Source organism: Brasilonema angustatum, from assembly GCF_059505445.1.
In genome coordinates this window covers 1-57,671 of the sequence record NZ_JCACKO010000153.1, presented here as the reverse complement: position 1 = coordinate 57,671, position 57,671 = coordinate 1, and the positions used below count along the sequence as shown (strand labels likewise).

Annotated in this window: 42 protein-coding genes and 1 pseudogene (1 of these 43 running past the window's edge); 11 read left to right on the top strand and 32 right to left on the bottom strand. The window is 41.7% G+C overall.

The window, feature by feature from the left end; all coding sequences use genetic code 11:
* Positions 1-1,161, top strand: the 3' portion of a protein-coding gene (gene ppsA / locus AC5JM2_RS33435; protein WP_495840110.1) for a phosphoenolpyruvate synthase. 1,311 nt of this gene lie to the left of the window's left edge; only the last 1,161 of its 2,472 coding nucleotides appear in the window; the start codon falls outside the window, past its left edge; it ends in the stop codon at positions 1,159-1,161.
* Between the two features lie 160 nt (positions 1,162-1,321).
* Here ppsA and AC5JM2_RS33430 read toward each other — a convergent pair whose 3' ends face one another.
* The 14 genes from AC5JM2_RS33430 to AC5JM2_RS33365 form a co-directional block, all read right to left on the bottom strand.
* Positions 1,322-1,654: a nucleotidyltransferase family protein gene (locus AC5JM2_RS33430; RefSeq protein WP_495840108.1), complete on the bottom strand. Its 333-nt coding sequence runs from the start codon at positions 1,652-1,654 to the stop codon at positions 1,322-1,324.
* A gap of 23 nt (positions 1,655-1,677) precedes the next feature.
* Positions 1,678-6,030: a two-partner secretion domain-containing protein gene (locus tag AC5JM2_RS33425; protein ID WP_495840106.1), complete on the bottom strand. Its 4,353-nt coding sequence runs from the start codon at positions 6,028-6,030 to the stop codon at positions 1,678-1,680.
* A gap of 501 nt (positions 6,031-6,531) precedes the next feature.
* Positions 6,532-9,378 carry a two-partner secretion domain-containing protein gene (locus AC5JM2_RS33420; RefSeq protein WP_495840104.1) on the bottom strand — a complete coding sequence of 949 codons (2,847 nt, stop codon included), beginning with the start codon at positions 9,376-9,378 and terminating at the stop codon, positions 6,532-6,534.
* A gap of 468 nt (positions 9,379-9,846) precedes the next feature.
* Positions 9,847-10,431, bottom strand: a complete 585-nt coding sequence (locus tag AC5JM2_RS33415) for a Uma2 family endonuclease (RefSeq protein WP_495840102.1) — start codon at positions 10,429-10,431, stop codon at positions 9,847-9,849.
* Between the two features lie 112 nt (positions 10,432-10,543).
* Positions 10,544-11,182, bottom strand: a complete 639-nt coding sequence (locus AC5JM2_RS33410) for a peroxiredoxin (RefSeq protein ID WP_495840100.1) — start codon at positions 11,180-11,182, stop codon at positions 10,544-10,546.
* 134 nt (positions 11,183-11,316) lie between these two features.
* Complete coding sequence (hpsP, locus tag AC5JM2_RS33405; RefSeq protein ID WP_495840098.1) at positions 11,317-12,510, bottom strand: hormogonium polysaccharide biosynthesis glycosyltransferase HpsP; 1,194 nt, start codon at positions 12,508-12,510, stop codon at positions 11,317-11,319.
* Between the two features lie 86 nt (positions 12,511-12,596).
* On the bottom strand, positions 12,597-13,772 hold the full coding sequence (hpsO, locus tag AC5JM2_RS33400; protein ID WP_495840097.1) for a hormogonium polysaccharide biosynthesis glycosyltransferase HpsO: 1,176 nt from the start codon (positions 13,770-13,772) through the stop codon (positions 12,597-12,599).
* 106 nt (positions 13,773-13,878) lie between these two features.
* A complete protein-coding gene (gene hpsN / locus AC5JM2_RS33395; RefSeq protein ID WP_495840214.1) occupies positions 13,879-14,865 on the bottom strand; it encodes a hormogonium polysaccharide biosynthesis glycosyltransferase HpsN in 987 nt (328 codons plus the stop codon).
* Between the two features lie 29 nt (positions 14,866-14,894).
* Positions 14,895-16,592: a hormogonium polysaccharide biosynthesis protein HpsL gene (gene hpsL, locus AC5JM2_RS33390; RefSeq protein WP_495840095.1), complete on the bottom strand. Its 1,698-nt coding sequence runs from the start codon at positions 16,590-16,592 to the stop codon at positions 14,895-14,897.
* Between the two features lie 481 nt (positions 16,593-17,073).
* The gene (locus tag AC5JM2_RS33385; protein ID WP_495840093.1) at positions 17,074-17,823 is read right to left on the bottom strand and encodes a glycosyltransferase family 2 protein; all 750 of its coding nucleotides are present in this window, start codon (positions 17,821-17,823) and stop codon (positions 17,074-17,076) included.
* 331 nt (positions 17,824-18,154) lie between these two features.
* Positions 18,155-20,869, bottom strand: coding sequence for an HD family phosphohydrolase (locus AC5JM2_RS33380; RefSeq protein ID WP_495840091.1), 2,715 nt, complete (start codon positions 20,867-20,869; stop codon positions 18,155-18,157).
* A 178-nt stretch (positions 20,870-21,047) separates the two neighbouring features.
* Positions 21,048-21,989, bottom strand: a complete 942-nt coding sequence (locus tag AC5JM2_RS33375; RefSeq protein ID WP_495840089.1) for an ADP-ribosylglycohydrolase family protein — start codon at positions 21,987-21,989, stop codon at positions 21,048-21,050.
* A 42-nt stretch (positions 21,990-22,031) separates the two neighbouring features.
* Positions 22,032-22,490, bottom strand: coding sequence for a type II 3-dehydroquinate dehydratase (gene aroQ, locus AC5JM2_RS33370; protein ID WP_495840087.1), 459 nt, complete (start codon positions 22,488-22,490; stop codon positions 22,032-22,034).
* 11 nt (positions 22,491-22,501) lie between these two features.
* The gene (locus AC5JM2_RS33365) at positions 22,502-22,639 is read right to left on the bottom strand and encodes a hypothetical protein (protein ID WP_495840085.1); all 138 of its coding nucleotides are present in this window, start codon (positions 22,637-22,639) and stop codon (positions 22,502-22,504) included.
* Positions 22,640-22,970: 331 nt separating this feature from the next.
* Between AC5JM2_RS33365 and AC5JM2_RS33360 the strand changes: the two genes are divergently transcribed.
* Positions 22,971-23,120, top strand: a complete 150-nt coding sequence (locus tag AC5JM2_RS33360) for a hypothetical protein (protein WP_495840083.1) — start codon at positions 22,971-22,973, stop codon at positions 23,118-23,120.
* Positions 23,121-23,133: 13 nt separating this feature from the next.
* Here AC5JM2_RS33360 and topA read toward each other — a convergent pair whose 3' ends face one another.
* Positions 23,134-25,785 (bottom strand): type I DNA topoisomerase, encoded by a 2,652-nt coding sequence (gene topA / locus AC5JM2_RS33355; protein WP_495840081.1) that lies wholly within the window; start codon positions 25,783-25,785, stop codon positions 23,134-23,136.
* A gap of 1,169 nt (positions 25,786-26,954) precedes the next feature.
* On the opposite strand from topA, the gene rbp reads away from it, so the two are divergent.
* Both rbp and AC5JM2_RS33345 read left to right on the top strand, forming a co-directional pair.
* Entirely contained in the window at positions 26,955-27,275 is a 321-nt protein-coding gene (gene rbp / locus AC5JM2_RS33350) for an RNA-binding regulator (protein WP_495840079.1), read from the top strand.
* 326 nt (positions 27,276-27,601) lie between these two features.
* Positions 27,602-29,149: an NAD(P)H-quinone oxidoreductase subunit N gene (locus tag AC5JM2_RS33345; RefSeq protein WP_495840077.1), complete on the top strand. Its 1,548-nt coding sequence runs from the start codon at positions 27,602-27,604 to the stop codon at positions 29,147-29,149.
* A gap of 297 nt (positions 29,150-29,446) precedes the next feature.
* Here the strand turns inward: AC5JM2_RS33345 and AC5JM2_RS33340 are convergent, their stop codons facing one another.
* Positions 29,447-30,019, bottom strand: coding sequence for a response regulator (locus AC5JM2_RS33340; protein ID WP_495840075.1), 573 nt, complete (start codon positions 30,017-30,019; stop codon positions 29,447-29,449).
* 240 nt (positions 30,020-30,259) lie between these two features.
* On the opposite strand from AC5JM2_RS33340, the gene lipA reads away from it, so the two are divergent.
* Together lipA and AC5JM2_RS33330 are read left to right on the top strand one after the other, a co-directional pair.
* Complete coding sequence (gene lipA / locus AC5JM2_RS33335) at positions 30,260-31,165, top strand: lipoyl synthase (RefSeq protein ID WP_495840073.1); 906 nt, start codon at positions 30,260-30,262, stop codon at positions 31,163-31,165.
* Positions 31,166-31,386: 221 nt separating this feature from the next.
* Entirely contained in the window at positions 31,387-31,497 is a 111-nt protein-coding gene (locus AC5JM2_RS33330) for a photosystem I protein PsaX (RefSeq protein ID WP_495840212.1), read from the top strand.
* Positions 31,498-31,706: 209 nt separating this feature from the next.
* Here the strand turns inward: AC5JM2_RS33330 and AC5JM2_RS33325 are convergent, their stop codons facing one another.
* The 3 genes from AC5JM2_RS33325 to AC5JM2_RS33315 all read right to left on the bottom strand — a co-directional run bounded on the left by AC5JM2_RS33325 (position 31,707) and on the right by AC5JM2_RS33315 (position 34,840).
* Entirely contained in the window at positions 31,707-32,675 is a 969-nt protein-coding gene (locus AC5JM2_RS33325; RefSeq protein ID WP_495840071.1) for a threo-3-hydroxy-L-aspartate ammonia-lyase, read from the bottom strand.
* On the bottom strand, positions 32,662-33,570 hold the full coding sequence (locus AC5JM2_RS33320) for a GNAT family N-acetyltransferase (protein WP_495840070.1): 909 nt from the start codon (positions 33,568-33,570) through the stop codon (positions 32,662-32,664). Before AC5JM2_RS33320 ends, AC5JM2_RS33325 begins: the two co-directional genes overlap by 14 nt.
* 67 nt (positions 33,571-33,637) lie before the next feature.
* A complete protein-coding gene (locus tag AC5JM2_RS33315; RefSeq protein WP_495840068.1) occupies positions 33,638-34,840 on the bottom strand; it encodes an AAA family ATPase in 1,203 nt (400 codons plus the stop codon).
* 770 nt (positions 34,841-35,610) lie between these two features.
* On the opposite strand from AC5JM2_RS33315, the gene AC5JM2_RS33310 reads away from it, so the two are divergent.
* Complete coding sequence (locus tag AC5JM2_RS33310) at positions 35,611-36,063, top strand: response regulator (RefSeq protein WP_495840066.1); 453 nt, start codon at positions 35,611-35,613, stop codon at positions 36,061-36,063.
* Between the two features lie 5 nt (positions 36,064-36,068).
* Here the strand turns inward: AC5JM2_RS33310 and AC5JM2_RS33305 are convergent, their stop codons facing one another.
* The 3 genes from AC5JM2_RS33305 to AC5JM2_RS33295 form a co-directional block, all read right to left on the bottom strand.
* A complete protein-coding gene (locus AC5JM2_RS33305) occupies positions 36,069-36,506 on the bottom strand; it encodes a Na-translocating system protein MpsC family protein (RefSeq protein ID WP_495840064.1) in 438 nt (145 codons plus the stop codon).
* Between the two features lie 370 nt (positions 36,507-36,876).
* The gene (locus tag AC5JM2_RS33300) at positions 36,877-38,001 is read right to left on the bottom strand and encodes a hybrid sensor histidine kinase/response regulator (protein WP_495840062.1); all 1,125 of its coding nucleotides are present in this window, start codon (positions 37,999-38,001) and stop codon (positions 36,877-36,879) included.
* Between the two features lie 81 nt (positions 38,002-38,082).
* On the bottom strand, positions 38,083-39,417 hold the full coding sequence (locus AC5JM2_RS33295; RefSeq protein WP_495840060.1) for an ATP-binding response regulator: 1,335 nt from the start codon (positions 39,415-39,417) through the stop codon (positions 38,083-38,085).
* A 1,812-nt stretch (positions 39,418-41,229) separates the two neighbouring features.
* On the opposite strand from AC5JM2_RS33295, the gene AC5JM2_RS33290 reads away from it, so the two are divergent.
* Both AC5JM2_RS33290 and AC5JM2_RS33285 read left to right on the top strand, forming a co-directional pair.
* Positions 41,230-41,949 carry a response regulator gene (locus tag AC5JM2_RS33290; RefSeq protein WP_495840058.1) on the top strand — a complete coding sequence of 240 codons (720 nt, stop codon included), beginning with the start codon at positions 41,230-41,232 and terminating at the stop codon, positions 41,947-41,949.
* Positions 41,950-42,814: 865 nt separating this feature from the next.
* A complete protein-coding gene (locus AC5JM2_RS33285; protein ID WP_495840056.1) occupies positions 42,815-43,087 on the top strand; it encodes a GlsB/YeaQ/YmgE family stress response membrane protein in 273 nt (90 codons plus the stop codon).
* Positions 43,088-43,265: 178 nt separating this feature from the next.
* On the opposite strand, the gene AC5JM2_RS33280 is transcribed toward AC5JM2_RS33285, so the two are convergent.
* Positions 43,266-43,460 carry a CsbD family protein gene (locus AC5JM2_RS33280; protein WP_495840054.1) on the bottom strand — a complete coding sequence of 65 codons (195 nt, stop codon included), beginning with the start codon at positions 43,458-43,460 and terminating at the stop codon, positions 43,266-43,268.
* A gap of 395 nt (positions 43,461-43,855) precedes the next feature.
* Here AC5JM2_RS33280 and AC5JM2_RS33275 point away from each other — a divergent pair, with 395 nt between their 5' ends.
* Both AC5JM2_RS33275 and AC5JM2_RS33270 read left to right on the top strand, forming a co-directional pair.
* Positions 43,856-44,749 carry a TIGR02587 family membrane protein gene (locus AC5JM2_RS33275; RefSeq protein ID WP_495840053.1) on the top strand — a complete coding sequence of 298 codons (894 nt, stop codon included), beginning with the start codon at positions 43,856-43,858 and terminating at the stop codon, positions 44,747-44,749.
* Positions 44,746-45,168 (top strand): TIGR02588 family protein, encoded by a 423-nt coding sequence (locus AC5JM2_RS33270; RefSeq protein WP_495840052.1) that lies wholly within the window; start codon positions 44,746-44,748, stop codon positions 45,166-45,168. The genes AC5JM2_RS33275 and AC5JM2_RS33270 overlap by 4 nt, the downstream gene beginning before the upstream one ends.
* Before the next feature lie 70 nt (positions 45,169-45,238).
* On the opposite strand, the gene AC5JM2_RS33265 is transcribed toward AC5JM2_RS33270, so the two are convergent.
* The 9 genes and pseudogenes from AC5JM2_RS33265 to AC5JM2_RS33225 all read right to left on the bottom strand — a co-directional run.
* A complete protein-coding gene (locus AC5JM2_RS33265; RefSeq protein ID WP_495840050.1) occupies positions 45,239-46,006 on the bottom strand; it encodes a ChaB family protein in 768 nt (255 codons plus the stop codon).
* A 242-nt stretch (positions 46,007-46,248) separates the two neighbouring features.
* On the bottom strand, positions 46,249-46,788 hold the full coding sequence (locus tag AC5JM2_RS33260; protein ID WP_495840049.1) for a Dps family protein: 540 nt from the start codon (positions 46,786-46,788) through the stop codon (positions 46,249-46,251).
* Positions 46,789-47,047: 259 nt separating this feature from the next.
* Complete coding sequence (locus AC5JM2_RS33255; RefSeq protein WP_495840047.1) at positions 47,048-47,407, bottom strand: hypothetical protein; 360 nt, start codon at positions 47,405-47,407, stop codon at positions 47,048-47,050.
* Positions 47,408-47,966: 559 nt separating this feature from the next.
* Positions 47,967-51,026 carry a hybrid sensor histidine kinase/response regulator gene (locus AC5JM2_RS33250; protein WP_495840045.1) on the bottom strand — a complete coding sequence of 1,020 codons (3,060 nt, stop codon included), beginning with the start codon at positions 51,024-51,026 and terminating at the stop codon, positions 47,967-47,969.
* A 557-nt stretch (positions 51,027-51,583) separates the two neighbouring features.
* Positions 51,584-54,418: a methyl-accepting chemotaxis protein gene (locus AC5JM2_RS33245; protein WP_495840043.1), complete on the bottom strand. Its 2,835-nt coding sequence runs from the start codon at positions 54,416-54,418 to the stop codon at positions 51,584-51,586.
* 64 nt (positions 54,419-54,482) lie between these two features.
* Positions 54,483-54,980, bottom strand: coding sequence for a chemotaxis protein CheW (locus AC5JM2_RS33240; RefSeq protein ID WP_495840210.1), 498 nt, complete (start codon positions 54,978-54,980; stop codon positions 54,483-54,485).
* Between the two features lie 5 nt (positions 54,981-54,985).
* Positions 54,986-55,363 carry a response regulator gene (locus AC5JM2_RS33235; protein ID WP_495840041.1) on the bottom strand — a complete coding sequence of 126 codons (378 nt, stop codon included), beginning with the start codon at positions 55,361-55,363 and terminating at the stop codon, positions 54,986-54,988.
* A gap of 66 nt (positions 55,364-55,429) precedes the next feature.
* Positions 55,430-56,494, bottom strand: a complete 1,065-nt coding sequence (locus tag AC5JM2_RS33230; protein ID WP_495840040.1) for a response regulator — start codon at positions 56,492-56,494, stop codon at positions 55,430-55,432.
* Positions 56,495-57,184: 690 nt separating this feature from the next.
* Positions 57,185-57,329 (bottom strand): annotated as a pseudogene (locus AC5JM2_RS33225) (transposase); the annotation flags it as partial.
* Positions 57,330-57,671 lie beyond the last annotated feature (342 nt).

The following is a 57,671-nucleotide window of genomic DNA, read 5'->3' as shown; positions in this document are numbered from 1 at the left end:
GCGATTATCACTAACCAAGGTGGACGCACCTGTCATGCGGCGATTATTGCGCGAGAATTGGGTGTACCTGCAATTGTAGGATGTGGTAACGCAACGAAAATTCTGAAAAATGGTCAAGAAATCACGATTTCTTGCGCGGAAGGGGAAGAAGGACGAGTTTATGCAGGGTTATTGCCCTTTGAAGTCGAAGAAGTTCCACTGGAAGACTTACCCCGCACTCGTACCCAGATTCTCATGAATGTGGGTAACCCTTCAGAAGCATTTGGCTTGTCTGCGATTCCCAATGACGGGGTTGGTTTGGCTAGGACAGAGTTTATCATCGCCAATCATATCCAAACTCATCCAATGGCGCTGATTCATCATGACGAAATAAATGATGACTTTGTGAAAGCTAAAATTTCTGAAATCACTGCACTTTATGACGACAAACCCCAGTATTTTGTCGATAAATTAGCTCAAGGTGTTGGTAGAATTGCTGCGGCGTTTTATCCCAAACCAGTTGTCGTCAGGATGTCTGATTTCAAGAGTAACGAGTACGCGAACTTGTTGGGTGGCAGACAGTTTGAACCTGAAGAAGAAAATCCGATGCTGGGCTGGCGAGGCGCTGCGCGTTACTATGATGAAGGTTACAAAGAAGCTTTTGCTTTAGAATGTCAAGCGCTTAAGCGAGTCAGGGATGAAATGGGGTTGACAAATGTGATCGTAATGATTCCATTTTGTCGCACTCCCGATGAAGGGCGTCTCGTTTTGGCAGAAATGGCAAAAAATGGTTTGCAGCAGGGTGTGAATGACTTGCAAGTTTATGTAATGTGCGAGTTACCCAGCAACGTTATGCTGGCTGATGAGTTTGCAGAAGTTTTTGACGGGTTTTCAATTGGTTCTAATGACTTAACTCAATTGACACTTGGGTTAGATAGAGATTCCGGGTTAGTGGCGCGGTTATTTGATGAACGCAGTGAGAGTGTTAAGCGGATGGTGAAGTTGGCGATCGCCACCGCCAAAAAGCACAATCGTAAAATCGGTATTTGTGGACAAGCACCCAGCGATTACCCGGAATTTGCCCAGTTCTTAGTTGAACAGGGGATTGATTCGATGAGTTTAAATCCGGATTCGGTTTTGAAGACTATGCTGGAGGTAGCCAAGGTCGAAGAGCGATCGTAAACCTCACCCTGCCCTGTCGGGCATCCCTCTCCTTAGTAAGGAGAGGGAAAGATTTTAGCGCAGCTAAAAGCGAGGGTGAGGTTTTGAGCCAGATGTGTGTACATCGTAGTTAGTAAAGAGAGGGGAAAAGGGAGAGAAAGACATTTGGGATGGTTCCACCTCATCCGTTGTTGACATACTGCACTTGGGCTTCTGTTAGTACCTGATCCCGGAAATAACGGCTAATATCTTGAGGCGTGTTCAGATCAACTGATCGCCCCAAAAGCTGGGATAATTCATCTTGGATATCGATGAACGCAAAACCAGGGGTGTATCCAGGTTCAAATTCAACTAAAATGTCAGTGTCGCTGTCAGGGCGGAAGTCATGCCGCAGGATGGAACCAAAGAGGGAAAGCTTACGGATATGAAAACGCTCTGCAAGTTCAGCTATTTTATCATTGGGGATTTCAATAGGTAATTGACTAAAGAAATTTACACATTTGGGATGCTCCATGAGGCTTAGCTTCTTCGCCGTATCTACTTCACTGCAGCACAACTACTATTAGGTGCAGGCTGTTCCCGTTGTACACCAACCTTGGTGGGATCATAAGCTACCAGCACCACCTCACCTTTTTCGTTATATATCCAACCTTGAGCGGGTACTATCTTTTTGACAGGTGGCTGTTGAGATGGCTGCTTATAAGTTGTACTTGTTGAATTCACTGTCCTGGTTACAGGCTGAATTAAATCAACGCGCACATTGTCACTACTGAGAACTTTTTGGGGATCAGTTGGAAGTCCGCCACGTCCGGTAATGGTGAAGCTGCTACCAAAACCTTTTGTACAGGGATTTTGAGCAATCTTTTGTGCGGGGTCGATGACAGTTTTTGTTAATTCAAATAATCCTTGGCTGGGGTCGATATCGGGTGTTTTAAATTGCACAGTCCCACTGAATTGTGGACCAGCTTCAGAAGTGGCAGAAATTACGCTATCTGGTGAAAGAAATCTGCCTCCGGTAGTTGTAATGATAACGTTTCCTCCATAACCCCGCTGGGCATCGGCAGTAATTTTGCTATTTTCCAACGCAACTAAGTTGCCAGTGTTAATGGTAATGTTGCCTCCGTCAGCTGTGCCTGTGGCGTTAGTAGTGATGTTGCTGTTGCGGCGCAGGATTAAGTCACGGGCGTTCAGGCTAATGTTGCCTTCTCCCCCATTGGTGTTGGCTTCAATAAATGCTTTGTTGTCTAGCCGGATGTCTTTAGCAGTTGTGACTGTTATATTTCCTGCACTACCACCGTCACTGAAGTTAGTGCTAGAAAGTATACCACTATTAGTTAGAGAGAGCGATCGCGCAGTGATATTAATACCACCTGCATTGCCTTGTGCGCCACTGTCTACAGCACTAGAGATACCACTGTGATACCCATCTTTACCCTTACCATCAGCAGAAATTGTACCAGTGGCATTAATAATGACACTTCCTGCATCTCCCTTTCCAAAAATCCCAGCATTGATTGTTCCACCATTGGTCAGAGAAAGGTTGTTGGTCTTTATTTCAATACCACCTGCTTTGCCCACGCCTGATGAACTGACAGAGCTAAAAATTCCACTGTGATACCCATCCTTACCCTCACCATCAGCAGAGATTGTACCCGTAGCATTAATGATGACACTCCCAGCATTGCCCTTTCCAAAGGTGGCAGCATTGATTGTTCCACCATTGGTCAAAGAAAGGTTGTTAGTGTTTATTTTAATACCACTAGAATCGCCTACGCCTGATGAGCTAACAGTGCTAAAAACTCCACTGTGATACCCATCCTTACCCTCACCATCTGCGGAAATTGTACCAGTTGCATCAATGATGACACTTCCTGCATTTCCCTTTCCAAAGGTGTTGGCACTAATGTCTGCACCATTTATCAGAGAAAGGTTGTTGGTCTTTATTTCGATACCACCTGCATTGCCCTCGTATGATGATTCAACATTGCTAAAAATTCCACTGTCGGTTCCAGCCTTATCCTCACCATTTGCGTAAATTGTACCAGTGGCATTAATGATGATATTTCCTGCATTGCCTTTTCCAGAGGTGATGGCACTTATTGTTCCACCATTAGTCAGAGAAAGGTTGTTAGTGTTTATTTTAATACCACCAGAATCCCCTACACCTGATGATTCAACATTGCTAAAAATTCCACTGTCATATCCATCCTTACCCTCACCATCAGCAGAGATTGTACCAGTCGCATTAATCGTCACACGCCCTGCATCTCCCTTTCCAAGAGTACTGGCATTAATTATTCCACCATTAGTCAGGTAGAGGTTATTGGTCTTTATTGTTATACCACCTGCATCTCCCTCAGCTTGTTTTTGAGACACTCGACTATAAATTCCACTGTTGAATCCATCCTTACCCTCACCATCAGCAGAGATTGTACCAGTTGCATTAGTGATGATATTTCCTGCATTTCCCTTTCCTAATGTGCTGGCACTTATTATTCCACCATTGGTTAGAGAAAGGTTGTTAGTGTTTATTTCGATACCACCTGCTTTGCCCACACCTGATGATTGAACAGTGCTAAAAACTCCACTGTCGGTTCCAGCCTTATCCTCACCATCTGCGGAAATTGTACCAGTGGCATTAATGATGATATTTCCTGCATTGCCTTTTCCAGAGGTGATGGCACTTATTGTTCCACCATTAGTCAGAGAAAGGTTGTTAGTGTTTATTTTAATACCACCAGAATCCCCTACACCTGATGATTCAACATTGCTAAAAATTCCACTGTCATATCCATTTTTATCTTCACCATCAGCTTTGATTGTACCAGTCGCATTAATTTTCACACTTCCTGCATTTCCCTTTCCATAGGTAGTGGCACTGATTCGAGCGCCATTGGTCAGTGAAAGGTTGTTGGTCTTTATTTCAATATCACCTGCATCTCCCTCAGCTTCTTGTTTAGCGACTCGACTATAGATTCCACTGTCATACCCATCCTTACCCTCACCATCAGCAGAGATTGTATCAGTTGCATCAATGATGACATTTCCTGCATTGCCCTTTCCATAGGTGCCAGCATTGATTCTTCCACCATTGGTTAGAGAAAGGTTATTAGTGTTTATTTGGATACCACCTGCGTTGCCTACGCCTGATGATTCAACAGTGCTAAAAATTCCACTGTCGGTTCCAGCCTTATCCTCACCATCTGCAGAAATTGTACCAGTGGCATTAATTCTGACACTTCCAGCATTGCCTTTTCCAAGGGTGAGGGCACTTATTGTTCCACCATTAGTCAGAGAAAGATTGTTAGTGTTTATTTTAATACCACCTGAATCCCCTACACCTGATGATTGAACATTGCTAAAAATTCCACTGTCATATCCATCTTTATCTTCGCCATTAGCTTTGATTGTACCAGTCGCATTAATGATGACACTCCCAGCACTTCCCTTTCCAAAGGTGCTGGCACTTATTGTTCCACCATTGGTTAGAGAAAGATTGTTGGTATTTATTTCGATACCACCTGCATCTCCCTCAGCTTGTCGTTGAGTAACTTCGCTAAAAATTCCAGCGTTGTTCCCGTTCTTATTTTCACCATCAGCAGAGATTGTATCAGTGGCATTAATGATTATTCTCCCAGACTTTCCTTTTCCAAGGGTATTGGCATTGATTTGTGCACCATCGGTTAAAAAAAGGTTGTTGGTATTTATTTGGATACCACCTGCATCGCCCACGCCTGATGATTCAACAACGCTAAAAATTCCACTTTTGAATCCATTCTTAATATCACTAGCTACAGAGATAGTCCCAGTAGCATTGACTATGATACTCCCAGCATTCCCTTTTCCATAGGTGCTGGCAGACAGTTGAGCACCATTAGTGAGTGAAAGATTTTTAGTAGTTAGTTCTATGCCACCTGCGTTGCCTACACCTTTTTCTTCTACACGGTTGGTAATACTACTCCCATCTAAAGAAACAGTTTCTTTTGCATCAACTTTAATATCGCCTGCTTGAGCACTTGGAGTTCCTAAACCCGATTTTATGCCTGCACGAAGAAAACTTCCTCCCGAAATATTTAAATCTCTGGCATGAACTGCAATACTACCGCCCTCTCCAGCGCGCACATCCACAAAGGCTTCATTAGTCAGCGATACATCACCTCTTGGCACTCCCACAGGAAAACTCAAACTTCCATCAGTATTCAGTCCCACTATTCCCGCCGCAGATAATCCTCCTAACTCAATCCGTCCTCCTGGTGCAAGCAAATCAGGACGATCTAAGCTGACGTTACCGCCTACTAGTGCTAAGGTCTTTCCTGACGGTACTTCAAGAGTAGGATATTGAGTCGTCGTGGATTGAGTCGTGATATTTTGGGGATTATCCCGATACCTCAACCCAATCGGAGCAGTTATTGTTAACAATGGCGGTGCTTGCGGGTTAGTCGCACTAAACTCAAAATTATTGTCAAAGACAAAACTATGCGCCGTACTCCCCAAAAAGGAACCACCGATATTCAATCTGGCATTTGGTCCAAAAATAATACCAGCAGGATTAAGTAAAAATAAATTAGCTGGGTTAAGTGTCTTAATCAAACCATCGATATTAGAAACAGAACCACCCGTCACCCGACCGATGATGTTTCGCACATCAGCTGCATTGTTGAAATTAGCCGAACCACCTGTGGGTACAGAAAATTCTTTGAAGCTGTGAAAAAGATTTCCTCCCCTTCGAGTTCCGTCATTGATGTTGAAATTTTTGCCATCAGGAGTGGTAACTGTCGTGGATACAGTTCCATCAGAAGTTACTTGCTGCGCAACTGCGATGGCGAGTGGCGCAAGAGTTGCTAAGGTGGATAGGGGTAAAGTTAATAGAAACAGGGATATCTTTTTCATGGGAAATGCATTTTAGAAATAATTTTTGACAAAAACTGTGAGCAATCATAAGATCCCCCCGCCTACGGCGACTGCCTTAAAAAGGGGGTAAAAGAGGGTTAGAAGCCGTATTGCGCCTACGCGGACTAATACGTTTAGCCGGAGGAGGCAGGCATAAGTCTCGTGTAGGTGCGATTTATAATCGCCAGGTATTCTGGTTGCACCCCTACATGTGGTTTGTGGTTTCTGGTAATGAAAAGTGTTGTAAAACGAGTAAAGTTGTATGAAAGTACTAATAACAGGTTTGTACGCCCTAATACTGAATTTGTAAAAATTTTTGACGATTCACAACAGTGCCTTAGCAAAGCTTCAGTCTGAAAGGCTTTCGTATCATGTTCTAATAAGATTGACAAATTTATTACCCTTGTGAAATGAAACAGCCCTCCTTGATAAGGGGAGGGAAGGTTTTGGCAATAGACAAAAGCGGGGTGGGGTAAAGCCAGACCTGTAACAAGAACGTATCTATCTCAGTGCAGCACAACTACTATTAGGTGCTGGCTGCGATCGTTGTACACCAGTCTTGGTGGGATCATAACCGACTAGCACCACCTGACCTTTTTCGTTATATATCCATCCTTGAGCAGGTATTATCTTTTTGAGAGTAGGCTGTTGAGATCGCTGCTTTTGAATTGTATTTGTTAAATTCACTGTACTAGCAACAGGCTCAACCAAATCAACGCGCACATTATCACTACTGAGAATTTTTGTGGGATCAGTTGGGATTCCACCACGTCCGGTGATAGTGAAAGTACTACCAAAACCTTTTGTACATGGATTTTGGGCAATTTGTTGTGCGGGATCGATGACAGTTTCTGTCAACTCAAACAACCCACGGCTGGGGTCAATATCTGGAGTGATAATGTTGATAGTCCCGCTTAAGGATGGGTTTTGTTGTGAATATGCAGTGATGTCGCTTTCAGGCGTTAATTGGGATCGAGGCTCGATTCCAAACAGACCTTGAGTTCTAATTGTAATTTTCCCTCCCCTACCGCTGAAAGCATTGGCAGTGATGTCACTATTTTCTAAGGGAAAAGCAACGATTAATGCAGAGTTAATCGTGATATTGCCGCCATCTCCACTAGTACCGCTACCCGCAGTCGTTGAGATTTCACTACCGCGACGCAAGAGTAAGAAGTCTCGGACTCCTAAAGTAATGTTTCCAGCATTTCCTTGACCATCACTATTGACACTTATTTTCGCACCATCTTGGAGTTGCAACTTTCCAGTCGCAATCTTAACGTTGCCACCCTGACCTGTGGAAGCAACAGATGTACTGGCAAATATTCCACTAGCAGGTTCAGCAGAACCAAGTAGAAATTCGGCCTGCCTCTGAGGAGAACTTTTTGCGATTTCAGGAGCATAACGGAGTGCTGCAGAACCAAGTAACTCGGGATAACTGCCTTCAAGTATTGCGTTAAATAGTAAAGCTCTGGTAGGGTTACTACCACTAATAGTGACGCGGTCAGCTACTTTGAGGTTGATGTCACCTGCATTTCCTCCCTCAAAAGCGTTAGTCAGAAGTTGTCCGCCACCAGTTAGTTCAAGGACATTGGCATTAACGTTGATGTTACCACCCCTGAAATTACTTCGGCTTTCTGCCCTTAAGCTTGCTCCATCTAATACACGTAAAGTAGCAGTATTAATATTGATGTCACCACTCACACCCTTGAGACCTTGCTCACTAGTTGTTAATAGTGCACTGTAGATGATACTTTGCGATCGCGCTGTGTTTGAGAGTGGGAATGGTTTCCTGCCAGCAATTTCTACAAAATCTGTCGCATTAATATTAATGTTGCCAGAAGTTCCACCGTCATCAAATGTTCTAGTTGTCAATTCCGCCCCATCAGTTACAGAAACAGATCGCGCAAATATGTTGATATTATCTGAAGTGTTACCAGCGGAACTGACTAAGCTATTTTGAATTGAAACAGGACCTCTGGATTGGATTGTGATTTTTCCAGCTTTTGCAGGACCTCCGCTAAAAAGCGAGCTATTGGCAGTTATAGACACAGAGTCATTGCCATTGATAAATATGTTTCCTGCATCTCCATTGATGTAAGTGGCGTTTTTCAAATAAGCATTCGATAAAAGAATCGAGCCATTGGCTTTAAGTGATATATCTCCTGCTCCTAATCCCCCCCCTAAATTATCAAAAGTGGAAATGACCCGATCCTCATTACCGACATCTTGTCCTGTTAAGAATATCGAGTTATTTGCATCAAGAGATATGTTTCCAGCACGTCCCTTTCCAACCGGACCAGTATCTAGTGCAGCAGGAAGATCAAAATTGGTTGGAGTACTAGCCTTATTAGTTATGAAAATATCACCAGCTTTAATATTGATATCACCTGCATTGCCAGTAGCACCTTCATCTACTAGATTAGTCACTCGGCTGGGATAATTAATTGTGACTTTCCCAGTCGCATTGAGTGCAATATCTCCTCGTGGTGAGTTATCTGCTGTTAATCCTTTGCCAACGCCAGCAAAAATATTTCCCCCCAAAATATCTAAATTTCTGGCATTAACTGCAATACTGCCTGTTCCTGTTCCACGTACATCAACAGTTGCACCATTTGTGAGCGAGATATCCCCACGTTGCACTCCCGCAGGAAAACTCAAACTTCCATCACCATTAAGTCCCACCGTTCCTGCTGTAGATAATCCTCCTAACTCAATTCTTCCTCCTGGTGCTAACACTATCCCATCATTTAAGCTGACGTTACCCCCTACCAGTGCGAACGAGTTTCCAGAAGCAACTTGAAGACCAGCAGATTGATTGGTGATATTTTGAGGATTATCCCGATACCTCAAGCCAATCGGAGCAGTTATTGTTAACAATGGCGGTGCTTGTGGGTTAGTCGCACTAAACTCAAAATTATTATCAAAGACAAAACTGTGCGCTGTACTGCCCAAAAAGGAACCACCAATATTTAAGCTGGCATTTGGTCCAAAAATGATCCCGGCTGGATTGAGTAAAAATAAGTTTGCCTTGCCCAGTGTTCTAATCAAACCATCAATAGTAGAAACAGAACCACCCGTGACTCGGCTGATAATGTTTTGTATATTGGCTGCATTGTTGAAAGTTGCTGAACCACCAGTGGGTACAGAAAATTCTTTGAAGCTGTGAAATAGGTTTCCTCCTCTTGTTGTCCCGTCATTAATGTTGAAATTTTTGCCATCAGGAGTGGTAACTGTGGTGGATACAGTTCCATCAGAAGTTACTTGCTGTGCAACTGCAATGGTGAGTGGCGCAAGAGTTGCTATGGTTGCTAGAGGTAAGGTGAATACAAACAGCGATAACTTTTTCATCCGAGATGCATCATTTTAGAAAGAATTTTTTACTCACAAGTTGACTGTAGGTGCACAAAGCATTTGCTTTCCCAAAGCAAATGCTTTGTGTCAACAAAAACCTTTAAATATCAATAAAACCCAAAATAATCGCAGTATTTGCTCGGTTCTTGACAATTTTCTCAACGTAGATGCCCTGCGGCAAGCTTGTAGGATCGCCTTAACCCCTAAAAAACCAGTCAAGCACTAATTATTGTTTTCAGTTGATGCGCTGATTAATATTTTTGTCAAGACTCTAAGATGCATTTACCTTGATGCTGCACCCCTACATGGGTTTGTCGGTTCAAAAGAATGAAAAGCACTACAGAACGAGTCAAATTGTGGATGAAAGTATTAATAACAGGGTTGTACACCCTAATACTGAATTTGTAATATTTTTTGACGATTAACAAAAGTGCCTTCGCAAAGCTACAACCTGAAAGGCTTTTACTACCAAACCTTATTCATATTCAAAACAAACCCTGGCAAAACTGACTCACCACTGACAGTGACAGGATTATCCAAACATTCCTCTGGCATTCCAGGACGATAAATATAAACTTTGCGGTGCTTGCGATCAATCAACCAACCTAACTGTATCCCTAGCTCTCTCATATATTCTTCCATTTTAGATTTTAAAGGTTGAAGATTGTCAGAAGACGACCGGAGTTCTACGACAAAATCTGGACAAATTGGAGCGAACTTTTGTTGTTGTTCGCCAGTTAGAGCATTCCACCGTTCAAGTTTCATCCAAGAAGCATCAGGCGCTATATCTGCGCCTGTTGATAGCTTAAATCCAGTACTGGAATCAAAACAAATACCTGTTCCGTCTTGATTTGCCCAAATTCCCAACTGGAGAGCTACGTTAAAATTGCGGTTACCTGTCTCTGAACCAGTAGGAGGCATAATTGATATCTCACCAAATTTATCACGTTCAATACGTAAATCTCGGTTAACCTGACAGAACTCAAAAAATTGCTCATCTGTCATTTGCAAATCTGGTGGCATCCGTAAAAAAATAGGAGATGAAAGCATAGTTATTTTCTCTAATTGCCTACCCAACTAGCTTTTATTCTCACGCAAAAACGCAAAGACGCCAGAGAAAAACTCTGCGCCTTTGCGCCTTTACACGAAACAATTCCCAGATTTACTTATTAGGTTGAGGAGTCAAGCGCAGATAGGGCTTCACTTCCTTATATCCTTTGGGGAATTTCTCCTTCAGCACTTCTGGATCTTTTAGCGAAGGAACGATGACTGTGTCATCGCCATCTTTCCAATCAGCTGGTGTCGCTACGCTGTAGTTGTCTGTCAACTGTAGCGAGTCAATCACCCGAAGAATTTCATCAAAGTTGCGTCCTGTGCTGGGAGGATAAGTTAAGCTCAGACGTAGTTTCTTGTTGGGATCGATGATGAATACTGTACGTACAGTCACCAATGCATTAGCATTCGGGTGAATCATGTCGTAAAGATCAGAAACCTTACGATCCGCGTCTGCCAAAATTGGATAATTGAGGTTTATGCTTTGAGTTTCCTCAATATCCCCAATCCATCCTTTGTGAGATTCAACATCATCAACACTGAGGGCGATCGCTTTGACATTGCGTTTGTCAAATTCTGGCTTTAGCTTAGCCACTCGCCCTAACTCTGTTGTACAAACAGGTGTATAATCTGCGGGGTGAGAGAAAAGCACAACCCAGCTGTCGCCAGCCCATTCGTAAAAGTCTATTTCTCCTGTGGAGGAGGCTTGGGTAAAGTTTGGTACTGTGTCGCCTAAATGGAGAGCCATGTCACATTCCCTGTGGTTCAAAAAGCCATATGTATTCTATCTTGCCATAATGACACTAAACCCCGGTTTGCCGATTGGGCTTTAGCCTCATGAAACAAAATTTTAGGTTGTGCAAACTTGCACAAACAGATTTACTATTTTACGTCTAAGTGGGACACGATTTGATGATATGCGTCAATGGTTTGATGAGCGATCGCATCCCAACTATAATTTTTTAGGGCATACTCTTTAGCACACAATCCCCGCCGTTGGCGTTCCGAAGGATTTTGTAATGCTATACGAAGCATGTTAGTGAATTCTGACACATCTGTTCCGCCCACCCATCCCGACTCGCTATCACGCACTTCTTGACAAATATGTACTTGGTCTGATATTACTACTGGTGTTCCTGCTGCCATCGCTTCAGCTACAGCAATACCAAAATTTTCGTAATAGGATGGCAAGACGAAGATATCAGCAGCTTGTAGAAGGGTAGATTTTAATTCACCTGTGACAAAGCCAGTGATTGTGGTGTGCGATCGCAACTCAGAAGCTTGTATTTGTAATTTTATCTTTTCTTCATAACTTGGATCTTGAGGATTAGTCCCAGCTAAGACAAAGTGAAAATTTAATCCTTCAGCTAAAAGCGCCTCTAACGCTGGAAGCAGTAGATTCAATCCTTTTTTTGGATCAATCCGGGACATAAACAGCACCAAAGGTATATCCTCTGGTATGCCTAACTTACGACACACCTCCTCTGTTTCTGCTTCCCCCACCCTCTTAACAGGGTTGACACCCAAGGGAATCACCAAATCTCGGGTTGAGACTCCAAATCTTTCTGACACCTTGGCTTCCTGAACGCTAGTGAAGTGAATTGCGGCTGCACCAGCTAAATTTGGACGTTCTAAAATTGCGGCATAAAGCTTTTTTAATTGCCTTTTTTTACGTAAATCAGCAGGATCTAAAGTTCCCAAGGGACGCAAAATGTAAGGTAGTTTTTCTCTGTGACAAATAGTCGCGGCAAAGCTACTAACAGGGGAAAATAGAGCATGAATATGGGCTAAGTTAAACTCATTGGCATGACGATTTAACCATTGAAGTAAGTCAACAGAAAATTTATAGCGACGAAAAGGGGCACAACGAAAATAAATGATTTTATAGCCATCCTGTTGAATGGGACAATTTAAGGGAACATCCAAAGGTTTTTGCCCAGAATCACCATTGCTGTCAGTGGTGAGAATAGTAACTTCTACTCCTTGTCGTGCTAATGCAGGAGCTAGTCCTAGTATCATTTGACTAGGACCACCGTAAATGAGGGAAATTGAGGGGACAATTTGTAGAACTTGCATAATTAGTCAAGAACTAGGGGTGTAAGGGGGTGGGGGTGTAAGGGTATAGGGGATGTACGCAGATAGTTCTCTATGTAAATCTGTGTTTATTGATTATCGACAAGTTCTTTATAAAATTCCAATTGCTGTTTTGCTAAAGCTTTATTTGTGTACTGACTCATTACTTTTTGATAACCCATCTCGCCTAATTTTTTCGCGAATTCAGGTTTTTCCATCAATCGGAGGATGCAATCAGCCAGCGCTTTCGCATCTCCTTCAGGAAATATTAACCCAGCATCACCAATAACATAGGGAATTTCGCCAGAATTAGAACCAATAACAGGGACTTTGCAAGCCATTGCTTCTATGAGTACATGACCAAATTGTTCTTTCCAGCCAGCAGAAGTGAGATTTTTGAGACTGTAGTTTGTTTCTGATGGGAGGACTAAAGCACTCATTAAATTAATATATTTTGGAACTTCATCATGTGGAACGCTTTCTACCAAGATGATTCTGTCTTGAATCTTATATTCTGCTGCTTTGTTCATTAACTCTGATTTTAATGAACCACGTCCCAAAAGTAAGACTTTCCAAGATTTATCTCTCAAACTGGCTAAAGCATTTATCAGAGTCAGTAATCCCTTTTCTGGAACAAAGCGTCCAACAAATCCCACAACAAAATCACCTGGTTGAATTCCTAATTTACTTCCTAATTCTGGTTGTGGTGTAGGAGTAAACAGAGTTTCATCAACACCCAGTTGAGGCATAACTTTGATTGAACATTTGTATCCGTGTTGTCGTAATATCTCGGCACCATCTTGGTTACCCGAAATAATGCCGTGACTGTGGGTTAGATTATATTTCTCTAATAAAGAAACTGGAAATTTCAGGTTATATGGTAAATTCCACCAGGTGAAAAAGACATTTTTTGCCTTTAATCCTAATAGTTTATTTAAAGTAATCGTCTCAGCATAAGCTAATCCCTTAGAACCTTGTTCTACCTGGATAATCTGGGGACGAAAATCCCACAACAAAGATATCAAATCAGCACCAAATGTCAGGAGTCCTTGATGATTTTGACTCAAGTTGGAAACCGGAATGATGCGAAACTTACCTTCATCACGGTATTGAGTTTCAATTATTTTATTTTGAACACCGCCAGGTTTCCACTTTTTGGGAACGACAACTGTTACTTCAATTTCCGGTTCTAGTTGAGAGAGAATGCGTAGTTTTTCACAGTTAAGGTCTACAATATAAGTGTGGCTTGCTACTAAAATATTCATTGATATCTCATAATTTGTCATTTTTTATTTTCAACTGCAGATGCACGCGGATATGTGCAGATCAATCTATCATCTATTTGCACATATTCGCTTCGTCAATCTGCAGTTAAATAATCTTAACTTGCTCATCCATGTGAGTGTAAATTTGACCATCATTCCAAATTGATTGAACAACACTACCCAAGGCTTTTAAAAACCCCAAAAAGAAGAAAACACCACGAGTCACAATTTTGATGGGTGAACCACTTTTGTTGCAAGGAGGATGTCCAAGGACATGACAGTCAAATAAACGAGCATAAAGGCGTAAAGCTTGGGTAGCAGTAAGGTTCTTCAGCCCCATTAAGAAATGGTTGTGGTAAAAAGTGAGTTGGTATTGGAGAGAGCGCATACTAATATCATGGCAACCTCCCGTCTCTTCTCCTAAATGTACCAAATCTGCTTCTGGGTCATACCAAATTTTATATCCTGTTTGCCGCAACCTTAAACAAAAATCAGATTCTTCTCGCACTGCGCTACCACGAAACCTTTCATCAAATTTCAAGCCGTATTTGGTAAAAATTTCGCGACGAAAGGACATATTACAACCTCTGGCTGTGAGAACTTCTTGGGGCTTAATTGTATGTACCAAATCGATATAATACCAAGCAATTCCTGGATCCATTGCTTGTGGAGGAAGATATGAAATCTGTAAGTTTCCCCCAGAGTCACCTAATTTCATTCTGTCAAATACCCGTCCGGCAATAGCCCCCACTTCTGGTTTTTCTAAATAGTTTTTCGCATGGGCTGCTAAAAATCCAGGAGTTAATTGCACATCATCATCAATAAATAAAATGATTTCACCTGCTGCACGCCGCACTGCATAATTCCGCGCCCCAGGCAAACTTGCCCAATTCAAACGAAACCACTTTATTTTGTTAGTTTCGGCTAACTCTTCTAAGTAAGTTTCCGTTTCTGATTGATGTTTTGGAGTTTGATCCACAACCAAAACCTCATAGTTTGGGTAGTCCTGTTTCAAAACATCAGCAAGACTATCGCGCAGTGCTTCCTCACGACAGTACGTCGGGATAATAACAGAAATTAAAGGTAAATTCATATTAAGAGTCATTAGTCATGAGTCATTAGTCAAAAACTATTCTCCCCTGCTTCCTCTGTTCCTCTCTCCCTTACTCTCTTCCCTCTACTCTTCTTACCCTGTTTCTCTTTTGCCTGCGCTTCTTGGAGTCTTTCTTGCTTGTCTATTTCTGGTAATTTCAACAGAACTCCAGCAAAGAACCAGTAATAGACAGCGATTGGATCGACATCAAGAGGATAATAGTAGGTGTTGTAACTAATAAATAATATGAACACCCACAAAGCAGCTGCGTAACTGCGGAGATTAGGATTTCTGATGGAACGATAAGTCTGGAAGCACACGATTGTTAAAGTTGTGACTAAAGCTAAAAATCCCAGTAATCCCAACGGCCCAATTTCATATATTATTTTAGGATAGTAAGTTTCTATTAGTCTGGTGCTACCTAGCACACGAGCAGAGTTAGTGGCGCGCCCTAACCCATGTCCTAGCGGTTCTAAATTTCTCCAAACGTTGCCAAATTGCTGCGTGATAAATTCTAGGGGTGGGGAAGCTTCCCAACGTTCATTCAGACTTGCTGTCCTTTCTTGGAAAATCTCAGGGTTTTTGATGATCGCAAATCCCAAAATCATCGCCAGTCCCACTGCTATGGGCAGAAACCGTTTGAGGTTGCGAATTTGACCAGTCAGCAATAGTAAAACTACGAAGCACATAGGTACCAATGCTAGAGCTATTCTTTGCCCGGAGACAATTGCATTGATCATAACTGCTGCCATAGAGCTTAAACTCAGAATCCGCCAGATTCTAGAAGGATCACTAAAGCCGGAGGCAAAGGCAAAAAAGACACTGGAAATCAAAAACCATCCCCACTGCCAAGGCGCAACAAAAGTTCCTGGTAGACGAATTATCCCTTGATCGGGACTATAAATCAGAGAACCACCAAAGTAACATCGCGCTTCGATTGATGCTTTAAATTGGGCAGCCCCTTCTAAGAATCTTGTGCCTTGGCATATTCCCTTCGATAGTAATACGTATTGAATCAATCCCATCGCACAGCACGCTAATATAAGCACAATTTGCAGGCGCGATAAAAATAGGAAATCCCGCTTATTGCGAATGAGATAGTAAGCGCAACCAATCAAGGGTACATAGCCTAACAAGACTTTTAAACCGAGTATCCCCACGCCTATGGGTATTTCTGTTGTTGTATCATCTAATAATTGAGTTAAAGATGGGTTAAGCTGCTGCGCTCCATTAACAAATACTAATGTCAACAGACATATACCTAACAAAATAAACAGTGGAGTTTTAATAGCTTGGGGAATGATTAGGGGTAGTCGTTGTTTACGACACATTTGCCAAAGTCCAATCAGCGCTGGAATATAAAAGGAGTCTTTTGCTAATTGGAGTATGGGACTATTGCCGAGGTAGTAAGTAATAGTACCCGCAAACGGCACGTAAATAATGAAGGCAAAAAGGGCTTGGCGGGGATATTTGTAGGACAAAGCAATAGTCACAATTCCCAATAAACCTGGAACTGCTGCCTTAATTCCACCGACAAAAGCCATGAGAATGCCAAAGAAGATACCGCCAAAAGCAGCAGTCGTTAAAAAATTGGTGAATTCTTTGCGCTGTTGTGCAGCTTTACGCTTTTGGGCTAAACGTTCTTTGAGGCTAAGAGTTGGAGTTTCCTGACTCTTCTGTTTTTTTGCTTTTTTGTATTTGTTGGATTTTAACTTTGCTGTCAGCATGGCGTTGCTGTATATATGCGCATAAAGTCACTAGCTATAGATGTTTTTTTACATATTATTTTGAATATAGCAGTCCTAAATGATTCTTGAGAATCTGTGTGTGTGTCTTATTTACCGAAAAATTGCAGTCAGTCAAGAACTAGGGGGTAAGGGTGTGAGGGAGAGGAAAATCCTATGCCTGACGGCAATCGGACTTACGCGCAAGAGATCCTGAGTTGTGGGAGGGTGTAAGGGGGTAAGGGTTTGAACACCTACACCCTTACACCCCTATACCCCTTGCTTGCCCAAACCCTTAATTTCTCGTTTCCATGCGTAAGTCCTGGGCAAGCTACTTTGAACAGAGGTGGGGAGGGTGCCCATCAAGGAAAAAAGGTTTGTATCCATGTTTGTAACCGAGGCAGCACAAGGGAGAGGTAGCTCAAAAGAGCGGGTTTCCTCAGGAAAGACGCCACGAAGTGCGAACAGAAACCAAACTGGATTCCTATAAATTCAACGGGTACAAATTAAATTCTTCGCGAATTGATTGGTTTAAGGTTTTACGGTTAAAAAAACTAAATGTTAACTGGCTTGTTCCATAATAAAGATTTTCTCCGGTGGCAATAATATAAACTGCGCCTGGAAACGGCAATGGCTGAAGATGATTTCCATCTTTAGCCAAAGTTTCTCGGACTTTTTCATGATCTATATAGAATTTATAGTAACCATATCCACGGTTATATTCTGGATTCTCAGGTAGATTATTTAAGTCGTACCTGAGAATATTACAAGAGCCACACATCTTATAAAAATTTCTTCTTTTGACATAGATAACATCACTTTCGTTTTGATATTTGTAACCTTTATTTATAAACCAACCATTATTATGATGATTTTGATTAACAAATTCTGCTAAATACTTGCTGACGCAATCGTCAGCATCCACAGTCATAGTATAAGATGGAGAAAATTCTTGAGCATGGATTAATCCCTTCAAAATTTTTCGCCCTTTATCGGTATGCCCTCTAGAGAACGTATCTGGCTCGTTAGCTGCTGGTGGAAAATCAACTTCGATATATGTAATGTGAGGATGATGAAACTCAACTTTTGGCTTTTGGTGGCAAACAACAATAACCCGATAATTAGAGGAAGTTTGATGGCAAATTGATTTGATACATCTTTCAAATAACTTGGTTACAAGTTCCCAAGATTTAGAAGCTTGCGGACTTTTGAGGGGTATGACAAACACAAGCATAAGCTATTAAGAACTAGACTACTTGCTATTACTGGTTTTCTTGATTTTGAATGTTAGCGTAGCGTGCCGTAGGCAGCAAATACGTTAATTTTTTAATGTAACAATCCTATTTGATTTTTATTAAACTAGTACCGCAAGGCGGAAGTCAAAAGTCAAAAGTCAAAAGTCAAAAGTATTATGGGATGGGCTTTTTAGGGATTTTAAATGGTGAACCAGCGCTGCAGGAGGGTTTCCCTCCGTAGGCGACTGGTGAACCCGAAGGGTTGTCCTATTTACGCCTAACTGTACTAGGTACACTTTTACCAGTTACCAGTTATCAATTGTTCACTGTTTACTGTTCACTGTTCACTGTTCCTTCTTTTACTACCTTTAATTTCGGGTAAGCAATGCGCTTATGATGGAATTGCTGCCAAACTTGCACGAAAATTTCGGCAATTTCGGTCATTTCCTCTCGTGTTAAGCCTGAATCTAGGAGTTGATTGTCTTGCCATCTGGCGCGGAGGATGTTGTTCAGCATTGCTAAGGCTTGTTCTGGTTTGGCGTCTGTGAGCGATCGCAGCGCTGCTTCACAAGAATCCGCCAACATGACGATTGCTGTTTCCCGTGACTGGGGTATCGGACCATCGTAGCGGAAATCTGCCTCGTTTACTTTTAAACTTGGATCTAAGAGCGCCATTTGCTTTGCTTGGTGATAGAAATAGGAAATTTGCATTGTTCCCTGATGTTCTGGAATAAAAGCTTGAACTAAAGAAGGCAAACTGTGCTTGCGTGCGATCGCCAGCCCTTCACTCACGTGCTTTTTGATAATGTACGCACTCATCCAAGGATCTTTAATTTCTGTGTCGTGTTTATTCGGTCTCCCCATTTGATTTTCAATAAATGCCATTGGGTCGTGTATTTTGCCGATGTCGTGGTATAATGTACCCGCCCTAACAAGTTCAACGTTGCATCCTAGCTGTTTGGCAGCAGCTTCGGCAAGAGTCGCCACAAAAAGGGTATGCTGAAAAGTCCCAGGAGTTTCAGTCGCAAGTCTTTTCAATAAGAGGCGGTTAGGGTTCGCCAGTTCTGCAAGCCGGATAGGAGTGACTAAGTCAAATAGTTTTTCTAAATAAGCACTCAACCCCATCCCCACGATGCTCCATACTAAGCCGGATAAAGCAAATAATCCTGCTTTTTGTAGTACGAAGTAGTGCACTGGAACTCCGAATATAGCACTGAGCAAAAGTTTGATGATTAAGTAAACACCGCCTTGTGTCAAAGCGATCGCAACACTCAGAAGTGCTAATTCTTCACGCGATCGCAATCTTTGTGCAACGCAACTCCCTAAAAGTCCCCCTGATACACCGGCGACAAGACCAATTAGACTTATTTCTAGACTCATGGGTAGCAGTAGTGACAGCAATCCTACAACAGTCACGCTCAAAGTTGGCCCATAAAAGCTACCTAACAATAACCCAACAGCACTCCAGGTGGTGTAAGGTGTACCCATCATTATTACCAGTGGTACACTTAGGCTCAGCAGCAATACCAATAGGCGATCGCTTTGCCGAAATCGGTGCTTGATCCGCCCTTCTACGATTGCAAAAATACCAACAGACGCGGTGACAAAGCTTCCTAACTGTATCAATTCCAGCCAATGAATTTCGCGCCTAATCAGGTGATAATGGTCTAATACGTCAAAATTCCATGCACTCAGCTTCTGTCCCTGACGGACAATCACCTCACCACTATACACAGTGACAATGACAGGTTCTACCTCTGCAGCTACCTTTGCAGTCATAAAATCTGTTAGTAATTCATCTTTCTTTAAATTTGGTTTGAGTACAGCTAACAAAAGTTTGCTAGCTAAAGCTTCGGCATTTTTTGGTACCAAGGTTTGGACTTGTATGCTGACTGCATCTTGTAGGATATTTTGTGGTAGTCCGGGTGCAATACCTTGGGTGAGAATCCGCTTTGAAGTTTGTTGGATTCCCATTTTTGTTTTCGCCCAATCCTCATTTGACAAGTTGAGAACAGAAGCTTCATCGTACACTGTATCTGGTTTGGCACTCACCAAATCTGTCAGTTTAGTCTTTGCTTGAGTGTATCCCTGCCGTATGTTCGTAATTTGAGCAAGCAGTGAGGAAAAGTTTTGCTTGGAAGTTTTGAGGCGGTAAGCTTGTAATTGGGCCACTGCTTGTGCAAAATCTATGTTTTGGAACAAATCATTTGATTTTAAGTCTTGAGTATTGGATGCGTAAAAACCTGAAACAGCAGGTTGTTGTGATGTTTCGGATAAAGCTAGCACGTTGACTCTAAAAGCTTCTTTTGATGTGGAAGAAGTGTGATACGGTTCGCCAAGAGCAGAAACTTTTCCTGCATTCTCATTTCTGTGTCTTTTCGCATCCTTCTGTCCTCTTTGACTTCTGGGCTTTTGAAGCAACATTGTTGATTTTTGCTTATCAGTATTTTCTACAGCTAACAGCAGTGCTTGCCATTCCCAAGTAGAACACGAACGCAAGTAACGCTGGGTAGAGACGGACAAAACCAAAGTGTCAAAAAAAGGAAAAGATCCAACTGTTGCACGAATTTCGTTCCCCTCTTGCAAAATCTCTTGTAAATTTTGCTCAATTTCTGCATTGATGCGTTCATCAACCATCAGAATTGGTAAGGAACTTTTTGTTGCGGCTTTGCGCTTTTGTGCTGTTTTTTTCTTATTTTCGATTTTCCCAGTAGCTGGTGCCCTGATTGTCTGTGGCGCAACAGTCCCCACTTGCAACTGGGGTTGATTATATAACTTTTGCCCCATAACCCCTGTTATAGAGACAACTGTGATGACAAAAACAACGCAGGAACGCCTTACTTTCACCCAGGGTGAACCCACTGCGTCAATACCATTTTTTTTATCTTTGAGTGATTTGTCAATTGAGCCTGACACTCTTGCTGGTGGGTATCCGTCTTTTCGGCTTGTTGTTGATGATGCAATATGACAATGTCGCACTTTGTACTGTCGCCGCCAGAAAGTCAGCTTCTGAGTCAAGGACTGAAAAAATTGCTGCGTTTTCATTACCTGTGACCGCAGTTACTTACTTTGATAGCTTAAAACAAGACAATCTAGGACGGGAATATACTTGAAGCCGATTTGCCACTATAGCTACCTACAGACTTTGAATATTGATTCTAGTTTGAATCACTTTGTAGTCTTTAATATTTTGGAATCGGTCACGTTTGGCGATGAAAAAATATTAGCGTGATCGAATGACGCGAGGAGCTGCTGTTGCCTGTAAAGACAATAGAGGCGGTGTGATAGCACCGCTTTCTTCTCTGACTTTATCTGGATGCGAAGCAAGGTTATACACTCCTGACCATACGGCGACAATTGCGTCAGCTAATTCTACCATCTTAGAAGAGCCAGGTAGTTTCCCGTCTTGTGCCGAACTCTGTTGTACAAGCATAACCTGCCAAGTGACAGGAATACCAACTGCACTGTTGTATGCTCCTGATAAAGCACCAGTGATGGCACCTATTGCCGAACAGCGATAACTATCTTGAATACCTCGCAAAATTGAAAGACGAAAGTCTTCTATGGTACTAACAAAGCAGTAAAAAGCTAAGGCAATGATGTTACTTAACTTTTCTTCCTTGCTAAATTCGGTTTGTACCGTTTTTAACCCGGCACCATGTTTTAACAAAGTATTAAGTTCTAATAATTGTTGTGGCAAGTTTGTCTGTGTTTCCCCAACAAAGGAGATAGTCTCAGATATGAGGGCTTGTGGAGAGAGTTTTTCTGTGAGAGATTTGGCGATCGCATAGCCCACTGCTAGTGTTCCATCCCGTACGACTGGATCATCCTGCCAAATTTCTGTTGCCAGCAATAAGTTTTGTCGCAGTTTCGCTGTATTGTCATGAAAAAATAGCGCCACTGGCAATGTGGCGAGAATAGCCCCATAGCTATTTTTCAAGTTAGCAAAGTCTTCTTGTTGACGTTTTTGCCAATCTTGTGTCTCTAATCTACCTGAAGAAATCAAACTTTCAGCATATAAAATAGCTATGTTACTCCAGTGCAAAGATGGTACTTTCAACCTCCCTGCACCCTGTAACTGCTTGCTACAACAAAAAGCTATCTGTTCTCCAATAATAGCCCCGAGTATTGTGCCTTTGAACCGACTTACGAGAGAATAGCGCATATCATAAAGAAAGTGAAAAGTCAAAATAAGTTTTTTATTTTTTTACTTTCTTATATAATGCACTAATGCTTGCAAGCCTAGTAAGTAACTTTGTGCCCCAAAACCACTAATCTGTCCAATGGCTACTGGGGCTATGTATGAATGATGGCGAAACTCTTCCCGGCGGTAGATGTTACTCAGGTGTACCTCGACTGTAGGTAAGTTAACACCAGCGATCGCATCTCGCAAAGCTATACTCGTGTGAGTATATGCGCCTGCATTGATTAAAATTCCCTGGTGTTTCCCTAATGCTTGATGAATCGCATCTACCAGAGCGCCTTCATAATTTGATTGTAAATGAGATATTTTTGCCTGTAGCTTTTCTCCTTCTTCTTCTAAGGAGCGATCAATTTCAGCCAATGTCAACGAACCATATATACCCGGCTCTCGCTGTCCCAGTAAATTTAAGTTTGGTCCATGCACTACCAGAATACTTATGGGGCGATCGGTTAAATCTAGCACGATTAAGCTTCTTATCGACGGCGTGAACGATCGTGAACTGGAATCGGAATCAGTTCCGGTTCTGGTTCCGCTTCTGGTCCCAAAAGGGCTTCTATTAGCTTGCGTGCCAATTCTTTTAGCTTTTCTAGCACCTTTTCTATATAGTCCATTGAACTGACCGCTCCCGAGATACTACCAACTATGTTTATAATCCTTCACGGAGAAACCAGAGTATTTTTGCACCCTCAGCTTAATACTATGATACTTTACACTCTGTGAATGCGTGAAAATTTGATGTTGTTTTCTCTTCTTATATTTTAGAGTATCATATCATCTCTATTACAGACTGCATCTTACTAAGGGAGGTTTCATGGGTATAGAAGTTCAGGCAGTCGAAAATTTTTTCCTTTTTATGAATTCTTTTGTTTTTTTGTATGTAAAGTTAGCAAGCGCTTGTAAACAAAAGCATCTACACTTTTTTTGTACATAATTAACGCTTTCATGCTGAATTATGAGGGCGATCGCCCCAAAGGGGCAGGTACTCGGTGCCATCGCACATTTTTGTCGTCTATACTCAGTGGCGATCGCCATTCATTAAACATTTTCGCTCGTTACGAAAGACTACTCGATGATATCAACCTCTTAGCTTAACTAGCCTTTTTTGTCATTTTTTTTTGGCAGTGGTGGTTGACGACTTAGTCTTTGATTTAGACGTAGAGCTCCTTGATTTAGCTGTTGTTTTACGAGTCGATTTTGCTGTTGATGCTTTGGATGCTAACCACTCCAGGGCTGAAGCAAGAGTCACATCGCTTACCGATAGACCTTCTGGGATGCTGACATTAGTTTTGCCGTGTTTAATGTAAGGTCCGTAGGGGCCATTGTAGATATTAACTGGTTCACCATCTTCTGGGTGAGCACCCAATTCCCGTTCAGCCGCCTTAGACTTGCTGTTACTGGTGCTGCGTCCTTTTTTCGGTTCAGACAACAGTTCCACCGCACGTTCTAAGGAAATTGTCAATATATCATCACTAGCTTTCAGGGAACGGTAGTCTTTTTCACCAGTTTGGTTATGAACAACGTAAGGTCCAAAGCGTCCTAAATTGGCTTGGATTTTAGCGCCTGTTTGTGGATGAACCCCCAGTGTTCGCGGTAGTGACAAAAGACCAATAGCTGCCTCAAGGGTGACATTTTCGGACGTTATTCCTTTGGGTAAGGAAGCTTGTTTGGGTTTTGGGTTTTCCTCGGTCTTATCTCCTAATTGTACGTAGGGACCGTAAGGACCAATTTTGACGTAAATTGTTTCACCCGTTTCTGGATGAATACCTAGTTCGTCTGGACCTACGGTTTTTTGCCGCAGCAGTGTTTCTACCTTTTGGGGGTCAAGGTCAGCAGGAGTCAGGTCTTTGGGAATGGAGGCGGTGACAACATCATCACCATTCTCTTTTTCTATATAAGCACCATACTTACCAATGCGGACTTTGGCATCTAGGTTTTCTAGTTCCACTGTCCGGGCAACATTGGCATCTATTTGGCTTTCCTGTTCCTTTACCAAGGTTTCTAAACCTTTGTCTCCCAGATAGAATTCCTTGAGGTATGGTAGCCACGCAGCTTCACCTGTGGAAATGTCATCCAGGGTTTGCTCCATCTTGGAGGTAAAGCTGGGATCAACAACATCAGGAAAATGTTTTTCCAACAGTTCTGTGACGGCAAAGGCGGTAAAGGTGGGTATAAGGGCATTACTCACCAATTGGGCATAACCTTTATCAATAATAGTGCCAATGATGCTAGCGTAGGTGCTGGGACGCCCAATGCCTTCGCTTTCGAGAGTTTTGACTAAGGTGGCTTCGGTGTATCTTGCAGGAGGTTGGGTTTCGTGACCAACTGCTTCTAAATCGCTGCATTTGGGACTATCCCCCACTTTGAGATTAGGCAAGATGACTTCTTGGTCTTCCAGCGCCGCCTCTGGATCGTCAGAACCTTCCACATAAGCACGCAAGAATCCCGGAAAGTCAATGCGTTTGCCAGAGGAGCGAAAACCAGCATCTTCCACGAGCAGTTGCATGATAATTTGAGTTTGGCGAGAGTCTGCCATTTGGCTGGCGACAGTACGCTTCCAAATCAGGTCGTAGACTTGGTACTCCCGACCGCTTAAGCCTGTTTCTTGGGGAGTGCGGAAGGTGCTACCTGCGGGGCGAATTGCCTCGTGGGCTTCTTGTGCACCTTTGGATTTAGTGGTGTATTGCCTCGGTTGGGGGCTGAGGTAGTCTTTACCGTAAAGTTTGCCTACACAGTCACGGGCGGCGGCGATCGCCTGATCTGACAAATGCACCGAATCTGTACGCATATAGGTAATATATCCCTGTTCGTACAAATTCTGGGCAACTCGCATCGTGTCCCGTGCGGAAAGACGCAGTTTGCGGTTAGATTCCTGCTGTAAAGTCGAGGTGGTAAACGGTGGCGCGGGTTTACGCGTAACAGGGCGTTCCTCAATGTCTGTGACTTTCCAGGTTTTTCCTGTCAGCCGTTCTTTGAGGGCTTGTGCTTGCTCCTGATTGAGCAAGATAACATTGCGTTCTGAGGGGATTTTCCCTGTGGCGGCATCAAAATCGCCGCCATTCGCCAGCCTTGTTCCTCCCAGTGTTACCAGTTGGGAAGTAAATGATTGTGCTTTGGGAGAATTAGGGGGAGTTAACGTTGCTTTCAAGTCCCAGTAAGAACCTTGGTGGAAAGCACGACGTTGGCGTTCCCGGTTGACCAGAAGCCGCACAGCAACAGACTGTACACGTCCAGCAGATAATCCCCAGGCGATTTTTTTCCACAGCAGGGGAGACAGGGTATAGCCCACAAGTCTATCCAAAATCCGCCGCGTTTCTTGAGCACGAACTAACTGTTCGTCAATGTTGCGGCAGTTTTTCAAGGCTTTCTTGATGGCGTCAGAGGTAATTTCGTGAAACACCATCCGCTTTGTTGGAACTTTTGGCTTGAGCAACTGGTATAAATGCCAACTGATGCTTTCACCTTCCCGGTCTTCATCGGTTGCCAGAATCAGTTCATCTACTTCTTTCAGGGCCTCTTTGAGCTGAGTGACAACTTTCTTTTTATCTTTAGGGACGACGTACAGCGGTTCAAAGTCGGCGTCTACATTTACCCCTAGCTGCGCCCATTTCTCCCCCTTGACATTGGCGGGAATTTCAGTTGCTGATTGAGGAAGGTCACGCACATGACCCATTGACGCTTCCACCCGGTAGTCTCTTGGCAGGTAGTTGCGAATGGTACGAGCTTTGGTCGGAGATTCGACGATGACAAGAGTTGACATGGAAATTTCAAACAAAGAATAGCTGCTAAGCTAAACAGTCAGTTAAATCGTTAAGAGCGCATTGGTTAAGCTAAAACCTCACGCTGAGCGATATGTGATTTTATCCTTACACAAACTGCCCGCAATGGCGAAAGTCGCCGATGCTTAGCACAATATCCTCCCAGATGGAAGGTAGGGACAGTGGATGTGTGAGTTTCTAGTTATTTCAATCTTTAACTTATAATCGGCATAATTGGCGACTACTGTTTTCAAAATCCCCCAAACTAAATCGTTATAGAATTACATAACAACCAGATTTGTGTCGATTATGCCAAAATGAAATCAAATTTAACAGCGTTTGTGATAAGGGGTAAGCTGAAAATCTTACAATTCGCACACCGTATTTAAATGAAACTCTTGTGGAGTCGGTATCTTGCCTGCCCATATTGTGCAAGTTAAAGGCACAACAGCTTGTGAATCGACTTCCTGGACAAAAAACCATACAAGCATTTCGTCAAGGTGACGTTATTTTATAGGACTTACGCAAAAACGTTCTCAAACTCTTATTTCTACTCTACGGACAGCACGCCACCAGAGGGATCTACGTGTTCTACCCTGCGGCAAGCCCCTAAGTTGATTTGGTCGAGTGACTTCTACGTTCTCGTCTTTGTTCATCCAGAGAAGTTTTTTGTGCAAATCTAGTAAATTCAGAGGAGTTGAGACTAAATTTTCTTTTCAAGGCACAGCCCAAATGCTGCAAACATTTCATATTTCGAAATCAGAACAAGCCTATAAATTAGGAAAACCTGTATGAAGAAGCGTTTGGCGGTTTGATAAGCAAAATTAGTCTAAATTCCAATACATTCTCAAAAATAAAAAGTTAAACTTATAATAACTTGCTTATTCTTTCTATGTATTCATTGACTTTGCCGGAAATTCAAGAGGATTAAAACTTCATAGAGTCATCTGTCCTAGGAAGTATTTAAGTAAATAATAGCTGACACATTAAATATAGTAAAAGAAAATACTTGAAATCAATACAAAAGAATAGATTTAACCTTTTTTTAAAAACAGTTGTGATAGGATTAAGTCTGAAGAGGTAAATTCGGCGATTATAAGCTTGTTATGATGAAAAACTGCAAGCGGCTCTCCGGATATACATCTGTTTGTATCGGATTCTGGAGAATTTCATGTCAATTTACGTAGGGAACCTATCCTACAGCGTTACCCAAGACGACCTCAGCAAAGTGTTTTCTGAGTATGGTACAGTAAAGCGAGTTCAATTGCCCACTGACCGGGAAACTGGCCGCCCACGTGGTTTTGGTTTCGTAGAAATGGACTCAGAACAAGCAGAGGACAAAGCGATTGAAGGTCTAGATGGTGCCGAGTGGATGGATCGTGTGCTGAAAGTCAATAAAGCAAGACCACGCGAGGAGAAAGATAGTCGGTCTGGTGGCGGTAACTGGGGGAGCCGGAGCAACGGTGGATATTCTGGTAAGGGACGCTATTAAGGCTTGAAATGATTGAGAAGTAAAGCTTCACATGATCTGTAGCCAAAAGGCACAAAAAGCATTTGCAAGGCGAAACTTAATATCAAACGAAATGAGCAGTTTATAAAAAACTGTTACTATCATTTTGTATGCAAGCAGATTAGTCTATGGCTGGTCTGCTTAATTTTATGAGAACAATTTTTTTTCAATCAGGCTGACTAAACTTAAACATAATTTAATCTGATAGAGGTACTCACTCGACACACGAGTGAATGCAACGGGAGTAAAAGACAATAGAATGAACACAGTTAGACCATTATGTCTGATAGCCAAAACCAATACAGCTCATGGATTTTGCTAATCTTGCATCGCAGCTTAACGCTGGAACAATTCTGCCAGAGGGGATTGTGATTGTCACCCTCTTGACAGTTTTGATTGTTGATTTGATTTTAGGGCGGACGTCCTCACGCTGGATTGGATATCTAGCAATTGCAGGTTTACTTGCTTCTATCGTCGCCCTGTTGTTTGAATGGGAAAATACAAATCCCATTTCTTTTAGCGGTGCCTTTAATGGTGACGACCTAAGTATCGTCTTTCGCGCTCTTGTGGCATTATCTGCCACTGTCACCATTTTGATGTCAATTCGCTACGTTGAACAAAGTGGTACCCCTTTAGCCGAATTCATCGCGATTTTGCTAACTGCTACTCTGGGAGGAATGTTTCTATCAGGGGCTAGTGAGTTGGTGATGATTTTCATCTCTCTAGAATGCCTGAGTATTTCCTCTTATTTGCTCACAGGTTACACCAAGCGTGACCCCCGCTCTAACGAAGCAGCGCTGAAATATCTGTTGATTGGTGCTTCGAGTACAGCAGTGTTTTTGTATGGAGTTTCGCTGTTGTACGGTTTATCAGGTGGAGAGACTGAACTGAGTGCGATCGCAAGCGAAATTGCCATATCTGGTTTTGGTCAATCTCTAGGTTTAGTGATTGCTCTAGTTTTCGTGATTGCAGGTATTGGCTTCAAAATCTCCGCTGCACCTTTCCACCAATGGACACCAGATGTTTATGAAGGCGCACCCACCCCAGTGATTGCGTTTTTATCAGTTGGTTCCAAAGCAGCTGGGTTTGCCCTAGCGATTCGCTTGCTGACAACAGCCTTCCCTCTCGTTGCTGACGAATGGAAGTTTGTTTTCACCGCCCTCGCCGTCTTGAGTATGGTGTTGGGTAACGTCGTCGCCCTTGCTCAAACCAGCATGAAACGGATGCTGGCTTATTCTTCCATCGGTCAAGCCGGCTTCGTCATGATTGGCTTAGTTGCAGGCACACAAGCAGGATATGCCAGCATGGTATTTTATCTACTGGTCTACCTGTTCATGAACCTATGCGGCTTTACCTGCGTGATTCTGTTCTCCCTGCGCACAGGAACTGACCAAATTGTGGAATACTCTGGCTTATATCATAAAGACCCACTCCTGACACTGGGGTTAAGTATTTCCCTACTGTCGTTGGGTGGTATTCCACCACTAGCCGGATTTTTCGGTAAGATTTACCTGTTCTGGGCAGGTTGGCAAGCTGGACAGTACTGGTTAGTTTTGCTAGGCTTAGTCACCACTGTCGTCTCCATCTACTACTACATCCGCGTGGTTAGGATGATGGTTGTTAAAGAAACTCATGAAATGTCTGAGGTGGTGAAGAATTATCCAGAAGTACGTTGGAATTTGCCGGGATATAGACCTTTACAAGTAGGGTTGATCGCGACATTAGTCGCCACCTCCATCGCTGGAATCTTGTCAAATCCGATATTTACTCTGGCTAACAATTCCATCGCTCATACTTCAATTTTGCAACCGACAACAGTTGTGACCACTCAAGTAAGTGCAATGAACAACGAGTAAGTTACTCAACGACTAGGGGTGTAAGGGAAACAATTAGTGGGGGCTTGAACCCATTAGTTATAGGCTAAGGTGTACAAAAATACAATTTTCTCTTTTCCCCTTACACCCTCACAACGCGCTTGTGCTACCCTATGGCTAACGCCACGCCTTACGGCTATCGGGAAGCCGGCCGGAGGGCGTCTACAAGTCGGAAAACCCGAACGCCAGATACCTCTGTCGGGAAACCCTCATCAAGCACTGGCTCCCCAAGGCACTGGCTCTCCTTACACCCTTACACCCCTTTCTAAGCATTTCCTATTATTTGATTTTCTGTTGAATAAAGGTGACAACCTGAACTAACTGTTTATTCAAACTATCTATTTCTCCTTGCATGTTAGCGATTTTTTGATTTAATATTTGAATGTCGGCAGTTGCTCCTGCCTCATTAGAAGTCGTCATTCTTCGAGTATTTGTAGCAGATACTGTTAAGAGTTCAGCAGGTTCTTGACGTGGCTGTTTAGCCTTTTTTGTCGCTGATTTGATCGCGTCAATTAGTTGCTTCTGGTCAAAAGGCTTTTCGAGAAATTCAAAAAATTCAAAAGGTTCTGAAATTTTTTCTCTCACCTCTTCTTTTCGACCAGACATAATAATTAGAGGAATTTTTTTTAGACCTGGCTGGGATTGAATCTCCTGGAAAACTTCCCAACCACTCACTTTAGGTAGCACGAAATCCAAAAGAATCAGGCTGAGTTTTTCTTGACGGATGAAATTTAATCCTTCAAGACCATCTCTTGCTTCCAACACTTGGAAGTTGCCTGGTGGCAACATTTCCCGTACTTTTACCCGGACAACAGTAGTGTCATCGATAACTAAAATTTTATGAGTTACCACGAGTTTTTGCTGTAATAAAAAATTTAGGTTTAGATACTGGTTTCGCCAATTAACACACTATACTCAATCTTTTCTTGATTTAGGGGAGAGTATTTTTTCGGAGAAAACACAATATCAAATGTATTAAGTATCGTTTTTGCTCTCGACTTGTATCATGGTTACATTTCAAACAATAAGAAAGAGAGTATTTCCCTGACTATCTCACTCCGATACTATTGTTTACAAAGATTTTAAATACTTATGACTTCTTCACAAAAAGCCGAACTGAAATCAGAAATAAGGGCAATGCCTACGTGGTTGCGTCGTTCAATAGGCAAAGCCAGCGAACTTTCTACAGTACAGCGTATTATCAAGCAGCACCAAATTCACACGATTTGTGAAGAGGGGCGCTGTCCGAACCGAGGGGAGTGCTACTCTCAAAAAACTGCAACTTTCTTACTTATGGGTGCAGTTTGTACCAGAGCTTGTGCTTTTTGTCAAGTAGATAAAAGTCATGCCCCCATGCCTCTTGACTCTGAAGAACCGCAAAAGGTCGCACAAGCAGTGCAGCTTTTAGGATTGCGTTATGTTGTGCTGACTTCTGTAGCACGAGATGACTTGCCAGATCAAGGAGCAGGTCATTTTGTCAAGACAATGGAAACTATCCGACAGCTAAACCCAGAAACTCAAATTGAGGTATTGACACCAGATTTTTGGGGTGGTGCGGGTGCTGGACAGCAAGGTCAACGTGAGCGTATATATAAGGTAGTGAAGGCGAAACCAGCCTGTTTTAATCACAATATTGAGACGGTGCAACGGTTACAAGGACCAGTCCGCCGAGGAGCGAAGTACGATCGCTCGCTTTTTGTGTTGCAAGTCGTTAAAGAAATCGACTCTTGCATTCTCACCAAGTCAGGGTTGATGCTAGGACACGGGGAAACGGTTGAGGAAGTTGTTGAGGCAATGGTGGATCTTCGTGAGGTGGGGTGCGATCGCATCACAATCGGTCAGTATATGCGTCCCTCCTTGGAACATTTACCCGTCCAAAAATATTGGACACCTGAAGAATTCGATCAATTAGGCAAGGTAGCACAAGAAATGGGATTTAGCCATGTTCGTTCTGGTCCTCTAGTTCGCAGTTCTTACCACGCAGGCGTTGAGGAGTAAAGTTCCCACCATTAAACCATCCTCAAAAAGACTTTGTGCTACATTTTGTTTATTTTTGCTGATTTGTGCTGCAAAGTCTACAAAAATATTCTTGAAGAATCTGGCAATATATGACAGCTCTTTGGTATTTGTTAAGAAGTCTTTAAATAGGAGAGAACACAATGACTGCTGATGCTAAGACAGCTGCTGCTAATGCTACTGCTGCTAAAGTAGGCGAAGACATTGCTAAAAGTGGAGCTAAAGCTCCTTATACCTTTCGTGTAGGTTGGGCAGTGTTCCTACTGGCTATCAATTTCCTTGTAGCTGCTTATTACTTCCATATTATTGAATAATTAGTTGATCAAAGCTAAGGGTGTAAGGGTGTAGGGTGTAGGGGTTTAAGGGATAACAAGGGATTATGTGCACCATACCCCCTAAACTCTGGGGTACAATGCCCTTCGGGCATATCCTTTTACACCCTTAGTTCGGTGCACCCACTAATTACATCCCCTACCCCTTACACCCAGCCTACGGCTCGCTGCGCTAACACCCCCTTACACCCCTAGTTGATAAACAATTGACCGACTTTCGCCAAATCCACATTTCCACCGCTAATAATTACACCAACCCTAGCCCCCTGTACTTTCACCACTCCTTCCAACAAAGCCGCTGCGGCTAACACCCCAGTCGGTTCAATAACAATTTTGAGGCGTTCCCACAAAAAGAACATGGTGCGTAGAATCGCTTCTTCTGATACCGTGACCATATCATCGACATAATGCAGCACCAGTGGGAAAGTTATTTTACCTAAATAAGGGGTACGAGCACCATCAGCAATGGTTTCTGGATTATGAACAGTTTGTAGGGTTTTGGTGTGAAAAGAACGTGTCGCATCGTCAGCAAGTTCTGGTTCTACTCCTATCACCCGACAGTTGGGTAATACGGCTTTGGTTGTAATGGCGGAACCAGAAAGTAATCCACCACCACCGCAACAAACGAGCAGCAAGTCCAGTTCACCAACTTCTTGAATAAGTTCTTTAGCAGCTGTACCTTGTCCTGCCACAATGTGAGGATGGTCGTAAGGAGGAATCATCACACCTCCTCGCTCGGTTAATAGTGTTTGGGCTAATTCTTCTCTGTTGGTTTGCTTGCGATTATACAAAACCACCTCACCGCCATATCCACGAGTCGCAGATAACTTGACGGCTGGAGCATCATCAGGCATCGCAATAGTAGTGGGAATGTTGAGCAGTTGTCCAGCAAGTGCTGTTGCTTGAGCATGATTTCCAGAAGAAAAAGTCAAAACGCCTTTTTGCTTCTCTTGTTCAGACAACTGTGACAGTGCATTGTATGCACCTCTAAATTTGAAAGATCCTGTACGTTGAAAGTTCTCGCACTTGAAAAACACCTGAGCGTTGGTGCGATTATTCACAGTTCTGGAGGTAAGAACTGGGGTGCGATGGGCAATACCAGCTAAACGCTTGGCGGCGGCTTCTACATCAGTGATGGTGACAGAATTATGCTGTGACATTGACGGCTTTGTTTTCGGTGAAAGAGTAATCGTTCCAATCTGCCACTCTTTGGTAGCCGATGGTTTTGTAAATGTGGTTTGAAGTTGGGTTTGCTGAGTCTGTGAATAAAAAGCAGTATCGACATCCCTGATCCAGAAGGGTTTGACTCAAAGCCGCCACACAAGAAGTGGCATAACCCTTTCTTCGGTAATTCTTTGGAGTATACACAGGTCCTATCCAACCACCATTAGGAGTTGAAACTTTACCACAAACCATTGATACGGATACTTCATCCTGCCAAATATACAGAGTTTTCTGGCTCAGGTAATGTTCTAGACTGCGTTCTTCATCTCCTTGAAGAGATCCAAAGGCTTCTATTGCAAATGCTTTATACCAGTCTAGTAATAGGAGGTACTCATCCTCAGTCCCCAGGCGCAAGTATCCACCCGATCTAGAAATTGGCTGCACTTTGTCGAGTTGATGAATTCTCAATTGCTTATCCAGTTTGTAGGACTGATTTGTAACACTTTGCCAAGCTTGAGCAAAGGCAAAAGCTTCCGTAGCCAAACCACTAACACCTGGTAACTGCTCCTGATGAGAGTGCAAATCTTGGGCGATAGCTTCGCTGCTGCGCTCCGCGCAGATCGCCTCCACTGCTGCAAACTTTTCTACCTTTGATAAGAGCAACCTACGAGGTGGTGTTCTCATTGCTACTGAAACAAGATTTCCATCCATTTCTACAGTCGCCAAGTAGGGTTGGCAATCATACCGTTGTGGATGATGAATCAAGGTGTTGCAAATTCTTAGTAACAAGATATGCAATGCTTCGTGACTCAGCAAGTAGTCTTTCACCCGCTCGTAAAATTGATTTGCATCCTCAAATCGATTAACTTTCATCTTAGATATTGCTGTCATGTCGTCACACATGAGAATTTACTTCGCCAGTTACGCTGCTCATAAACTAATTAGAAAAACCGAGCTTTTAAACAAATCGTTGCGTAAACTCACACATCAAATCCACTCTTCCCTTACGTAACATTGCTGGATCTAATCTTTCTGTGGTGTTACAAGTCATCAAAACAACTAACTGCTGCTGTATATGAATACCAGAATCATCAATCACACTTTGGTACAGCGTGCCGTCTAGTAAACTCAATATATGTTCGGTTTTGTTACTGTACTGCGCTACTTCACTCGCGCGGTTTTGTGCTAAGTTATCTGCCTCGTTAATAATGATGCAAATTCTTTCTAGATATGTTGGTGGGACAAAGTTGGCGATCGCATCATGATCCAAAATAAAAATCACATAACCCAAAGGCACCAAAATCTCTTTAGCAACTGCTTGTGTCCAGGCGGTTTTACCCGTACCTGGTTCTCCATGTACCAAAACTGCTAACTGCTTCTGATTCAGAATTGCCTGCTGCACTAAATCAGTAAAGTTTTGAAGATCGACCGGAAAACTCCGAATGGGAAATTGACTGTAAACTTTACCCACACGAGTTTGATATCCACTCAACATAATTGCTAAATCATGTGTCGCTTTGTTAATGAGTGGCGCGAGATTTTTTCCTAATAAAGTATACTGTCGTCGTCCCCTGTCAAAAGAGTTTATTTGTAGCCAAACGTCATTTTTTGACCAATAAGCATAAACGGTGTTAAGAACGTCCAAACGCTCCCAGTTGACAAATTTTTCAACTGGAAAATAAAAATCTCGTTCCAAATAATATTGTGTGATGATGTCAGGACATCCCAACACATCTAAAACACGCAATACAGTAATTTCTTGAAGACGATTCAGAACATAATCGATTGGAATGCTATTGCGGCTGACAAATTGGAGGATAGGCGTTTCCGTACTTAAAATATCTTTGTAACGATAGTCTGGTGATAGAGGATCGGGTGTGATGTAATTCCAATATTTTTCTACTTCATAACGAGTATTATCAGAGACAACACTCAATAAGTTAGCCCACCAAGTATAATTATTCCGTCCCAATATCTCAGCGAAGTTACTTGCCAAATTAAAACTTTTTTGCGTAAATTCTTGCCTGTCGTGACACAACAGTTGCCATACAAACTCCCAGTCCAACTCTCTATGGAAGGGTCGCCAGCCACTTGCTAGTAAACTTTGACGGTTACTATTAGCAGGAGCGCCTTCGTCATTTCTATAGTATTCAAAGTCCATATTGTCAGTTGTCCTGCAGTGGTGGAGTTGTCATCTCCTGATATGGGAGATTTGGCAAAAGTTTTATCGTAATATAAACTACTTACGTGTAAGTTGCTATAGTCATCGTTTATCACTTAAAAGGAACTGTACCCAGAGAAACGACTAGTGCGCAACGGCGGAATTCACGCATGCTTACATCACAAGCTTTTTGCTCCTCCTTGTAGACGCTGCGCACACGCCAAGGGTATGCTAACTTTATTTCCGCGCCCAACGTACTAGGCTAATTACTTTATAAATTTTCTATTTTTGTTTATTGATACTTTGTATGTTACACTTTTACTACAAAATGTGTCAAGCCTCTAGAAAAAGTTTTCATTTTTATACCAACACGAAAAATAAGATGTCTGGAGGTGTAATAGTTTGCGACCTACACCCAAACGCTCATAACCCAATACTTACCAAACAGTTTGGTGAACTTTGTATCACAGGCTGCCATGCAGACATGTATATTTAAGGATTTCACATTAAATCATTGTTAAAAATATTTAGTGCTTATAACTTTATTCGCTATCATTTTTGTCCATTTTGCCTATAATGAGGAAGTATATTCTCACTTCTTTGTTTGAGGTATTCTTTCCTTAAAGTTCATTGAGTGAGCAAAGATAATCAACTTGGTAGAGTTGAGACGCGAGCCAGTCTAATGTGAGCGCTACCTAACCGCTTACGGAGTGCCTCGTTTATTTTCTCAAGACAGATTATGAGTTTGACATGAATCTTCTGGAGAAGACATGAAGCAGGCACAATTATTCAGTCATCAAAAAAAGCAAAATTCTCAACCACCCTTAATATTAGCGGTGGAAGATAATGAGGATAACCTACTGCTGTTGAGTTATACCCTTGAATCCCTGGGTTGTAAGCTTATTAGTCAAAACGATGGTTTAACAACATTACTTGTTGCAAAAGAGTATCAACCAGACTTAATACTGCTAGATATTTTATTACCAGGTCTTAGTGGCATAGATATAGTGCGTTCTCTAAAACAAGAACCTCTAACCAGTCATATTGTAGTTATTGCGGTGACAGCATTAGCGAGTACAGAGGATAGAGAACGCATTTTGAGTGCAGGTTTTAACGACTACATCAGTAAACCCTACATGATAGAAGACTTAGAAGCTCTGGTTGCCCATTACCTTTGTCAGGAGTGGAATCCAGATTTAGCTTATAATCTATCTAAAGATTAACCATATCACGCGGATTTTGAAGTGTTACTTCTATCAGATGAAGTTGTCGTACTAACTTTGTTAGAGTCAGATGTTGGAGTGCGGATAGTAGGTTGATCTGTCAAAATAGCAATAATGCCAGTACGACCAGTATCTAATGTGGCATCAGTTAAAAGTTCTATCACTGGAACATTTAAAGTTTCTTCAATTAATACCTTGAGTTGTGGCTGAATTGCATCATCCAAGTCTGACCGAACTTCTTCAGCTAATTCTTCATGACCTGTTTTAAGCAGCAATTTTTCTGGTTTAGTGATAGAATTCTCTATAATAACTACGACATTGTGATCCGAAAGTTGACAGGTAACTTTACTAGGCTGATGACCGAATTGGTCACGATACAAGGCTTGAATACGTTGTGCTAAAGTTCTTTCTACTTGACCGCGAGTAGGTATTGGTGTAGTCATGTGCTTGTTGTTTTTCCTAGAGATTTAGACCACCAGCGACAAGTCAAAAAGTGATGTTATAAGCTATTAGTTACTTAATTTCTCAGGCGTCACTCAGATTTGGGGTTGACAGACTAGCGACATTCACTCTTGACTTTTTGAGTTATCAATAGTAGTGTAACTTTACTATCAAATCTAGTAAACTCGGGAATCCCGAACTATTGAAAACATTATATTTGGTCAAATTTGCTAAAATCACCTTCCAAATGCAGTATTTACCATCGCTGTTTATATAAGCTTTTGTGAACCTCTAGGCGTAAAGCCTAATATATATCCCCGTAAAGTGCAATTGCAGATCACAGGGAATAAAGAACTTACAGATGAAAACAACTTAAGGTTGTTTAGGTAAACGTACAGTAAATACACTGCCTTTACCAAGTTCAGAAAAAACGTCAATTCTTCCCTTATGTGATTCAATGATACGCTGCGACAGATGCAATCCCAAGCCACTGCCAGCACGCTTATTTTTACCTTGACGAAACCGCTCAAAGATTGTAGCTTGATCTTCCGGAGCAATGCCGAATCCTGTATCTTGGACTTCAATGATCACCCAAGTTTTACCTTCAGATTTGACGGGTGTTTCACACAGGCGAATGTTAACACTTCCTGTATCTGTAAATTTAATGGCATTTCCAACTAGATTGGCTGTGACTCGTCGTAATTCTAAGCGATCGCCTTTAAGCACACCTGCTGTTTCGTCTTTTTGATCTAAGTTGCTAGAGTCTATATTGATAGTTAACCCCTTCTCAATCACAAGAGGAGTCAGTTCTTGAACAATTTCTTCTACAATTTGCCGCAAATTGCAACTTTCAAGTTGAAGATTTTTTTTACCTGCCTCAAAGCGGTAGACTTCTAGGAGGTTGTTCACCATTTCCAACAAGTTCTGGTTGCTGCGAATCATGGCGAATATCGCCTCTTTCATGTCTGGCGAAATAGCACAAAATAGTTCTTCATGAAATAAATGAAGCATCCGATCTGCGGCTACTAGCGGGGTTCGCAAATCGTGAGTCAGACGTGAAACAAAGTCTTCTCGTTGTCGTGCCATTTTTCGTTGTTCATCAATACTGTGCTTGAGGCGCAGCATTGATCGTACTCTTGCCAGCAATTCTTCATGATCGAATGGTTTACGAATAAAATCATCTGCTCCTGCATCCAAACCTTCAACAACACTCGCATCATGATAGGCTGTGATTAGCAGTATAGGAATATATGATATTTCTCGATTTTGACGAATGCGGCGTGTCACTTCATAGCCATCTATTTCTGGCATCATGACATCTAATAAAATTAAGTCGGGTGGATCTTGGGCAATTTGCTCCAGAGCATCCATACCATTGGAGATTAACTCAACCTTATACCCTTCACTCTCTAAAATTGTTTCAAGTAAGATGAGATTATCGGGATTATCATCAACAGCAAGTATATGTTCGACTTGAGAATTGTCTTCTGCTAGCATAATTATTTATTTTAACAAGCTAAATCTGTACATAGGCTGATCAGCCCAACAATCCCCCAAACTAAAGTTTGGGGGAGAACGTTAACTATCTCTACTGTTACTGTGTGCACCTTCTTGAGCAAAACGAGGAATTGCTTGGTGTCTCCAAAAATGTTTTCTGGCTGAAGCATGAGTAAAGTTTGATGTTCGATCTGAACCTTCTTGGCTTAAGGATGATATATGACGTGGTAGTTGAATCCGAAAGACTGAATGATTATTCAACTGACTTTCCACGCTGATGTTACCACCCATCGTTTGCAGCAACGCTTTGATAATTGGCAAGCCCACACCTGTTCCAGAATATTTGCGGGTGATACTTTGATCTACTTGCCGAAAAGGTTCAAAAATCTTTTGTAAATCAGCAGAAGCAATACCTATGCCAGTATCATGAACTGCAATCTCGACTCTTAGTTCTGGTAGTTCCTTCACTTCAACTGCTATACTGCCAGACTCTGTAAACTTGATAGCGTTTGAAAGCAGGTTGGTTAAAATCTGCCGTATGCGTGTTGGATCATTGAACATCAGAGAGTTTTGCAAGTCCATTTGAATTAATAAAGACAGATTTTTCTCCTCTGCTAGAGAACGTATCTCTTCCACAGTAGCATTCACCACCTTTGATAAATCAAATATTTCTGGTTTGAAATCTAACCTTCCTCTCTCTAGTTTGGAAAAGTCAATAACTTGGTTGAGCAGCATCAGCAAGTGCTTAGCGTTACTGAGAATACGCTCTAGCATATCTTTTTGCTGATGTGTTAACTGACCAAACTTAGGACGTAACAATAACTGAGAAAACCCAATGATCACATTCATCGGAGTCCGTAACTCATGAGATATTGTTGCAAGAAACTGCGACTTGAGGTGTGAGGCTTCGATAAGCCTGAGGTTTTGTAACTCTATATGTTGTCGCTGTACTTCCAGTTCCTGCTTTTGACGAATCAGGAGTTCATTGCTTTGGTGCAGTTGTTGATTAACTAAGGCGACTTGCATTTCTGCATGGTGAAGGCGGATCGCATTCCGCAAAAGCTTTAGCAAAATTTCCGACGACAACCTCGATGACTTGGATATACAATCAGCAGCACCTGCTTTCATCAATTCAACTGCTATCTGTTCATCTTCATGACTTGTCAAAACGATAACAGGCACTTCGATATTGTTTAAACGCAGGTTTTGGAGTAGACTTAAACCGTCTTGGTCTGGTAAACAATAGTCGAGAAAGACACAATCATATAAAGTATCACTCAAAAGAGCGATCGCACTTCTTAAGTCGCCCACCTCAGACACTTCCATTTCAACGCCTGTTTTGCTGAGGATACAACGTACTGCCATGCGGTCTATTTCATCATCATCTATAATTAAAATCTTTAGTTTTTCTTCCATTGTTTTTAGCCATCGCCATTAAATAAATTGTTTTTCTTTCTATGATTTCTTATTTCTTGGCAGCAGATGTATAACGTTGAAATTATTTTATATTTTATGGTTGCTGTCGGATGGTAACATAATCAACATTTGATAACTAGCAACGATTAATTACTCGCCTCAAACTTAAAATTCCGGAAAAATTGGTAGATTACGGCATATTGCACGATATTCAATATTTTTTTAGTGTTGCCATAAGTTTAATCAAGCAATTGAAAGTAAAAGGTTTGAGGATATAGCTGCGATATATTTAGCTTAGAAGTCTCTACGCCTCTTTATCCTGGTTTTAAGTTATCATAACTACCACAGAAGTTGTTTTCCATAGAGGATGGCAACGTAATTGTTGAAGTAAGTCTACACCTCGCATTTCAAGCATATTCAAATTTAGCAAAATTAAGGATCGCTTGACAGAAATTTTTGCTAGTTTCTCATTATTGCTAATATTTCGATTTTATTGGTAGCAACAAAAAGTGGGTTTGTGACCTTAACTTTTTTGAAGACTCGTTCCATATTCACAACATCGAGTTCGTCATCCTCCACAAGTAGTATGTTAATCATTTTTTTAACATATCCTTTAATCTCATACAATCTGCTCTACGCACACTCTAGCTGATTTCTATAAATCACCGGAATTTCAGATGACAAATTAGGTGAAATTCATCTAATTTGCATTCTTTTTTGCTAATTCTGTCAAGACAAACTATCAATCACAAAAGGTTAGCCTAATGGAAAACGTGCAACTTAAATGAATTGCAACTTATTTGCCTGTAAGAAAATGTCTTTTGAAGTCTAAAATGTCATACTTTGTGACGAAAGGGTACTCTCAGAGAAGTTTGCATCGGATAAAGTTCTAAGCGCTAGGAGTCGCTACTCATACTTCAAGAGAAGCCAGAAGAACAAACAACTCTTGGCAGTAATAGTCTGACTTTGCTCCACTTGATTATGACAAAATGATACTTTTGAGATATCCTGTAAGTCTGTCATTGCAGTAAGCACAACAAGAAACACGACTCGCAAACATAAAAATAATTGTTTATGTGGAAATCAGAACAAAGCCGTAGTCAAATAACGTACCGAGCATTTTTCAGTACAATTATAAATTGACACTCAAACACCTGCCTTCAGCCATTAGTCAGAACTACATATGACTAACAAAAAACTCACAGCTTTAGAACTCACGAGCCACAATGGTGTGCAGCTCCTTCTCATCAGACAATTGAATTTGGGTGCTGCCAACTCAGGATTATGCTAGCAAGCCGTTGATAAGAGCTTCCATTGATGCACTTGCTTGTGCAACAGGCGGTAGTGTGCCTATTGACTAAGTATACTGATAATTTATATTCATTAAAGGCTTATTTTGTCAACTAACTTTAATAATGATTTTAGAAAAAAAATCATTTGTTGTTATTTATTCGTTTTAGACTGGTAACAAATAACTAACTCTAACTTACTGATGAGGAAAAATATAAACTGTAGTTAAAGTTCATAAATTTCATCCGTCTAGTCAATTGAGGATGCATTATCACAAGGAGAACTAGTGGAAATTTGCACAATTATCCGACTATATTTGAAAATTTTTGAGAAATTACCCATATATGCCAAACAAGATATTTGTCTGTATAAAATAGCAAGAGGAGAGAAAACTCCTTATTTCTATCGGTGGATGCAAGTTTGATAAAATATCATCTATCTTTGGTTTTGGAAAATAAAAAAAACAATCTGCAAAATGTCAGATATCGACAGATGCAGTCCCCTAAAGTAGTGAGTGTAATTATGAGTGAAATTAGTATTGTTTTAATTGAGGATCATGACTTGACTAGAATGGGGCTAAAGGCTGCATTACAGTCGAGCAGCACACTTAGAGTTATAGGTGAAGCACCAAATGGAACAAAAGGATTAAAACTTTTGGAAACAGCTAAGCCAGATGTAGCTGTTGTGGATATTGGTTTGCCCGATATTGATGGAATTGAACTTACCCGAAGATTTAGAGAGTTCCAAAAACAGACGGGTGATTCAGCAACCAAAATCCTTGTTTTAACGATGGATCATTCAGAAGATGCAGTACTTGCTGCTTTTGCAGCTGGAGCTGACTCTTATTATATGAAGGATACAAGCATAGATAAGTTGACGGAAGCAATTCAAGCGACTCACACAGGAAACTCCTGGATTGATCCGGCGATCGCCAACGTGGTGTTGCAGCAAATGCGGCAAGGTATTCCAGAAAATCAGCCATCTGAACTGCCAAAAACTGTCAAAATCGAAGCGCTGCCATCAGAGTACGAGCAAGTTTTGGAAACTTATCCACTCACACAACGAGAACTGGAGATTCTAGAGTTAATAGTAGCAGGATGTAGTAACGGACAGATTGCTGAGAGACTATACATCACAGTTGGTACCGTTAAAACCCACGTTCGCAACATCCTAAATAAACTTTGTGCCGATGATCGTACCCAAGCTGCCGTTCGAGCTTTACGTTCCGGTCTTGTAGCATAAAGCATACGCGACTTTGGATTATCTAGGGTATGGAACTGTAACCGAAAAGATAGTCAATTTTGAGTAGGTATAGCTAAAAGATGCTAATATAGTCAACACATTAACGGTTAATAACCGTGCCGTCAGAGGATAACCCTTCCAGCAAACAACTGGCGTTTGATAAACGTGCCACAGCCGTTTGCGCAGCGCACTTCTTTGGGGCTTAGTGCAAGCTCCACAGACAGAGGATAGTAAGTAGCCCCTCAAAAGCAATTTTTTAATAGCTGTCAGTTAGACAGCGTTAGCCTGTGGACTGGTTAACGCCAATGTTGCCAGTCCTGTTGCAGGAAGTAAACGAAACTCAGACTTTGTTGCATAGCTTTGATAAGCTTAGACTAATTCTGAGTATGATTTATGTAACGGTCAATTATCATATTAGCCCAATCTAAATCACACACTCAGCACCCTACTTCCAAGAGGAAATGCACTGTAGAGTTTTGCCCATCCCAGTCACAATCTCAGAACAGATTGAATGATTAACAACAGTTCCAAGTGTCTAAGTGTCTACTTTGCACTTCCTCTAACGTGCGTGCTTTGTTTCATCATATCAGTCATCAGAACAGTTTCTTGAGTCGTTAAACAATCCAACTCCTCAAGTTGAGCAAAAACTCTTTGAAACAAAAAACATTGTATTGCTCTACACTTTACAATTAGATTGGCTGCTCTTTAAGAAATAGATGTAGTGTCTTAACAAAAGGCAAGTCATACTAGAATTTATCACAGTTATCTCTTACGACAGAACAGTTATTGGACTTAGGATAGAAGATCTAGTCAATTTTATATTGATAAGATACGTTGTATAGTTAGAAATTTGAAAAATACAGTTATGAACATTATTGCTTGGGTAATTCTTGGTCTCATCGCAGGAGCAATTGCTAAGGCAATTTATCCTGGTACTCAAGGTGGTGGAATTCTCGCTACAATGATCTTAGGTATAATCGGAGCTTTTGTTGGAGGCAGTCTCGTTACCTTCTTACAAACTGGAAGCCTTCAACTAACCGCAGCCGCCTTAAGTATTCCTGGTTTAATTGTTGCTGTAATTGGAGCAATGGTTGCTATCTTCATTTGGGGCTTAATTACTCGTCGCAGTGCTGTTTAATTCAATGACAGTAAAAAGAATGGTTAGAGCCAAATTCTTAGGGCTAACCTTTTTTGTTTTTTGCTTAAAATTACTAAAAAACTCCACTGCGAATAAAAACAGTGGAGTTTTTTACTTCGTAAAACCTTTAGTTAATTAACGACGTTACCCAGTTGGATGACAAGAGGAATATACTATTCTATAAATTTTTCTTCAGTTCATCTTTGATGTTTTCAGCAGTGTGTCTAACTTGAGCTTCTGCTTGCTTTGCTTTACCCTCAGCTTTTTGTTTTGGATCTCCTGTTATATTACCAATTACCTCTTGAATTTTGCCTTCGATGTTTTTCGCTGTTGCTTCTATTCTGTTTTCAGCACTTTTATCTTCAGTACTCATATGACACCTCTAGTTTTAGGTATTATGTGCGCATGCTTCATATAGTATCAGACTTAACTTTGATGTGTACCTATCTTAAGAAAGATATTGCGTATACATAAAAAGCAGTTTTGTTTTAAATCTCTCATACCAAAAGAGTATTTTAGATATATTCATCAAATATCCTATCTGACGGTAGATGCAACACTCTAAATGTAAGTACGTATATAAAAAAATTAGAGATATTGTTTTCACCTCATAAGTTATGGACACTCAGGATAGAAATATAGACTGTTAAGAAAAAAATAGTTAATCAGTTGAGCAAATATAATCTGAGATGTTTATACAGCTTACTGATAGATTAGTATCTACATAAAAAGAAAAGTATTTAGTCAAGTATTTATGACTAACAAACTATGAGTATCGGAAGAAAGCGCCGGAAAAATGTCTGGAAAAACGATATTAATGATATTATTCGGGGTGCTTGTGGAGGCTTTCTATTTGGTATCCCTTTGCTCTACACAATGGAGGTTTGGTGGATAGGATCACTGGCAAAACCATCAATGATCATGTTGGCGATCGCCTTGATGTTTCTGGTAGTTTTCTTGCTGAACCGGACAGAAGGTTTTCGTAGAAGTAAACGAAACTCTCCACCCTATGGATCACTCACAGATACTATAGAAGCAATGGGAATTGGATTGGTTTGCTCCGCCTTAATGCTGCTGTTAATGCAAGAACTAACACCTGAAACTTCGATGAAGGAAGCTTTGGGTAAAATCGTCTTTGAAGGTGTACCATTTACCTTAGGCGTGGCATTAGCAAACCAGTTATTAGGAGATACTCGTGATGCTGATGGGCAAGGGCGAACGGGTTATCAAGCAAGCGACGAAAGCGGAAGGAAACCTGATGAGTTACACGCTACCTTTGCCGATATAGGTGCAACCTTGATTGGTGCAACTGTCATTGCATTTAACATCGCGCCAACAGACGAAATTCCTATGCTAGCAGCAGCGGTAACACCGCCCTGGCTTTTAGCAATTATTGCTACATCTATACTTATTTCCTATGGCGTTGTGTTTCAGGCAGGTTTTTCAGATCAGCAAAAGCGCAGGCAGCAACAAGGAATTTTCCAAACACCATTTAGCGAAACTATTATGGCATACTTAGTGTCGCTACTAGCAGCAGCTTTTATGCTGTGGTTCTTTCAAAAGCTGACCTTTAGCGATCCCTGGACAATTTGGCTGGAATATACTTTGCTGCTGGGATTACCTGCGAGTATCGGAGGTGCAGCAGGACGGTTAGCAGTATGAGTCAAGCAAATGAATCTAATGATCACAAAAAAGAACAACAGCAACCGAAAAGAACACTTGCAGAATGGATAACTTTCGGTGCTGCTTCATTGATCCTGGCAGTCATTGTGAGTTTGGTAGGCTATACTTGGCTCAACGAAAAACATCAACCTCCTGTCCTTGGTGTTAGTAACAAGACAATTCGGGAAGCTGATGGACAATTTTATATTCCCTTCGAGGTAGTTAATACTGGAGGAGAAACAGCCGAATCTGTTCAGATTATGGCCCAGTTGGAAATTAACGGCGAAGTAAAAGAAACGGGGGATATACAGATTGACTTTTTATCTAGTGGTGAAAAAGAACAAGGAGCGTTTATCTTTAAGCGTGATCCGCGCCAAGGTCAGTTAACAATAAGAGTGACTAGTTATAAATTGCCTTGAAAAATAGGTCAAACTTAGGAGTCAAAAGTCTAGAATATTTTATTCATGACTCATGACTCATAACTATTTGCTAAACAGTTGTTTTTGCCTTTGACCAGACACCATTTTCATCTTCATCATATTGTTGATGAATAGTTTCCCAGGCTGCTTGTTCAGCCTTAGATTCATCATTTGTCTCTTTTATTGCAGTGTTATAACGTTCAATGAATGTACGCTGCGCTTCAGTAGAAAGATGAGAGCGAATTTCTGGAGATAAATCCTCTGGACCGTTGCAGCCACCAGCACAAGCACGAGGTAGCGCTTGTTCAATTGTGTTGACTTCTTCACCACCAGCACTTTCAATCAGGATTTGGTATTCTCCAGAGCGATCTCCTGGCACTTCTGCCATCAGTAAGAATTCACCAGCCTCTAAGCGGGTTTGGTAAACTGCTGCTTTGTCTTCTGGCATTCCCAATGTAGTCAAAACAGATACTAAACCTGCACCTGCACTTCCGGCGATCGCACCACTTGCAGCTCCTAACAGCACTGCACCAATGGGACCTGCTGCGACAATTGGACCGACAAAGGGAATAAACAGTACGCCTACACCTGTGAGCAAGCTGAGGAAGGAACCGAATAAGGAACCAAAGATTGCTCCGCTTCTCAAACCTCCCAGTATGACGTCTCTTTTGCTAATAAAACCAGCAATTCGGGTTTCTGATTGAAAATTTCTGCCCATAACCGAAATATGGTCTCTGGACACACCCCGGTCTAATAAACGCCGAATAACGTCATCAACTTGCTTTTGCTCTTTAAAAATAGCTGAGATAGTACGCTCTGCCTTATATCCTTCTGCCACTTGAACACTCCTTTTTGCTTTTCCAGTTGACAGACTGAGGGGGTAGATGCAAGAAATTTACTCATACCTCAATCTGCCAATTTAAATTCACACCTTAGCTCTATTAGTTATTACTGAGGGAGGGAGGGAGCGAGCGTATCTTTGATTGGGTGACAATCTGCCTTCAAAGCGGCAGGTTGTCTCACCATACGCCGCAAAACTCTTTACTGTTGACTGAATTTATGCTGTATCGCCAACACAGATTATACACCTACAGGAGTTTTTGTTTGTCCTAACGCCTGTGAACCATCTGACTGTAGGTCTTGCCCTTCAATAAATGAGCGTAGCATCCAAGCCATCTCTTCATGCCCTTCCATCAATCCAGTTAGGAAGTCAGCAGTTCCCTCGTCATGGAATTTCTCACTGGACTGATCTATATGATCCCGCAAATTGCGAATAATCTGCTCATGGTCTTCCACCAATCGAGTGACCATACCAGTTGCTGTGGGAACGTTACCACCTGCTTCCTTGAGACTGGCAACTTTGAGAAATCCTTCCATTGTGCCAATAGGATAACCACCCAAAGCACGCACTCGCTCAGCTACAGAATCGATATTTTCAGTCAGTACTTGGTAGTGCTCTTCCCAAAGCTGATGAAGAGAGCGGAATTGAGGTCCGACCACGTCCCAGTGGAACTTTTTAGTTTTTACCAACAGCAGATAGGCATCTGCCAAATCTTTGTTCAACAGATCAATTACACCTTGACGCTGTTCATCTGTCAAACCAATGTTTAACTTGCGCATAACTTTAAGTCCCTTAGCTCGCTTCTTCATTAACCTTTACAAATTAAACTCGTACCCTCATCAATCTAAGGAAAGATTGTTTTTTATAACTAAATATAAATAGACATCTCAATCTACAAATCGAGATGTCTACCCAATGGTGAAATCAAAAATTAACTGCTCAAAACCCGAGAACATTGAGCAACAATTATTTGTTACACCCAAATTGAAAAACTACACCTTGGTTTAATGAAAAGGTATGGAAAGTAGGAAATTATGCTTACTTCTTACCTGTGATTTTTTCCAAAAAACCCTCAACTTTATCTTCCGCCGAAGTTGCAGCCGGGGAATTATCAGGACGATTCATTTTATTAACATCCGCCGAACCCTGAATCTCGTTCAGTCCCTCGTTTGCTTTTTTTGTTGTCTCTTCCAATCCAAGAGGTGGTTTTGCAGTGGCTTTGTCAGTTTCTTTCTGAGTTTCGAGTAGCTGCGTTTCACCTTTTTCAGGACTGCTCTTTTGGGTACCTATTGCAGCAGCAGGAAACGCATTAGAGAAAATCAGCAAGGCACAAGTGAATACAACAATCAGAAACCGTACTGGACGCAACACAGATAAACCAAAACCAATATTCTTCATTGAAACTCCTCCAAAGTAATGGTTATCCAAAATACACGCATAGTTTGAGAGATTGGCAGGGTAGCATTATAGACGCTGCCTGTCATGAATCTTGGATACACTATAGCTTACCTGATTTGGTATCTACCGAAAAAGTTTTGAGCAGTGGTTGCAAACTAATCTTAACTTTGAAAGAAAAGCCTGCTTTAATTTCGCCCAACAAGAGTGTTAAAAAGTAGCTGTACTTTTATGTTTCAAAGCTTGGTTGCGACCACCATTTCAATTTCGTCAAGATTCAACCTAATCTTTTTTCTACTTTTAATACTACAAAGGTGAATCGTCCTGTGGGCTGAAATATTTTTTCTATTTAAGCATCTATGATCAATCTACAGATAGATAAAATTTGTACTTTTTTGGGGAACAAAGCAGTAATGGTTTGATAGATTAAGTGTGAATTATTTTTAATATACTAAAGATTTTTAACATTAATATATAGCAGTCCTATTTGCGCTTACGCAATTCCCAGGTGCTACCTGGGAATTGCAACTTGGTATTAATTTATAACTTTCAGCATGATGCTTTAGTTAGAAGCTCCTGCTAGAGGAAAAATGATTTCATCCAAAGTTTTCAGTAATTCTTGCTCATTGTAAGGTTTGGAGAAGTAAGCTCTAGCACCTAACTGCATTGCTAATTGACGATGTTTATCACTACTACGAGAGGTTAGCATAGCGACTGGTATATCTCTAAAGTCAGTATTTGATTTAATCCGACCTAAAAAGCCATAACCATCAACACGAGGCATTTCAATATCACAAATAACAGCCTGAACTCTCAAACCACTCTGAAGTTTTTCTAGCGCATCTTGACCATCTTTAGCTTGTTCTACTTGATACCCTCCTTTTTCTAGAGTCAGGGCTAAGAAGCGCCGGACATTAATTGAGTCATCTACAATTAAAACCGTACCTTTTTGATTAATTGGCAGCAGTGATTGGTCATCGGCTGGCGTCAGGAAAACGGTCTTTAACCTTGGCGATGGTAGTTGATTTGTTCTAGGCGTGCGTTTGTTGGTAACAATCCAGTAAAGTAACTCGCTGGCATTCACCAGTGGGACTACCCGACCATCACCCAGAATTGTACAGTTGTTAAAGCCACTAGGTAAAGGTATATTTCCTTCAACTTGACGGATAGCAACTTCTTGCTCACCCCAACAACGATCTACTTGCACCGCCACTGGTTGATTACCTTGGTTGACGATGAGTATGCTAGAGGCGTTAATTGCAGGGGGAGTTTCTAGGTTTGGGTTGTCGTAGCGGGGGCAATTAAACTCTAAATGCCGACCGAGACGAACTAAGGGTAACATGGTTCCTTGCCAATTAAGGACTTCGCTGCTCGCCATTGTGAACACTTGCTCATGATTCAGCAAGAATATTTCTGAAACCACATCTGTGGGAAATGCTAAAAGCATTCGGTTGCTTTCTATTAGTAGGATTCTTGCGACTGACAGTGTAAACGGCACTGATATCGTATAAGTCGTCCCCTTCCCTGCTACCGTATCAACTTTGATATCCCCCCGTACTTGTTTGAGGTTACTGCGAACCACATCCATACCAACACCGCGACCAGACAAGGCTGTGACTTGGTCAGAGGTGCTAAATCCTGGCTCAAAAATGAGCGATAGCAGTTCTTCATCAGTAGCTTGTGCTATGAGACTAGGCTCTAACCCCATAGCTATAGCACGAGTACGGATTTTGTCTAATGGAATCCCACGTCCATCATCTCTTAGAGTAATGATTGTGCGATTGTCTTGATGCGCGCCTTTAATCTCAATTAATCCTTGTTCTGACTTACCGCAGGCGCGACGTGTTGGTGGATCTTCGATACCATGATCGAAGGCATTTCGCAACATATGCATTAAAGGCTCATTTAAAGCCTCCAAGATGTTACGTTCAATTAACACTCCAGCACCCTCAATTTTCAGTTGCACGTTTTTGCCGTACTCTACACACAGGTCGCGCAAAGCCCTGGGAAAGCGATCAACAATATCAGATAGCGGACGCATCCGTACTTGAGTCAGCTTTCTTTGCAACTGCTTGGATGTTTTGGTGAGTTTGCGGGCAAACAAATCTGTATCGTCAAGACCAAGTTGAATGTCACTTGTGACTTCTTGCACTTGAACGATGGTTTCCATCACTTCCTGAGAAAGCAGGTTTAATTCGTTATAGCTATCCATTTCTAGAGAATCAAACCGGCGTTGTGTCTGGTTCTCATCGTCAAATCCGATGAAATCCTCCACGTTTTGAGTTGGTGGCAATGCCAGGAATGGAACACTAGATGACAGCACACTCTGAGTTGCTATCCTGTCATAAGCTGTACGTAATTGCTGATTTTCCCTGCCGAGAACTTGCACTCGCTGATTCAAATTACGAATCAGTTTGCGTAACCTCTCAAGTTGTAGATTCAATCCGTTGCGCTGAATAATCAGTTCCCCGAACAAATCATTAATTTGCTCAAGTTGCTTGCTAGGAACTCGAACTGTATTTTCCTGAGGTTCACTCTTATTGTTGTTACCAACAGTTTGTTCGGCTTTCGGTTCAACAAATTTGTAATTTGTTGTGGGAATTTCTTGAGCAACAACTGGTTCCGGATTTGGTGGCACTTCAACTTGAGCGTTACTCTCATCAGCAAAAGCTGCCTCTAAAGCTTCAAAATCAGCTGCAATGATTTCACGATCCAACCAAGTTTCTTGTGTTTCTTCTGGTTGCAGAATGTCTGTTTCGGCAACTTCTGTTTCTGGATCTAGCAGGGGTGCTACTTCTACTTGTAGCAATTCTGTTTGAGTATATGCTGCAGCTTCAAAAGCCAAATCCTCTAGCTGAATTTCTGTTGGTAAGCTATCTAGTTGATTTGTCATCACCAACGCTTGCGATCGCCGCCATGCTTCCAATGCCACACGGGCAATTGTTTCAATCTCAGAGGAAGGGGCTGCTTCTAAGTGGTTTGCCACAGATTCACAAAGTTGAGTAAAAGCTGGTAATTGCAGCATTTCACCCAAACCACCTAACTCAGCTGCCATAATCGCAACTTCTTCTTTTAAACAGGGTTGTGCACTATCTGCCAACACGCATTCTAAGCGTTGCAAACATCCTTCTACTTCTGTTTGAAACAGTAAAGGAATGATGTCTTGCCCATCTTCTGGAGACAGCATAGTTGCTGCATCCTCTGGAGTTGGATCACCTAAACGCGCATGCAGTTCTTCAAAAACTGGATAACAGAAAGTCGATAACCACTGCTCCTCTATCGCATTACCTTCTGATAAGAATTCCACTATCTGACGTAGCCAGTCTACTCCAGATAACAATAAACTTTGCAACTCCGTGTTAATATCTAAAGAGTTTTTTCTCGTTTTTAAAACTTTAAAGGAATCTTCCAAACGGTGAGCCAAATCACTCAGGGCGCGAAATCCCATCATGCCTGCGCCACCTTTGATTGAGTGGGCAGCTCTAAGTGCGGCATTCATTTTTTCTAGAGAGATACGACTGTTGGTATTGAGTTCCAGCAATACCCCTTCCAGGGTATTCAGGTAATCAGTCGCTTCCTCCAGAAACTGCATCTGGATTTCTAATTCTTTGTCTTGTGACATAATATTTGCTATCAGTCATGAGTCATTAGGAGGCAGTGCGTTGCGGTGAATCCAGCGCTATGCAGGAGGTGAGACCAGTGCTGCGCGAGGGGAGCCACTGCATTGGACGGGTTTCGCAGGCTTAGATACCCGAAGGGCGGCTTCCCCCTTTCTTAGCATGTGGCGTTTTCCCGACAGCCAGGCGACGGGCGTTCCCGATAGCCGTAAGGCGTGGCGTTAGCCATAAGGCGAACCCGAAGGGGTTTCCCGACCTAGGCGACTGGTGTTAGCGCAGCGAGACCGAGAAGAAGGTCTTCCCCGAAGGGAGGCAGTGCTTGATGAGGGTTCCACGACCTACTAGACATCTAGCGTCTGGTTCCCTGCGTTGTAGCATCTGCCGTTCATTAGTCATTAATCACCAGTTAGATAAAAATGACATGGACGCTATGGCAGTTCTCAAGTTGTTACACTATGTACGACAGTCGCCTATCTTCAGGTTACCTTCCAAAAAGCGCTGCCTCACCCTGGTGCTGCCTGTGTAGGGCGTCTTTGGGTAGAGTTAGACAAAAAACTGATGACTAATTCACCTTGAAAGTACCAACAGTCGCTTGCAATTGCTGGGAAATCTCCACAGTTTCGTGTAAAGATTGGGAAACCTTCATAGAAGAATCGCTCGTGCGTTGTGAGCAAGCAGCAATATCTTTCATTAATTGGCTGACTATTTGCGAAGTTTGTGCCTGCGATGCTGTGGCAGTCGAAATCGACTGTAGCAAAACGTCTATCTGACGTGAAATCTCCAAAATCTGAGCTAGATTTTGCTTGGCATCTTCGACAATGCGTGTACCTTCGACAACAGTGGTGGTTCCCATCTCCATCGCCTGTACAACTTCGGTTGTTTCGCGTTGGATGTTCTCGACTATTTGTTCAATTTCTGTGGTGGCGGCGGCACTGCGGGCGGCTAATTCCCCGACTTCCTCTGCCACAACAGCAAAACCTTGACCTTCTTCTCCTGCACGTGCTGCTTCGATTCCGGCGTTGATGGCGAGCAAGTTGGTTTGCATGGAAATCTGATTAATTAATGCCACGACACGCGAGATTTGTTGGGTTGATTCTCCTAGGCGCTTGACTTTCTTGGCGGTTTCGCCGACTGTTTCACGCAAATACAAGATGTTTTGTACTGTCAAATCCATTGCGATGCCGCTCTTTTTGGCAGTTTGGGCGGCGTTATTGGCAATGAAAGCTGCTTGCTCGGCGGTATATGCGACTTGTTGAATTGATTGACTCATGTTATCAACTGCATCGAGTGTGCGGTTGATTTCTTGGGCTTGAATCAGTGCTTCCTCTGTCAGTTCACCGATTGCTCCAGAGTTTGTCCAGATCGCCTGATTCACCTGGGTAGCGGTTTGTTGAACTTGAGTGACAATCAAGCGCAAACTTTCAACGATAGAGTTGAAAAAGTCAGCAACTGTGCCAATTTCTCCTGCCGTTACTTCAGCACGCACCGTCAAGTCACCACTGGCTGCACCTTCTACTTCACTAAGGAGTTCCAAAAGTTGCGTTTGCAGAGTTTCTTTTTGTTGGCGTTCGTCTTGTGATACTCTTTCTGCTATTTGCCGTGCTTTTTCTACCTCTTCAAGAAGTTGGGCTTGCTCTAGAGCATAGCCAACTTGAGTGGCGAGTTGTCTAAACAAATCTATCTCAGTTTGTTGCCAATTTCGAGGACTGTCGCAATGATGAGCAATCATCAAGCCTACCAATTGCCCTGCGATAATAATTGGTGCTACCAAATTTGCCTTAACTGCAAATTTCTCCAACATTTTGGTGTAACAAGCTGCATTGCTCAGACTAGCATCTTGGTAGATGTTCGATATTGCCCGCACTCGGCCATCTTTATAACCTTCTGCATGACGTTCTCGAAAACACGGATCGTCGATTTGCACGCCTAACATTTTTGGTAAACCAGCTGTGACTGATTCCGCGACGACATTTCCATCCAAGGTTTCTAGGTTAAATTTATAGATGATAACCCTGTCTGTCTTCATTGCTTGCCGAACTTCTCTGACAGCTGTTTTGTAAATGTCCTCAACTTTCAGGCTTCTACGAGTACGCAGCGTAATATCTGTAAGCAACTTTGCCCTTTGCGTGTCGAGTTCTTGGTCTTTCATTAGCGCTTGGAGTTGCGACGCCATTTGGTTGATGTTATGACTCAAAATGCCGAGTTCGTCTTCTGATTGCACCTCCAAACGGGTATCAAGTTCTCCTAAGCCAAGTTTTGCCACTGCTGCGGTTGCTTTCGCTATAGGTTCTGTGGTTCGTTTGGCTAACCACACGGCAATCAGGGCGACAATTAATGCTGTCAGTCCTGTCCCAACAGCAACTGTTAGTAATAATTGTCTTTGAGGCTCAAATGCAGTTGCTGTATCTGTTGCTAGAATAAATCGCCAGTTCAAATTGGGCAATCCATCTTGCATTCTGGATGAGTAACTAACAAGTTGCTGTTGGTTATCGGTTTGATTAACACTAATAAAAGTATCGTCTTTTTTTTGTGCTTGCCATTGTGCTAAGCTAGGAAACATTGCTGTCGCACTTCTAGTTAAATCTTTGTTATCCGTTGCCAAGAATATTTTTTCTGAACCATCTGTTAGATAGTATTTACGCCCAGATTCTGCATAATTTTTGACAATATTATTTAGAGATTTCACGGGTATTCTAGCTCTGACTATCGCCGCCATTTCTCCTGTGCTACGTTTCACAGGTGCTACGATAATAATGCTGAAAATACTTGTATTATTTGTGACTTCTGTTTGAGTGATGTAAGAAACTCTGTTTTGACGTACTTTTTGAAAGTCTGGACTACTGCTTTGATTGGGAATTAAATCTCCCTGAGATTGTGCAATAACATCACCGTTTAAGTTAAGTACAACAATGCTGTCATAGACTTTGTAAGTATCTACAAACTTATCCAGCAATCCTTGTTTTTCTTTTTGAGAAAAACTATTGCTAAAATTATAATCTGTAAATATTGGTAGACTAGAGATAAATTGAATATTGTTATACCGTTCTCTCATGAAACGGCTAACTTTGTCAGCCATACTATTGGCTTCTGCTTGTTGAATTTGAGCAATTTTATTGGTTAAGGAATTACTGGCTACCAAATAAGCAAGTGCTCCAATTGCTAAAACTGGAAGCGTACCAATCGCGATCGCAACTAGTGTCGCTTTGGTACCTAAACTTAACCGCTTCAAACTGAAAGATGCAGGATACTGTGTATGATGATTACGACGAATTTCAGTGTTTACGTCGTTATATCGTTTTCTAGAATTATTTTCATCTGTGAAATCTTCCGATGAAGAAACAGATGCTCCATTTTGAGTATCAATCTTCTTCTTAGCTGCATCAGTTTTATTAAACATAAAGATATTCTCCTGAGGTGGTGAATGAACATACGAAAAATCTGTGTTTTCTTTGAAGTACACCCTAATCACAGCGGAGAATAGAAGACTGTACAATTGCTTGTGCATCTAAAACAAGCAACATTTCTTTTTGTTGAACAACGCAACCACGTAGATAGGGAGTTAAACTGGATGCAACTTGTCCCATAGGAGAGCGAATCTCATCAAGCAAAAACTTAGTTGTACCTTGTATTTCTTGTACAAGTAAGCCTAAAAGGACTGAATCTACCCTGATAATTATCACATTATACTGCCGAAGCCTATTATCTAAATATTCAAGATTGAACATCCTTGGCAAATCAATCACCCAAACTATGCGACTGCGCCAATTCATCAATCCTATGATACAGGCAGGCATGTTTGGCATCGATGAGATTGTTTCAGGTGGCACAACAACCGCTTCTTGGGTGTGCCTCATGGGTAGGGTGGCAGATGTATGTCTATTTAGCCTAAATCTAAGATAGCCATCCCCCAAGCTATTTTGATTTTGTTTTAAAGAGAGTGCTAATTTGGAACTATTCATTTGATTCATATGACCACTGATTTAATAGCTCGTAGGAGCTGCTCCCGAGTGTAAGGCTTTGTGACATAGGCATCAGCGCCTTGTCTCATTGCCCATAATCGGTCAATCTCCTGATTTTTAGAACTGCAAATGACAATAGGAACTTTTTGAGTAACCGGATTTCTCTTAAGAGAACGACACAACTCAAAGCCGCTCATACCTGGCATAACTACATCGGTGACGATAACATCTGGATTCTGTGATTGTGCTTTTTCTAAAGCTTCCTTTGCACCAGTAGCTTGAATAACGTTATAACCACTTTCTACTAGATAATGGCTCATCAGTTCCAATTCACTGAGAGAATCTTCAACTATCAAAATTGTACCAAGCAAAGTTAGACTCACTTATACATCTCCTTTATGAGTAAATTGAGTTTCTCAAAATTTGTGACTGTTCTTAATATGTTTACCTCAATTATCAATATGTTTAAACACCATTTTCAACAAATCTGATTGAGAAAAAGGCTTCGTCAAATAGCCTGAGGCTCTTACCATTTTTGCCTTTGCTCTGTCTATCAATCCTGTTCTGCCAGTCACCATAATAATAGGGATATTCTTAAAAGCTGAATGCCTTCGCAACAAAGAACATAGCTCATAACCATCTAAATTTGGCATCTCTACATCTAGCAAAATTAAGTCAGGTTTGCTGCGGAGAATTTGCATCAAAGCTTTCACAGGATCGTTGATCATCACAACCGAGAATGTACTTTCATCCAAAAAGTGCTTGATAGAATTTAATACTGTTGGACTGTCATCTATACAGGCAACTGTGTATGCACTTTTCTCATGAGATTGGTAAGAATCTTTGTTGTTAATATCAGACGTATCAAAATTATTCCGTTTTGGCAATTCTTCCGCTAGCTTAACTTGATGCCCCATTGCCGCAACCTCAGTGGTAGAGACGAAATTAGAGGTAACTTGCCTATCAACGGTTGATTGCGTCTGTTGGCGATGGCGTAACTGCTTTTGACAATTTTCTACAAGTAATCGCAAGTCCAAACGACAGAACTTTGGTAGTTCATTTAACAGAGTTTCACTCTTAAATTCATAGCTTCCTTGTTTTACTATTAGAAATGACTCCAGTACTTCTCTTGCCAATTCATCTATTAGGACTGCTGCTTGGGGAGGAGTGATGTATTCTTCGTTAACTAACCAGCAAATAGCCTGATAATCTGGTTGTGGTGTTGACTGATGATCTTTGTTTTGGTCAAATATCAGTCTTACTCGCATAAGAGATGCACTGTTGAGAGTATGTGTTTGCTGCCTCAAACGCCCCAAAAGATTTTCAAGCCGTTCAAACATTTTATCTGAAGAGGCATAAACCAGTTTACCGTCATCTAGATAGATTGACCAAGAAGCCGACTCTGTAAATACTTGTAAGCAGCCTGTAGCACGCCGACTTGTTAATTGTGCTAGTAGAGATAGCGGATGTAGTTTCTGAAAAAACTTGTAGCTACCTAGAGGAGTTGTGCTCATTTTGCTTTTACTTAGGCTAAATTCTTGCTAGTGTGAGCTAAATTTATGCAGGGTCTTCCACAAGTCCATTGAAACGGTTTATAGCTTTTGTTATAAAAAGTACAAAAGTTTAGCCTTAAGATTTGCGGGAAAACTCAGCGGCAGCACCCTTCTATCAAGATAGAAAAAACCTCAGATAACTCGCAAATTACAGTTAAATTTACTAACTTATACTGAGATTAGCAGACATCTTTACACAACAAGTAAAAAGAATGTAAAGACTAGATGAAGCAAATCACCTTTAAGTAAGCCTTGTCTAATGGCAACCGAGATAATACTGCTTTTTCTTGCCACAATAACCCTGCTATCTTTAGTACTCGTACCTAAGTATAATACGGTTTTTGGAACCGAGATAAATCTCAGGTAAATTTTGCTATAACCACAGTGTTTTTACTTGTACAATGTGTAAAGTTAACATAAAATATCCGGTGACAGAACAGTGCCACTGTCTGTTATATACCCCAAAAGTGAAATATGCCAATCAAATTATTAATACAACCTTCAAGATTACAGAGTTTGAATTAATACTATACAAAACTTAACATTAAGAATAAGAGAACTGTGATGACTGTTGTATATAGTGTGCTGCCTCAATTGTAATTGTAGCTATTTCTACTTTTAAAAATTCTTTTATAGCAACTGCCAAGGCGGTTAGGACGCAGAACGCAAGACAGTCTCAATGGCGTTTCGTAAACAATCGAACTACTCCATTTTTTTTGTGGATTCGACTCTTTAACTAAGACCAGCATTTCTCAATCAAGTTTAGGTCTGGAGAATAAGGTGGTAGGTACAGTAGCCCATTTGTAAGCTGTTGGACATTTAACTTGTATATTAGCTAAAAGTAAAGCTCTTACGGAGTAGGCATCTTGCTCGTTCTAATTATCCAAACTAAAAGTACATTAGCTTATCAACCTAAAACTGAAGCGGATTACCACCTTTTATAGCTGGTGTCTTTTTTTTATACTTTAAAAATTAATATTTCCAGTTAGCTGTCTACACATTTCCCACTTTTTGGACAAATTCCTTGTCTATAGATGTATGTCCTCCACAAGATACGCTTGTTTAACCCGCGTTCGCGAAGCCTGGTAGAGTCGAAGGGGACTATTATGTCCCGCTCCTCTCTATTAGATCCGGACGT

Excerpts from the sequence above, each read along its gene's own strand:
- AC5JM2_RS33275 (WP_495840053.1), top strand. The coding sequence starts at position 43,856 with ATGAGTATCGGAAGAAAGCGCCGGAAAAATGTCTGGAAAAACGATATT.
- AC5JM2_RS33325 (WP_495840071.1), bottom strand. The coding sequence starts at position 32,675 with ATGTCACAGCATAATTCTGTCACCATCACTGATGTAGAAGCCGCCGCC.
- AC5JM2_RS33420 (WP_495840104.1), bottom strand. The coding sequence starts at position 9,378 with ATGAAAAAGTTATCGCTGTTTGTATTCACCTTACCTCTAGCAACCATA.
- AC5JM2_RS33425 (WP_495840106.1), bottom strand. The coding sequence starts at position 6,030 with ATGAAAAAGATATCCCTGTTTCTATTAACTTTACCCCTATCCACCTTA.
- AC5JM2_RS33240 (WP_495840210.1), bottom strand. The coding sequence starts at position 54,980 with ATGAATAGTTCCAAATTAGCACTCTCTTTAAAACAAAATCAAAATAGC.
- AC5JM2_RS33255 (WP_495840047.1), bottom strand. The coding sequence starts at position 47,407 with ATGAAGAATATTGGTTTTGGTTTATCTGTGTTGCGTCCAGTACGGTTT.
- AC5JM2_RS33375 (WP_495840089.1), bottom strand. The coding sequence starts at position 21,989 with ATGCGCTATTCTCTCGTAAGTCGGTTCAAAGGCACAATACTCGGGGCT.
- AC5JM2_RS33345 (WP_495840077.1), top strand. The coding sequence starts at position 27,602 with ATGGATTTTGCTAATCTTGCATCGCAGCTTAACGCTGGAACAATTCTG.
- AC5JM2_RS33305 (WP_495840064.1), bottom strand. The coding sequence starts at position 36,506 with ATGACTACACCAATACCTACTCGCGGTCAAGTAGAAAGAACTTTAGCA.
- AC5JM2_RS33430 (WP_495840108.1), bottom strand. The coding sequence starts at position 1,654 with ATGGAGCATCCCAAATGTGTAAATTTCTTTAGTCAATTACCTATTGAA.
- AC5JM2_RS33295 (WP_495840060.1), bottom strand. The coding sequence starts at position 39,417 with ATGGAAGAAAAACTAAAGATTTTAATTATAGATGATGATGAAATAGAC.
- AC5JM2_RS33230 (WP_495840040.1), bottom strand. The coding sequence starts at position 56,494 with ATGAGCACAACTCCTCTAGGTAGCTACAAGTTTTTTCAGAAACTACAT.
- AC5JM2_RS33315 (WP_495840068.1), bottom strand. The coding sequence starts at position 34,840 with ATGGACTTTGAATACTATAGAAATGACGAAGGCGCTCCTGCTAATAGT.
- AC5JM2_RS33380 (WP_495840091.1), bottom strand. The coding sequence starts at position 20,869 with ATGAAAACGCAGCAATTTTTTCAGTCCTTGACTCAGAAGCTGACTTTC.
- rbp (WP_495840079.1), top strand. The coding sequence starts at position 26,955 with ATGTCAATTTACGTAGGGAACCTATCCTACAGCGTTACCCAAGACGAC.
- hpsP (WP_495840098.1), bottom strand. The coding sequence starts at position 12,510 with ATGCAAGTTCTACAAATTGTCCCCTCAATTTCCCTCATTTACGGTGGT.
- AC5JM2_RS33290 (WP_495840058.1), top strand. The coding sequence starts at position 41,230 with ATGAGTGAAATTAGTATTGTTTTAATTGAGGATCATGACTTGACTAGA.
- AC5JM2_RS33320 (WP_495840070.1), bottom strand. The coding sequence starts at position 33,570 with ATGACAGCAATATCTAAGATGAAAGTTAATCGATTTGAGGATGCAAAT.
- topA (WP_495840081.1), bottom strand. The coding sequence starts at position 25,785 with ATGTCAACTCTTGTCATCGTCGAATCTCCGACCAAAGCTCGTACCATT.
- AC5JM2_RS33245 (WP_495840043.1), bottom strand. The coding sequence starts at position 54,418 with ATGTTTAATAAAACTGATGCAGCTAAGAAGAAGATTGATACTCAAAAT.
- AC5JM2_RS33385 (WP_495840093.1), bottom strand. The coding sequence starts at position 17,823 with ATGCTTGTGTTTGTCATACCCCTCAAAAGTCCGCAAGCTTCTAAATCT.
- AC5JM2_RS33360 (WP_495840083.1), top strand. The coding sequence starts at position 22,971 with ATGCTGAATTATGAGGGCGATCGCCCCAAAGGGGCAGGTACTCGGTGC.
- AC5JM2_RS33310 (WP_495840066.1), top strand. The coding sequence starts at position 35,611 with ATGAAGCAGGCACAATTATTCAGTCATCAAAAAAAGCAAAATTCTCAA.
- hpsO (WP_495840097.1), bottom strand. The coding sequence starts at position 13,772 with ATGAATATTTTAGTAGCAAGCCACACTTATATTGTAGACCTTAACTGT.
- AC5JM2_RS33285 (WP_495840056.1), top strand. The coding sequence starts at position 42,815 with ATGAACATTATTGCTTGGGTAATTCTTGGTCTCATCGCAGGAGCAATT.
- AC5JM2_RS33410 (WP_495840100.1), bottom strand. The coding sequence starts at position 11,182 with ATGGCTCTCCATTTAGGCGACACAGTACCAAACTTTACCCAAGCCTCC.
- AC5JM2_RS33415 (WP_495840102.1), bottom strand. The coding sequence starts at position 10,431 with ATGCTTTCATCTCCTATTTTTTTACGGATGCCACCAGATTTGCAAATG.
- hpsL (WP_495840095.1), bottom strand. The coding sequence starts at position 16,592 with ATGCTGACAGCAAAGTTAAAATCCAACAAATACAAAAAAGCAAAAAAA.
- AC5JM2_RS33250 (WP_495840045.1), bottom strand. The coding sequence starts at position 51,026 with ATGTCACAAGACAAAGAATTAGAAATCCAGATGCAGTTTCTGGAGGAA.
- lipA (WP_495840073.1), top strand. The coding sequence starts at position 30,260 with ATGACTTCTTCACAAAAAGCCGAACTGAAATCAGAAATAAGGGCAATG.
- AC5JM2_RS33270 (WP_495840052.1), top strand. The coding sequence starts at position 44,746 with ATGAGTCAAGCAAATGAATCTAATGATCACAAAAAAGAACAACAGCAA.
- AC5JM2_RS33365 (WP_495840085.1), bottom strand. The coding sequence starts at position 22,639 with ATGGACTATATAGAAAAGGTGCTAGAAAAGCTAAAAGAATTGGCACGC.
- hpsN (WP_495840214.1), bottom strand. The coding sequence starts at position 14,865 with ATGAATTTACCTTTAATTTCTGTTATTATCCCGACGTACTGTCGTGAG.
- AC5JM2_RS33300 (WP_495840062.1), bottom strand. The coding sequence starts at position 38,001 with ATGCTAGCAGAAGACAATTCTCAAGTCGAACATATACTTGCTGTTGAT.
- AC5JM2_RS33260 (WP_495840049.1), bottom strand. The coding sequence starts at position 46,788 with ATGCGCAAGTTAAACATTGGTTTGACAGATGAACAGCGTCAAGGTGTA.
- AC5JM2_RS33280 (WP_495840054.1), bottom strand. The coding sequence starts at position 43,460 with ATGAGTACTGAAGATAAAAGTGCTGAAAACAGAATAGAAGCAACAGCG.